The sequence below is a fragment of the Streptomyces sp. NPDC000983 genome (genome assembly GCF_040299205.1).
GTDB lineage: Bacteria > Actinomycetota > Actinomycetes > Streptomycetales > Streptomycetaceae > Streptomyces.
Map to the genome: position 1 here is coordinate 1 of NZ_JBEPBM010000042.1, position 52,142 is coordinate 52,142.

48 protein-coding genes and 1 pseudogene are annotated in these 52,142 nt (G+C 73.7%); 16 read left to right on the forward strand and 33 right to left on the reverse strand.

Annotated elements, in window-relative coordinates; genetic code table 11:
• Positions 1–99: 99 nt before the first annotated feature.
• Positions 100–1,302 (reverse strand): MFS transporter, encoded by a 1,203-nt coding sequence (locus ABT296_RS32340; RefSeq protein WP_351932589.1) that lies wholly within the window; start codon positions 1,300–1,302, stop codon positions 100–102.
• Positions 1,303–1,341: 39 nt separating this feature from the next.
• Positions 1,342–1,812: an ATP-binding protein gene (locus ABT296_RS32345; RefSeq protein WP_351932591.1), complete on the reverse strand. Its 471-nt coding sequence runs from the start codon at positions 1,810–1,812 to the stop codon at positions 1,342–1,344.
• A gap of 199 nt (positions 1,813–2,011) precedes the next feature.
• Here ABT296_RS32345 and ABT296_RS32350 point away from each other — a divergent pair, with 199 nt between their 5' ends.
• Both ABT296_RS32350 and ABT296_RS32355 read left to right on the forward strand, forming a co-directional pair.
• The gene (locus ABT296_RS32350; protein WP_351932593.1) at positions 2,012–2,380 is read left to right on the forward strand and encodes an STAS domain-containing protein; all 369 of its coding nucleotides are present in this window, start codon (positions 2,012–2,014) and stop codon (positions 2,378–2,380) included.
• Between the two features lie 318 nt (positions 2,381–2,698).
• The gene (locus tag ABT296_RS32355) at positions 2,699–3,544 is read left to right on the forward strand and encodes an RNA polymerase sigma factor SigF (protein WP_351932595.1); all 846 of its coding nucleotides are present in this window, start codon (positions 2,699–2,701) and stop codon (positions 3,542–3,544) included.
• 49 nt (positions 3,545–3,593) lie between these two features.
• On the opposite strand, the gene ABT296_RS32360 is transcribed toward ABT296_RS32355, so the two are convergent.
• The 4 genes from ABT296_RS32360 to ABT296_RS32375 form a co-directional block, all read right to left on the reverse strand.
• Positions 3,594–4,052: a response regulator gene (locus ABT296_RS32360; RefSeq protein ID WP_351932597.1), complete on the reverse strand. Its 459-nt coding sequence runs from the start codon at positions 4,050–4,052 to the stop codon at positions 3,594–3,596.
• Positions 4,049–5,629, reverse strand: coding sequence for a sensor histidine kinase (locus tag ABT296_RS32365; protein ID WP_351932675.1), 1,581 nt, complete (start codon positions 5,627–5,629; stop codon positions 4,049–4,051). Before ABT296_RS32365 ends, ABT296_RS32360 begins: the two co-directional genes overlap by 4 nt.
• A 95-nt stretch (positions 5,630–5,724) precedes the next feature.
• Positions 5,725–6,987, reverse strand: a complete 1,263-nt coding sequence (locus tag ABT296_RS32370; protein WP_351932599.1) for a PP2C family protein-serine/threonine phosphatase — start codon at positions 6,985–6,987, stop codon at positions 5,725–5,727.
• A gap of 184 nt (positions 6,988–7,171) precedes the next feature.
• Positions 7,172–7,618 (reverse strand): winged helix DNA-binding protein, encoded by a 447-nt coding sequence (locus ABT296_RS32375; protein WP_351932601.1) that lies wholly within the window; start codon positions 7,616–7,618, stop codon positions 7,172–7,174.
• Positions 7,619–7,818: 200 nt separating this feature from the next.
• On the opposite strand from ABT296_RS32375, the gene ABT296_RS32380 reads away from it, so the two are divergent.
• The gene (locus ABT296_RS32380; protein ID WP_351932603.1) at positions 7,819–9,027 is read left to right on the forward strand and encodes a phospholipase D-like domain-containing protein; all 1,209 of its coding nucleotides are present in this window, start codon (positions 7,819–7,821) and stop codon (positions 9,025–9,027) included.
• Here the strand turns inward: ABT296_RS32380 and ABT296_RS32385 are convergent.
• A complete protein-coding gene (locus tag ABT296_RS32385; RefSeq protein ID WP_351932605.1) occupies positions 9,002–10,198 on the reverse strand; it encodes a PP2C family protein-serine/threonine phosphatase in 1,197 nt (398 codons plus the stop codon). The genes ABT296_RS32380 and ABT296_RS32385 overlap by 26 nt on opposite strands.
• A gap of 200 nt (positions 10,199–10,398) precedes the next feature.
• Between ABT296_RS32385 and ABT296_RS32390 the strand changes: the two genes are divergently transcribed.
• Entirely contained in the window at positions 10,399–10,833 is a 435-nt protein-coding gene (locus ABT296_RS32390; protein ID WP_351932677.1) for a MarR family transcriptional regulator, read from the forward strand.
• Positions 10,834–11,078: 245 nt separating this feature from the next.
• Here ABT296_RS32390 and ABT296_RS32395 read toward each other — a convergent pair whose 3' ends face one another.
• The 3 genes from ABT296_RS32395 to ABT296_RS32405 form a co-directional block, all read right to left on the reverse strand.
• Positions 11,079–11,561: a universal stress protein gene (locus ABT296_RS32395; RefSeq protein ID WP_351932607.1), complete on the reverse strand. Its 483-nt coding sequence runs from the start codon at positions 11,559–11,561 to the stop codon at positions 11,079–11,081.
• A gap of 5 nt (positions 11,562–11,566) precedes the next feature.
• Positions 11,567–12,826, reverse strand: a complete 1,260-nt coding sequence (locus ABT296_RS32400; RefSeq protein WP_351932679.1) for an SLC13 family permease — start codon at positions 12,824–12,826, stop codon at positions 11,567–11,569.
• A gap of 104 nt (positions 12,827–12,930) precedes the next feature.
• On the reverse strand, positions 12,931–13,896 hold the full coding sequence (locus ABT296_RS32405; RefSeq protein WP_351932609.1) for a pirin family protein: 966 nt from the start codon (positions 13,894–13,896) through the stop codon (positions 12,931–12,933).
• 113 nt (positions 13,897–14,009) lie between these two features.
• On the opposite strand from ABT296_RS32405, the gene ABT296_RS32410 reads away from it, so the two are divergent.
• Entirely contained in the window at positions 14,010–14,501 is a 492-nt protein-coding gene (locus ABT296_RS32410; protein WP_351932611.1) for a MarR family winged helix-turn-helix transcriptional regulator, read from the forward strand.
• Positions 14,498–14,944 carry a MarR family winged helix-turn-helix transcriptional regulator gene (locus tag ABT296_RS32415; RefSeq protein ID WP_351932613.1) on the forward strand — a complete coding sequence of 149 codons (447 nt, stop codon included), beginning with the start codon at positions 14,498–14,500 and terminating at the stop codon, positions 14,942–14,944. Before ABT296_RS32410 ends, ABT296_RS32415 begins: the two co-directional genes overlap by 4 nt.
• Positions 14,945–15,005: 61 nt before the next feature.
• Here the strand turns inward: ABT296_RS32415 and ABT296_RS32420 are convergent, their stop codons facing one another.
• A complete protein-coding gene (locus ABT296_RS32420) occupies positions 15,006–16,436 on the reverse strand; it encodes a PepSY-associated TM helix domain-containing protein (RefSeq protein ID WP_351932615.1) in 1,431 nt (476 codons plus the stop codon).
• Between the two features lie 136 nt (positions 16,437–16,572).
• On the opposite strand from ABT296_RS32420, the gene ABT296_RS32425 reads away from it, so the two are divergent.
• Entirely contained in the window at positions 16,573–17,220 is a 648-nt protein-coding gene (locus tag ABT296_RS32425; RefSeq protein ID WP_351932617.1) for a peptide deformylase, read from the forward strand.
• 13 nt (positions 17,221–17,233) lie between these two features.
• Here the strand turns inward: ABT296_RS32425 and ABT296_RS32430 are convergent, their stop codons facing one another.
• A complete protein-coding gene (locus ABT296_RS32430) occupies positions 17,234–18,667 on the reverse strand; it encodes a dihydrolipoyl dehydrogenase family protein (RefSeq protein ID WP_351932619.1) in 1,434 nt (477 codons plus the stop codon).
• 141 nt (positions 18,668–18,808) lie between these two features.
• Between ABT296_RS32430 and trxA the strand changes: the two genes are divergently transcribed.
• Positions 18,809–19,240, forward strand: a complete 432-nt coding sequence (trxA, locus tag ABT296_RS32435) for a thioredoxin (protein ID WP_351932621.1) — start codon at positions 18,809–18,811, stop codon at positions 19,238–19,240.
• Between the two features lie 16 nt (positions 19,241–19,256).
• Here trxA and ABT296_RS32440 read toward each other — a convergent pair whose 3' ends face one another.
• The 4 genes from ABT296_RS32440 to ABT296_RS32455 are packed head-to-tail and all read right to left on the reverse strand — an operon-like array spanning position 19,257 to position 23,672.
• Positions 19,257–20,693: an aldehyde dehydrogenase family protein gene (locus tag ABT296_RS32440; RefSeq protein WP_351932623.1), complete on the reverse strand. Its 1,437-nt coding sequence runs from the start codon at positions 20,691–20,693 to the stop codon at positions 19,257–19,259.
• Positions 20,694–20,722: 29 nt separating this feature from the next.
• Positions 20,723–21,901, reverse strand: a complete 1,179-nt coding sequence (locus ABT296_RS32445) for a 4-hydroxybenzoate 3-monooxygenase (protein ID WP_351932625.1) — start codon at positions 21,899–21,901, stop codon at positions 20,723–20,725.
• Positions 21,902–21,918: 17 nt separating this feature from the next.
• A complete protein-coding gene (locus ABT296_RS32450; protein WP_351932627.1) occupies positions 21,919–22,947 on the reverse strand; it encodes a LacI family DNA-binding transcriptional regulator in 1,029 nt (342 codons plus the stop codon).
• A 47-nt stretch (positions 22,948–22,994) separates the two neighbouring features.
• The gene (locus tag ABT296_RS32455; RefSeq protein WP_351932629.1) at positions 22,995–23,672 is read right to left on the reverse strand and encodes a TetR/AcrR family transcriptional regulator; all 678 of its coding nucleotides are present in this window, start codon (positions 23,670–23,672) and stop codon (positions 22,995–22,997) included.
• 99 nt (positions 23,673–23,771) lie between these two features.
• Here ABT296_RS32455 and ABT296_RS32460 point away from each other — a divergent pair, with 99 nt between their 5' ends.
• On the forward strand, positions 23,772–24,335 hold the full coding sequence (locus tag ABT296_RS32460; RefSeq protein ID WP_351932631.1) for an NAD(P)H-dependent oxidoreductase: 564 nt from the start codon (positions 23,772–23,774) through the stop codon (positions 24,333–24,335).
• A 48-nt stretch (positions 24,336–24,383) separates the two neighbouring features.
• Here the strand turns inward: ABT296_RS32460 and ABT296_RS32465 are convergent, their stop codons facing one another.
• Positions 24,384–25,265, reverse strand: a complete 882-nt coding sequence (locus tag ABT296_RS32465) for an LLM class F420-dependent oxidoreductase (protein WP_351932633.1) — start codon at positions 25,263–25,265, stop codon at positions 24,384–24,386.
• 153 nt (positions 25,266–25,418) lie between these two features.
• Here ABT296_RS32465 and ABT296_RS32470 point away from each other — a divergent pair, with 153 nt between their 5' ends.
• Complete coding sequence (locus ABT296_RS32470; RefSeq protein WP_351932635.1) at positions 25,419–26,351, forward strand: FkbM family methyltransferase; 933 nt, start codon at positions 25,419–25,421, stop codon at positions 26,349–26,351.
• Here the strand turns inward: ABT296_RS32470 and ABT296_RS32475 are convergent.
• The gene (locus ABT296_RS32475) at positions 26,348–27,313 is read right to left on the reverse strand and encodes a helix-turn-helix domain-containing protein (RefSeq protein ID WP_351932637.1); all 966 of its coding nucleotides are present in this window, start codon (positions 27,311–27,313) and stop codon (positions 26,348–26,350) included. The genes ABT296_RS32470 and ABT296_RS32475 overlap by 4 nt on opposite strands.
• Positions 27,314–27,413: 100 nt before the next feature.
• Between ABT296_RS32475 and ABT296_RS32480 the strand changes: the two genes are divergently transcribed.
• Complete coding sequence (locus ABT296_RS32480; RefSeq protein ID WP_351932639.1) at positions 27,414–28,442, forward strand: saccharopine dehydrogenase family protein; 1,029 nt, start codon at positions 27,414–27,416, stop codon at positions 28,440–28,442.
• 46 nt (positions 28,443–28,488) lie between these two features.
• Here the strand turns inward: ABT296_RS32480 and ABT296_RS32485 are convergent, their stop codons facing one another.
• A complete protein-coding gene (locus tag ABT296_RS32485; RefSeq protein ID WP_351932641.1) occupies positions 28,489–28,845 on the reverse strand; it encodes a hypothetical protein in 357 nt (118 codons plus the stop codon).
• Positions 28,846–29,078: 233 nt separating this feature from the next.
• On the opposite strand from ABT296_RS32485, the gene ABT296_RS32490 reads away from it, so the two are divergent.
• Positions 29,079–29,537, forward strand: coding sequence for a MarR family winged helix-turn-helix transcriptional regulator (locus ABT296_RS32490; RefSeq protein ID WP_351932643.1), 459 nt, complete (start codon positions 29,079–29,081; stop codon positions 29,535–29,537).
• A gap of 15 nt (positions 29,538–29,552) precedes the next feature.
• Here ABT296_RS32490 and ABT296_RS32495 read toward each other — a convergent pair whose 3' ends face one another.
• The 5 genes from ABT296_RS32495 to ABT296_RS32515 form a co-directional block, all read right to left on the reverse strand.
• A complete protein-coding gene (locus ABT296_RS32495) occupies positions 29,553–30,407 on the reverse strand; it encodes a fructosamine kinase family protein (RefSeq protein ID WP_351932645.1) in 855 nt (284 codons plus the stop codon).
• 644 nt (positions 30,408–31,051) lie between these two features.
• Complete coding sequence (locus ABT296_RS32500) at positions 31,052–32,263, reverse strand: cation:proton antiporter (protein WP_351932647.1); 1,212 nt, start codon at positions 32,261–32,263, stop codon at positions 31,052–31,054.
• A 159-nt stretch (positions 32,264–32,422) separates the two neighbouring features.
• Entirely contained in the window at positions 32,423–34,096 is a 1,674-nt protein-coding gene (locus ABT296_RS32505; protein ID WP_351932649.1) for a tetratricopeptide repeat protein, read from the reverse strand.
• 91 nt (positions 34,097–34,187) lie between these two features.
• Entirely contained in the window at positions 34,188–35,369 is a 1,182-nt protein-coding gene (locus tag ABT296_RS32510) for an MFS transporter (protein WP_351932651.1), read from the reverse strand.
• Positions 35,366–35,950 (reverse strand): helix-turn-helix domain-containing protein, encoded by a 585-nt coding sequence (locus tag ABT296_RS32515; RefSeq protein ID WP_351932681.1) that lies wholly within the window; start codon positions 35,948–35,950, stop codon positions 35,366–35,368. Before ABT296_RS32515 ends, ABT296_RS32510 begins: the two co-directional genes overlap by 4 nt.
• A 7-nt stretch (positions 35,951–35,957) precedes the next feature.
• On the opposite strand from ABT296_RS32515, the gene ABT296_RS32520 reads away from it, so the two are divergent.
• A complete protein-coding gene (locus tag ABT296_RS32520) occupies positions 35,958–36,476 on the forward strand; it encodes a GNAT family N-acetyltransferase (protein ID WP_351932653.1) in 519 nt (172 codons plus the stop codon).
• 12 nt (positions 36,477–36,488) lie between these two features.
• Here ABT296_RS32520 and ABT296_RS32525 read toward each other — a convergent pair whose 3' ends face one another.
• The 5 genes and pseudogenes from ABT296_RS32525 to pgm all read right to left on the reverse strand — a co-directional run bounded on the left by ABT296_RS32525 (position 36,489) and on the right by pgm (position 42,037).
• Positions 36,489–38,969, reverse strand: a complete 2,481-nt coding sequence (locus tag ABT296_RS32525; protein WP_351932655.1) for a hypothetical protein — start codon at positions 38,967–38,969, stop codon at positions 36,489–36,491.
• Entirely contained in the window at positions 38,962–39,318 is a 357-nt protein-coding gene (locus ABT296_RS32530; protein WP_351932683.1) for an STAS domain-containing protein, read from the reverse strand. Before ABT296_RS32530 ends, ABT296_RS32525 begins: the two co-directional genes overlap by 8 nt.
• A 132-nt stretch (positions 39,319–39,450) precedes the next feature.
• Positions 39,451–39,783 (reverse strand): annotated as a pseudogene (locus ABT296_RS32535) (STAS domain-containing protein); the annotation flags it as partial.
• A gap of 48 nt (positions 39,784–39,831) precedes the next feature.
• Positions 39,832–40,395, reverse strand: a complete 564-nt coding sequence (locus ABT296_RS32540; protein ID WP_351932657.1) for a hypothetical protein — start codon at positions 40,393–40,395, stop codon at positions 39,832–39,834.
• 1 nt (position 40,396) lies between these two features.
• A complete protein-coding gene (pgm, locus tag ABT296_RS32545; RefSeq protein ID WP_351932659.1) occupies positions 40,397–42,037 on the reverse strand; it encodes a phosphoglucomutase (alpha-D-glucose-1,6-bisphosphate-dependent) in 1,641 nt (546 codons plus the stop codon).
• A 113-nt stretch (positions 42,038–42,150) separates the two neighbouring features.
• Between pgm and ABT296_RS32550 the strand changes: the two genes are divergently transcribed.
• The gene (locus ABT296_RS32550; protein WP_502977379.1) at positions 42,151–42,822 is read left to right on the forward strand and encodes a class I SAM-dependent methyltransferase; all 672 of its coding nucleotides are present in this window, start codon (positions 42,151–42,153) and stop codon (positions 42,820–42,822) included.
• 37 nt (positions 42,823–42,859) lie between these two features.
• Here ABT296_RS32550 and ABT296_RS32555 read toward each other — a convergent pair whose 3' ends face one another.
• The 3 genes from ABT296_RS32555 to ABT296_RS32565 form a co-directional block, all read right to left on the reverse strand.
• Complete coding sequence (locus ABT296_RS32555; RefSeq protein WP_351932664.1) at positions 42,860–46,234, reverse strand: pyruvate carboxylase; 3,375 nt, start codon at positions 46,232–46,234, stop codon at positions 42,860–42,862.
• A gap of 220 nt (positions 46,235–46,454) precedes the next feature.
• The gene (locus tag ABT296_RS32560; protein ID WP_351932666.1) at positions 46,455–47,522 is read right to left on the reverse strand and encodes a hypothetical protein; all 1,068 of its coding nucleotides are present in this window, start codon (positions 47,520–47,522) and stop codon (positions 46,455–46,457) included.
• Between the two features lie 89 nt (positions 47,523–47,611).
• Positions 47,612–49,003, reverse strand: coding sequence for a glycoside hydrolase family 43 protein (locus ABT296_RS32565; protein WP_351932668.1), 1,392 nt, complete (start codon positions 49,001–49,003; stop codon positions 47,612–47,614).
• 271 nt (positions 49,004–49,274) lie between these two features.
• Here ABT296_RS32565 and ABT296_RS32570 point away from each other — a divergent pair, with 271 nt between their 5' ends.
• Together ABT296_RS32570 and ABT296_RS32575 are read left to right on the forward strand one after the other, a co-directional pair.
• Positions 49,275–50,699 carry an amidase gene (locus ABT296_RS32570; RefSeq protein ID WP_351932670.1) on the forward strand — a complete coding sequence of 475 codons (1,425 nt, stop codon included), beginning with the start codon at positions 49,275–49,277 and terminating at the stop codon, positions 50,697–50,699.
• A 106-nt stretch (positions 50,700–50,805) separates the two neighbouring features.
• Positions 50,806–51,261: a type II toxin-antitoxin system PemK/MazF family toxin gene (locus ABT296_RS32575; protein WP_351932672.1), complete on the forward strand. Its 456-nt coding sequence runs from the start codon at positions 50,806–50,808 to the stop codon at positions 51,259–51,261.
• Between the two features lie 58 nt (positions 51,262–51,319).
• Here ABT296_RS32575 and ABT296_RS32580 read toward each other — a convergent pair whose 3' ends face one another.
• The gene (locus ABT296_RS32580) at positions 51,320–52,093 is read right to left on the reverse strand and encodes a TIGR02452 family protein (RefSeq protein ID WP_351932685.1); all 774 of its coding nucleotides are present in this window, start codon (positions 52,091–52,093) and stop codon (positions 51,320–51,322) included.
• Positions 52,094–52,142 lie beyond the last annotated feature (49 nt).

A 52,142-nucleotide genomic window follows, 5' to 3' on the forward strand; every position in this document is an offset into this window, starting at 1 on the left:
GGAGGGACAGGTGGCTCCGCCACATGTCCCTCCACGCCGCACGCCGAGCGCACGCACCGAACGCCGCTCCTTCTGCCACGGAGATCCATCAGAAGGACCCTAGGTCCTGTCGGCCGGTTCCGCCTCCGGTACCGGTCTGCGCAGCAGATAGACGCCCGCCGCCGACACCAGCAGGGCCATGCAGGCGATGAACACCAGCCCCGCGCCCTCCAGTCCGATCGGCTCCACCAGCAGCCCCACGCCGATCACCGGCACCGAGATGCCCGTGTAGGCGACGACGAACAGTGCCGAGATCACCGCGGCCCGCCGGTCCGCCTCGGACACCCGCGCCACCGCGGACAGCGCGCCGCGGAACGACAGGCCCTGCCCGGTACCGCCGACGACCGCGCTCAGCACCACCAGCGCCAACAGGTCCCAGTGCAGGGCGCCCGCGAGGAGTGCCAGGCCCGCGAGGAGCAAGGCGCAGCCGAGCGGCAGCGACCGGGCGACGCCGACCCGGCCGACGGCGAGCTGCCCGGCCGTGGAGGAGAAGAAGGCGAGTGCGACGACGAGTCCGCTGACCGCGTGGTCGCGCACGCCGAGGGAGTGGGCGAGGAAGGAGGGGCTGACCGAGGTGAAGACCCCGAACAGGGCGAAGCCCACGAAGGACGCCGCGGCCGCCGGCCCGAACACGGCCCGCACCCGGGGCGGCAGCCCGGGGCGTTGCGGCCGTACCGTGCTCAGGGGCTTGCGGTCGCGCACCGTCTCCGGCAGCAGCGTCAGCACCGCCGCCGAGACCGCGACCATGCCGAGATGGACGACGAACGGCAGGTGGAGCGGCCGGTCGGCGTACTGCGCGAGCACCCCGGCGAGCAGCGGGCCGCACCCGAGGCCGCCCATGTTCGCGGCGGTCGCCACGAACGTCGCCCGTGGGGAGCCGCGCGGCGCCAGTTCGATGACGTACGCGGAGGCGGCGCCGGTGAACAGGCCGGCGGACAGGCCGGACAGCAGCCGCCCGGCGTAGAGCCAGCCCAGCGCGGTGGCGCACAGGAAGCAGACCGCGCTCGCGGCCGCGCAGGCAAGCCCCCACCACAGGACCGGGCGCCGGCCCACGGCGTCCGAGGCGTCGCCCGCGAGGAGGAGCACGCCGATGACCCCGAAGGCGTAGACGGAGTAGACGACCGTGACGGTGAGTTCGTCGAAGCCGAACTTCTCCTGGTACAGGCCGTAGAGCGGGGTCGGGAGCGTGGTGCCCGCCATGCAGACCGCGAACACGGCCCCGGCGAGCAGACAGGGCCGCCAGCCTCGAAGATCACCGTCCATGGCCCCGACCGTAACCGCCGACGGCCCCGGCCTCCGGGATCAGCCGGACCGCGCGCCGTCCGTGGCATCCGTGGCGTCCGTGAGGGCGACCCGGGCGGTGACCCGCTTGCCCACCGGTTCCCGGCTCACCTCGAATCCGTCGGCGACGGCCATCACGATCTCCAGGCCGTGCCGGCCCACCCGGCCGGGGTCCGCGCCGCGGGCGAGCGGCAGCATCGGTTCGGAGTCCCACACCACGACCTCGACCAGGTCGCCGACGATCCGCAGGTCCATCGCGATGGGTCCGGGCGCGTACTTGCGGGCGTTGGTGACCAGTTCGCTGACCACCAGCTGGGTGAGTTCGACGCTCCGCTGCGAGACCGGCAGCCCCAGCGCGCTGCGTGCCCTGGTGAGGAAGGCGGCGGCCAGATGGCGGGCCTGCGCGATGCAACTGCCGTCCCCGTCCAGCGCGACGGCGGTCTGCATGACCTCCGGCGCCGTGCCGTCCTGGTCCACCGGCACTGTTCCCATAACCGCCGCCTCCGCTACCCCGTTCGTACGACGCTCGTACCCGCGTGACCGCAAACAACGCCCGGCTCCCCCGCACCGGGAAACCCCTGGCCGGAGCGCATGCTCACGACACTTGCGGGGCATGCGTCCCGGGCGCGGGCCGGGTCGGACACGGCCTGGGGCAAGTGCCAGTATCACAGACGTGGTCGGAGGACGAATGATGGATGCCCAACGAGCCGAGCAGACACCGTGGCACGGCCTCACGGTCACGACCACCGTCATGGAGGGCGTCCAGGTGCTCACCCTGACCGGCGAGGTCGACCACGACACCAGCCCTCAGCTGCGATCGGCCGCCAAGGAGGCCTGCGCGGCCGGCCGGCCGCGCATCGTCGCGGACCTGAGCCGGGTCACCTTCATGGACTCCAGCGGGCTCAACATACTGATCGCGGCCCACCGCGACGCCTCGGAGGCCGGCGGCTGGCTGCGGATCGCCGCGCCCGTACCGTCGGTGCTGCGGACCCTGCGGCTGGTGGGTGTGGACGAGGTCATCCCCTGCTCCTCAACGGTGCAGGACGCGCTGGGCCCTTGACGGACCGTGCGGGGGGGGCGCCGCCGCCGGAGCGCTCCGACGGCGGCCCGCCGCACCGTGGCCCGCCGACCGGTCACGGGGACGGCCCTCTTGCGAGGGCTGCGGGCGCTGCCCGCACGGCCGTCGTCTGCCCGGACTCACCGGGTCCACACACCCGGCGGCCCGCACCCTTTCCGAACCCGTCGGAGCGTGTGGGGGACTTGGAGAAAAAGTTCTGAGATCTCTCCGAGAACGCAGGCATGTTGTGTTCGCGACCGGGTAGCCGCGCTCTTGTCGGCCCCTCACGGGAGTGGGCCCCGACCGCTGGGAGGACCTGGGATGACGACGGCACTCGTCGGTACGGCGACTGAGTCCGGTACGGAGCTGCCTCACCTGGCAGACCCTCAGAAGATCGCGCCCCAGGACGCACGCGCACTGACGAAGACCTTCTTCGACCGGCTCGCCGTGCTGGAGGAGGGCACTCCGGAGTACCAGTACGCGCGCAACACGCTGATCGAGATGAACATCTCGCTGGTGCGCTTCGCCGCCCGCCGGTTCCGCAGCGGCGGGCAGGACATGGAGGACATCGTCCAGGTCGGCACGATCGGCCTGATCAAGGCGATCGACCGGTTCGAGATCTCCCGTGACGTGCAGTTCACCAGTTTCGCGGTGCCGTACATCGTCGGTGAGATCAAACGCTTCTTCCGCGACACCTCCTGGTCCGTCCATGTGCCGCGCCGGCTCCAGGAGGCGCGCACCGAACTGGCGCGGGCCAGCGAGGAGCTGCGCAGCCGGCTGGGCCGTTCGCCGAAGGTGTCGGAGCTGGCCGCCCTGATGAACCTCTCGGAGGAGGAGGTCGTCGAGGCGCAGATCGCGGCCAACGGGTACAACTCGGCCTCGCTGGACGCCGCGATCACCGGTGACGCCGACGAGGGCGAGGCGGCGCTGTCGGAGTTCATCGGCGAGGAGGACACCGCCCTCGAACTCGTGGAGAACATCCACGCGCTCGCTCCCCTCGTCGCCGAACTGGACGAGCGGGACCGGCTGATCCTGCACCTGCGGTTCGTGGAGGAGCGGACTCAGGCGCAGATCGGCGAGGAGCTGGGGGTCTCGCAGATGCACATCTCGCGTCTCATCACCCGCATACTGGCCCGTCTGCGCTCGGGGCTGCTCACCACCGAGTGACGGCACGCGCCACCGTAGGTCTCCCCTGCCCGGTCGGCACCGGGCCCGCTCACCGGCGGGTCTGGTCCCGGCCGGGCAGTCGTACGACGGTCACGAAGAACTCGTCGATCTGGCGCACCGCGGCGATGAACTGGTCGAGGTCGACGGGCTTGGTGACATAGGCGTTGGCGTGCAGCTTGTAGCTGCGCAGGATGTCCTCCTCGGCCGCCGACGTGGTGAGGACCACCACGGGGATGTGGGCGAGTTCCGGGTCGGACTTGATGCGTTCGAGGACCTGACGGCCGTCGTACTTGGGCAGGTTGAGGTCGAGCAGGATCAGATCCGGGGTCGGCGCCTGCCCGTACTCGCCGCGCCGGTAGAGGAAGTCGAGGGCCTCCTCGCCGTCGCGGACGACGTGCAGGGTGTTGCCGATCTTGTTGTCCTCGAATGCCTCGCGGGTCATCAGTTCGTCGCCCGGGTCGTCCTCGACGAGCAGGACCTCGATGGGCTGTGCGGCGGGCGCGGTCATACGGGTTGTCCTTCCGGGACGGTACGGCCGGTCTCGCCGGCGTCCGCGGCGGCGGTGCCGTCGGAGGCGGCGGCCGGGGCCGCGGGCAGGGTGAACAGGAAACGGGTGCCGTCGGTGTGGGCGGTGTCGATCCAGATGCGTCCGCCGTGGAACTCCACGATCTTCTTGCAGAGCGCCAGCCCGATGCCCGTCCCCGAGTAGGTGTCCCGGCCGTGCAGCCGCTGGAAGATGACGAACACCTTCTCGGCGAACTCCTCGGCGATGCCTATGCCGTTGTCGGTCACGCTCAGCCGCCAGGCCGGGCTGCCCTCCTCGGCCTCGGGATCGGGCTCGCAGGTGATGGAGACCCGGACCGGGCGGTCGGCGTGGCGGAACTTCACGGCGTTACCGACCAGGTTCTGCCAGAGCATGACGAACAGGGTCGGGTCGCCGCAGACCTCGGGCAGGGGGCCGGAGCGTTCGACTACCGCTCCGGACTCCTCGACGGCGGCGCGAAGGTTGGCCAGGGCCTTGTCCAGGCTCTGGTCCAGCGCCACGGACAGGCTGGCGTCGTTGACCCGGCCGACGCGGGAGAAGGTGAGCAGGTCGTTGATGAGGACCTGCATGCGCTTGGCGCCGTCGACGGCGAAGGCGATGTACTGGATGCCCCGTTCGTCCAGCTGGTCGCCGTAGCGTTTCTCGAGCAGCTGGCAGAAGGAGGCAACCTTGCGGAGCGGCTCCTGGAGGTCGTGCGAGGCGACGTAGGCGAACTGTTCGAGTTCGGCGTTGGACCGGCGCAGTTCCACCGCCTGGGCGTCGAGGTCGTCGGCCTGCCGGGCCAGGTGCTCCTGCTGGACGCGGGAGGCGTCGAGTTCGGTCACCAGGCGCCGGCGCATGGCCTCGACGTCGGTGGCCATGGCCCGGATGTCGGCGGGTCCCCCGGCGGGGATGCGGTGTGTGAAGTCGCCGCGGGCGACGCGGCGGGACGCGGTCCGCAGCCGTCCCAGGGGCCGGGCGACCAGGACGTGCACCAGCACCGCCAGCGCCACGCCGGTGAGCAGGAAGGCGGCGACCAGACCGCTCAGCACCCAGTTGCGGACGGTGCGCACCTGCGACAGCTCGCTGCGGCTGTCGTTCCTGGCCTCCTTGAGGTGTCGGTTCTGTTCGGTGAACAGCCTGCGGATGTCGTCGAAGGCGGCCTTCCCGCTCGCCGTGGCGACGGCGTCGGTGGGGCGGGGGTCTCCGGGGGTGACGCCGGCGATGAGCGGGTCGGCGTAGGTGCGGCGCCAGTCCTCCGCCGCGCTCTCGATGCGGTCGAGGTCGGCGCGCAGGGTCGTCCGGTCGCCGATCAGCTTCCGCAGCCGGTCCGCCGCGTCGTGCTCGGCGCGCTGGCCGTCGGTGTAGGGGGTGAGGAACTGCCGGTCGGCGGCGAGGACGTAGCCGCGGGCGCCGGTCTCCTGGTCGAGCAGGGCGTTCTGCATCTGCAGCGCCTCGGAGCGGGCGGGCTGGATCTCCTCTATGAGCCGGTCGGAGACCCGGGCGGTCCTGGCCAGCAGTTCGGAGCCGACCACCGAGCCGGTCACGACCAGCGCGATCATCACGGCCAGGGCGACGTGGAACCAGCCCTGCACGGTGATACGGCTGCGACGGCTGGGGTCCTCCGGGGCGAAGGGCTCCGCGGGGGGAGGCGTGGTCACGTTCGGTCTTCCTGCTTCCCTCGGGTGGTCCGGCGCAGATGCAGCACGGCGACGTCGTCGGCGAGGCCGCCGTAGGCCTCGGCCAGTTCCTCGGCGCGGCCGATCAGCCCGTCCACGAACGCCTCCGCGGGCAGGGTCGCCAGCGAGCGGGCCAGCTCCAGCAGGCCCTCCTCGCCGAGGCGCTCGCGCCCCGGCCCGATACGGCCCTCGAAGAGGCCGTCGGTGAAGAGCACCAGGCCGGCGTCGTCGTCCGGCAGGGCCAGCTCCGCCACCGGCCAGCGTGCCACACCGCCGGGCAGCACCCCCAGGGCGGGTCCGCCGTCGACCTCGACCCACTCGACGCGGTCGCCGCTGCGCAGCAGCAGGCCGGGGTGGCCCGCCCGCATCACCCGCGTCGAGCGGCCGTCGGGCGGCACCTCGACGCTGGTGAGGGTGGCGAAGATCTGCTCCCCGGTGCGCTCGGCGAGCAGGATCTCCTCCAGGGTGCGCAGTTGGCGGGCGCCTGTGACGCCGCTGAAGACCAGGGTCCGCCAGGCTATGCGCAAGCCCACGCCCAGCGCCGCCTCGTCGGGGCCGTGGCCCGAGACGTCCCCGATGAGGACGTGGACGCTGCCGTCGGGGGTCTGCACGACGTCGTAGAAGTCCCCGCCGAGCAGGGCCTGTTCGCGGCCGGGGAGGTAGCGCGCGACCACCTCCGGGCCGGCCGCGTCCCGCAGCAGGGGGGTGGGCAGCAGGCCGCGTTCGAGCCGCCGGTTCTCCTCCGCCCTCAGCTGGCCCGCCTGGAGGGCCGCGGCGGCCTGCTCGGCGAGCTTGCGCTGGATGGCGTAGCGGATCGCGCGGCCGAACAGCTCCGCCTCGACGCGCCCCTTGACCAGGTAGTCCTGGGCCCCCGCGGCGACCGCGGCGAGCCCGGTGCTCTCCTCGGCCAGCCCGGTCAGCACCACCACGGCGACATCGGCGTACTGCCGTACCGTGGCGACGCCCTCGAGGCCCTTGGAGTCGGGCAGGTGCAGGTCGAGCAGGACGCAGTCCGGGGACGCCGTGGTCAGGGCCTCGCGGGCCTCGGCGAGCGAACGCACCCAGGTCAGCCGCATTCCCGGGGAACAGTCGGCGACCAGCTCCTCCACCAGGAGGGCGTCCGCCTCGTCGTCCTCGATCAGCAGGACGGAGGGTTCCTGCCAGTCCCAGGCGGTGCCGTCCACGCCGGCGACGTCCTGAGCGACCCGTACGCCGACAACCCCATGCTGTGTTGGGATCATTCGCTTCCGCTTCACCCTCGATCGCCTCGGCCGAGCCGGTCGATGGCTCGTCATTGCCGTAAGGCAACGAACGAAGACTACTGGCCGCGCGCCGCGCTGTCGTCACCGGCCGGTCAAGATCTGATGGCGGGCCGGGACGGGTGAATGTCCCTGGCGGTCCGGGGATTCGGGTGCCGGGACGCGGTCAGCGGGGCGAGCGGCTGCGCGGTACCCGGACCAAGGGGTGGACCACTCCGTAGAGTTGGTCGATCGCGTCGCGCAGCACCGGGCGGTCCGGGGGCGCGGCCGTCACGAGGGTCTGCTCCAGGAGCTGCCGGCGGCGCTGGCGGGTCGCTTCGAGCACGCACTTGCCGGCGCCGGTGAGGCAGAACTCCCCGGACGGTCCGCGGCGCACGAGCGTACGGCGCTCCAGGCGGTCGCAGAGCCGGTCCGCGGCGTCCCGGTCGACGCCGAGGCCGTCGGCGACGCGGGCGGGGTCGCCCCGTTCCGTCTCCAGCACCAGCAGGCCGCGCATCTGCTCGTCGGAGATGGTGGGCGCGACGTCCTCGTGCGCCTGCCGCCACAGCTCGATCATGGACTCGGCGATCTGGTCCGCGGTGGCGGGTTCGGCGGATTCGGGATCAACTGGCATGGTTCGCCCCTTTCCTTGGTGCCGTCGAGTACCGCGTCTACCCGCCCGACGCCGCTTCAGCCCCGGTCAACCGTTCGAGGCCGTGCCGAGGCCGTGCCGAGGCCGACGCGTGGGACCGCGTAGGCGGGGCATCCGGACACCCGGACAGATGCGGGCCGGAGCAGGCGCCGGCCCGCCCGACACGCCCAGGGGGGTACCACATGATCACCGACAGCGGGCCGGCGGCCCCGGACGAAACCTCGGCGGACGGCCCCGCAGCCCGCAAGCAGCGCCTGCGCCGCCGCCTGGAGCGACTGATAGGCATAGCGGCCACCGAGGGCAACGAGCTGGTGCCGCTGCGCAACGGCGACGAGATCTTCCCCGCGATGCTGGAGGCCGTACGGTCGGCCCGGTACACGATCGACATGATGACGTTCGTGTACTGGCGGGGCCGGATCGCCCACGACTTCGCCGCCGCGCTCGCCGACCGCGCCCGGGACGGTGTGCGGGTGCGGCTGCTGCTCGACGGGTTCGGCGCCAAGGAGATCGAGCAGGAACTGCTGGACCTGATGGAGGCGGCGGGCGTGCAGGTGGCCTGGTTCCGCAAGCCGGTCCGGGTGTCACCGTTCAAGCAGAACCACCGTTGCCACCGCAAGGCGCTCGTCGTCGACGAGGACACCGCGTTCACCGGCGGGGTCGGCATCGCCGAGGAGTGGCAGGGCGACGCCCGCGGGCCCGACGAGTGGCGCGACACCCATGTCCGGCTGCGCGGCCCGGCGGTGGACGGGGTCGCCGCCGCGTTCGCGCAGAACTGGGCCGAGTGCCACGACGAACTCTTCGACGAGCGGGACCGGTTCACGGGCCACGAGCCGGCCGGCGACTCGGTGGTGCAGGTGGTGCGCGGCTCGGCGAGCTTCGGCTGGCAGGACATGCAGACCCTGATCCGGGTGATGCTGACCTCCGCCGAGGAGCGCTTCCGGCTGGCCACCGCCTACTTCGCCCCCGACGCCTACTTCGCCGACCTGCTCTGCGCGACCGCCGCCCGCGGGGTGCGGGTGGAGATCCTGCTGCCGGGCCCGTACACCGACCAGCGGGCCTGTCAGCTCGCCGGCCGGCAGTACTACGGGCGGCTGCTGGAGGCGGGGGTGCGCATCCACCACTTCCAGCCGACGATGATGCACGCCAAGGTCATCACCGTGGACTCGGTGGCCGCGCTGGTCGGGTCGACGAACTTCAACCGCCGGTCCATGGACCACGACGAGGAGGTCATGCTCGCGGTCCTGGACGAGCGGTTCACCGCGGAGCTGGACCGCGACTACGACGCCGACCTGCGGCGCAGTGTCGCCATCGATCCCGCCCGCTGGCGGCGGCGCTCGGCGCTGGAGCGCGTCAAGGAGGCCGCGGTCACTCCGATCCGGCGGTTCCTGTGACCGGCTCGCCGGGCCTGCCGTGCCAGTCCAGGCAGACCACCAGGGCGTCGTCGTCCGGTGCGGCGCCGCCGCGGTGACCGGTCAGCTCCCGCAGCACGGCACGCGGCACCTCGGCGGCGGGGAGCAGCCGGGTGGACTGCATGGCGCGGGCCAGGGCCCCCTCGCCGTACGCCTCGCCCTTGGGCGAGGCCACGGCGTGCACCCCGTCGCTGACGAAGACGAGCCGGTCGCCGGGCTCGACGGAGAACTCCTGCGCCACGTAGTCGGTCTCCTCGAACATGCCGAGCGGCAGCTGCGCCTCGAAGTCGACGGCCTCCACGACGCCGTCGCGCAGCCGCAGCAGCCGGGGCGAGCCGGCGTCCACCACGCGCGCCCGGCCGGTGGCCAGGTCGAAGTCGAACATGAGCACGGAGAGGTAGCAGCGGCCCCGGTAGTGGGCGTAGACGGCCTGGTCGGCCAGGGCCGCCTGGTCGGCGATGCCGATGCCGGCCCGCCGGGCGTTGCGCAGGGCGTTGATGGCCAGGCTGGTCAGCAGGGACGCCTCGATGCCCTCGCCCATGCCGTTGGTGACGTACAGCGTCAGATGGTCGGCGGTGGCCGACCAGTCGTAGTTGTCGCCGAAGATGGCGTACGCGGGCTCCAGTTGGGCGCCGAGTTCGTACTCGGGGCGGGAGCAGGAACTGCCGGGCAGCAGTTGCCACTGCATCTCGGCGGCGAGGGTGAGCCGGTCCCGGCGCCGGGCCCGCAGGTAGCGGTCGGTGTCCCGGTCGGCCACCATCACCTCGCGCCCCAGCACCTCGGCGACCTCGGCCAGTTCGCTCTCCGCGTCGCGGGCCGCGTCCGTGCCGGGCAGGGTCACCGACAGCACGCCGAGCCGGTCGCCGCGCACGCTGACCGGCAGGTGCAGCCGCGCCCGCCCGTCCCTGGTCTCCTCGCGGTACGGCTGCTGGGAGCCGAAGGCGCGGCCGGCGGCACTGCTGTGCACCGACATCGATTCCGCGCTGTCCGGGGGCAGGGACACCGCCTGGAGCACGGAGAGGCCGTAGTCGGCCATGAACAGCTCGACGTCGTCGGCGTCGTACCGGTCGACCAGTACCACGCGCAGGGCGTCGAGCAGTTCGTCGGGAACCGCCGTTCGCAGAGCACGTTCGGCGGCCGCGAATCTGTTCATGACGAGAAGTACACCAACCTTTCACCGGACACACGCGGATCTCGCTCACACCGGGCCGGGTTTCCCAGAAGGGACGGGCGCGCCGCCCTGGGACCGGCCGCCGGGAGCGCCGCTGCTAGTACGCTGACAGGCACCCCAGTGCCTGCGAGAGTGTGATCGTGACTGTCTTCCGCCGCCCCGCGCCCGATGAGGTCGCGCGTGTGACCACCACGGCCGTCGAGCTGCTGGAGGTCGTGTGGGGACGCGCCTCGACGGCACCCACCTCCGCGTCCCAGCTGCGGGTGCTGCACATCCTGGAGCACCACGACGGCATCAACCTGCGGACCCTCGCCGAGTCGCTGGCGTCCACGCCGCCGTCGACGAGCCGACTCTGCGACCGGCTGGTGGCCGCCGGGTTCGTGGAGCGGGTGGTGAGCGCGGAGGACCGGCGCGAGGTGCGGCTGCACCTCAGCGGACCGGGCCGGGGCTTCCTGGCCGACCTGCGCGCCCGCAGGGAGCGGGAGCTGCACAAGGTGCTGGCGCAGATGCCGGCCGCGAAGCGGATCGCGCTGCTGGAGGGGCTGGAGGCGTTCTGCGCCACCGCCGCCACGCAGATACACGACGACGAGGCGGACCCGGGCAGCCGCAGCGCCTGACCGGCCCCTCGCGGGTCGGGGACGGTACGCGGCACCGGGGCGGCGCCCGCGGTGCGGCACCGCAGACCGGCACGCGCGCGGACACGCGCGGCGCTCCGCGTCCAGCTGTGCATGTCCTGTCCTTCCCCCTGCTCGTGCAGCATGTAACTCTGTTGCCTCATGGTCATCATTGTCAAACGGCAACGACCGGCGCCGCCACTGTGACAGCCGCAGCCACTCGAACCCTTGTACCCACAGGCCGCGCCTTACGCGGTGATGTGCGGCATGTCTCCGCGCGTACGCGGCGACTCGGGCCAGACCAGCAGCACGGGACACGGGGCGTGGTCGACGACGTAGCGGCCGGCCGGGCCGAGGCTGTGCGGGCCGAGGTGGGTGCGGTCGCCGTCGCGGGCCAGGATCAGCAGGTCGGCGCCGTCCGCCGCCCGTACGACCTCCTGCTCGGCGCGCCCGGTGCGGGCCACCCGGGTGGCGGGCCGCCCGAGGCGCTCGGCGGCGGCCAGGAGCAGCCGGCGGGCCGAGTCCTCGGCGAGGTGCTCCACCCGGGTGCCCGGGTCGCGCTCGGGGTGGCCGCGGCCCAGCAGTCCCGCGAAGGCGCCGTGCGCGGCGCCCGGGACGTCGGCCGGGGTGATGTGCAGCAGGACGATGCCGGCCTCGGCCGGGGCGTGGGCGCGGGCGGCGTCCACGCAGGCGGGCCAGGTGCCCTCGACGGTCCAGACGACGACGGCCATGGGCGTCAGCCTCCTCCGATCAGCTCCAGTGACACCCACAGTGCCAGCACCGCGGCGGCCAGGCTCGCCGGAACCGTGTACACGCCGAGCCGGGTGAACTCCTTCAACTCGACCTCCCCGTCGTGGGCGTGGACGATCCGCCGCCACAGCAGGGTGGCCAGCGAGCCCGCGTAGGTGAGGTTCGGGCCGATGTTCACCCCGAGCAGGACGGCGAGGACGGCCCCGGGACCGGAGGGCGCGGCCAGCGGGAGCAGCACCAGCACCGCGGGCAGGTTGTTGATCACGTTGGCGAGGACGGCGGCGAGACCGGCGAGCGCGAGCAGTTCCGGCAGGCCCGTGCCCTCGGGGACGAGGTGCCCGAGGGCCTCGTCGAGCCCGTTGTCCACGACCGCCCGGACCACGATGCCGAGGGCGAGGACGAAGGCGAGGAAGGGCACCGAGGCGGCGCCGAGCAGGGCCCTCGGTGTGGTGCGCCGCCGGAACAGGGCCCGGACGGCGAGGGTCAGCGCGCCCGCCAGGGCCGCCCAGGCGGGGTCGACGCCGACGGCCGAGGTCAGCACGAACCCGGCCAGCGTGCAGGCCACGGTGACCAGGGCGAACTTCGGCAGCCGCGGCGGCTCGGCCTCGGCGGGTGCCTCGGCCCCGGCGTCCAGGTCCGCGGCGAAGAAGCGGCGGAACACCAGGTACTCGACGGCGATCGCGGCCGCCCACGGCAGCGCCATCAGCGCGGCGAAGCGGGTGAAGCTCAGGCCGCTGGCGCTGAAGGCCAGCAGGTTGGTCAGGTTGGAGACCGGCAGCAGCAGGGAGGCCGTGTTCGACAGATGGGTGCAGGCGTAGACGTGCGGTTTGGGGCGGGCGCCGAGCCGGGCCGCGGTGACGAAGACGACCGGGGTGAGCAGCACCACCGTGGCGTCCAGGCTGAGCACGGCCGTGATGCCCGACGCGGCCAGGAACACCTGGGCCAGCAGCCGCCGCGGCCGGCCCGCCGCCGTACGGGCCATCCACGCGCCGCAGGCGCGGAACAGCCCTTCGTCGTCGCAGAGCTGGGCCAGGACCAGGACCGCGGCCAGGAAGCCGACCACCGGTCCGAGCCGTTCGACCTCGTCGAGGGCGTCACCGAGGGGGAGCGCGCCGGTGGCGACGAGGAGGGCGGCGGCCGGGACCGCCACCACCGCCTCCGGCCATCCGAAGGGGCGGACGACCGCGCAGGCCAGCACGAGGACGAGCAGGACCACGGACAGGGTCTCCGCGAGCGGGGTGTTCAGGGTCGGGTCCTTCCGCGCGAAGGCGGCCGGGCCGCCCGTACAACACCCCGAACCGTACCCGCAACGGGTTCCCGCCCCTGCTCAGCGGGGTCGTGGCAGGCGTCCTAGCGCACCCGGCCGCGCGGTTTGAGCGGCAGCGCCGGGAGTTCGGGGGCGGGCAGCGGAGCGCCGTCGTACCCCTTCACCTCGCCGAAGCGGGTGCCCTCCGTCCAGTCCCGGCGGGCCTGGACGATCTCCTCCTGGGAGCGGCCGATCCAGTTCCAGAACATGATCAGCTCCTCCTCGAAGGGCTCGCCGCCCAGGAGCATCAGGCCCGCCTCCGACTCGGCGCGCAGCGGGAGTTCGGTGCGGCCGCAGCCGAGGTAGAGCATCGAGCCGGGCAGCACGGGGACGCCGTCGACATGGACCTCCCCGGACATGGCGAGCACCGCGTACTCGAAGTCCGGCTCCAGCGGCAGGCGTACGTCGGCGCCGCGGGCGAGGGCGAGGTCGGCGCCGACCAGGGGCGTGTACGTCGTCCCGGGGGAGGTCGCGCCGTCGAGGCCGCCGAGGACGACGGTGGCGGTCAGGCCGGGGGCCGTGACGGTGGGCAGGTCGGCGTGGTGCTCGAAGCGGGGCTCGGTGTGGCGGTGGCCGTCCGGGAGGGCGACCCAGAGTTGCGCGCCGTGCAGGAAGCGGGCGTGGGAGCGGGGGCTCTCCTCGGAGTGGCTGATCGCCCGGCCCGAGGTCATCAGGCCCAGTTCACGCGGGCGGATCAGCTGGAGGCTGCCGGTGGAGTCGCGGTGCAGCACCTCACCGTCGTGCAGCCAGCTCACCGTCTGCAGGCCCATGTGCGGGTGCGGGGGCACCTGCATACCGGGCTCGTCGGCGATGTCGTCGGGGCCGTAGTGATCGACGAAGCACCAGGCGCCCACCATGCGGCGGCCGAGGTTCGGCAGCAGCCTGCGCACCTCGGAGGACTCGCCGAGCTTGACCCGGCGCGGGCTGAGGAGTTCCCGTACGGGCTCCGCCACGACGAAGCCACGGCCGCCGCACACCGAGGGCGCGGCCTCCCGATCAAGATTGCTCATGCCGCCCAAACTAGACCCGGCGGGGCCGCTCCGTCAGTGAGTCGCCCCGGGCCACCCCCGTGCGGGGGAGAAAATAGTAGCCATGTACATAGTAGCTATGTACTCTATTTTCCATGAGCAAGGGTTCCGAGCAGGCGTCGCCCGGCTATCTGGTGTGGCGGCTTTCGACGAAGTGGCGGGTCGCGGTCGACCGCGCAGTGGCACCACTGGGCCTCACCCACGCGCAGTACGCGCTGGTGGCCTCGCTGTACGGCATGCGGCGGGCCGGGGAGCGGCCCAGCCAGCGGCGAATGGCCGACCACACCGGCCTGGAGCCGCTGTACGTCTCCAAGCTGGCGCGCTCCCTGGAGTCGGCCGGCCTGATCGAACGCACCCGTGACCCCCGCGACCCCCGAGCCGTGCAGCTCGCGCTGACCGAGGCGGGCCGGGAGAAGACACGGCAGGCGATCGACGTCGTCCAGGGCCTGCTCCAGCAGCTACTGGCGCCCCTCGGCGGCCTGGACGCCCCGCGCGCCCTGGAGTTCAGGCGCGATCTCGCGGCCCTGCTCGACGCACCCCTCGATCCGTTCGCCCCGCACGGCGAGTCCGACAAGGAGCAGCCATGACCACCACCACTCCCCCGCTGAACCCCCGCGTCATCGCCCTCGCGCACTACGCGTCCCGCGCCGTCCTGGAGAACGTGCTGGCCCGCCACGGCGTCACCTTCCAGCAGTCCGTCACGCTCCGGTTCGCCGCGATCGCCGAGGGGCCGGTGGAGCGGGCGGGTCTCGTCGGCGACGTCGTCGGCGCGCTGAAGACCGAGCGGGCCGAGGCCGGGGCGGTGGTCGACGAACTGCTCGCCGCGGGGCTGCTGTCCGGCGCGGGCCCGTCCCTGGTCGGGATCACGGAGGCCGGCCGGGCGCTGCACGAGCGGACCTCCGCGGAGACCGCTCCCGTCAGCGCCCGCATCTACGCCGACCTGCCGGAGGAGGACCTGGCGGCGGCGGGACGCGTACTGAGCCTCATCACCGAGCGGGCCAACGCGGAGCTGGCCGCCGGCGCGGCGTAGAACGCCGGACGGGCGGCCGGAGGGAATGGATTCCCTCCGGCCGCCCGTCCCGCGTGAACCTCTAGCGCGCGGCGGCCTTGGCGCGGCCGCGCCGGTGGGCGATCTCGCCGAGCACGATGTCGACGGCCAGGAAGGCGACCAGCGATATCCCGAGCAGCGGGACGAAGTAGCCGACCAGGGCGACCACCACCGCCAGCGGTACCAGGATCTGCGGCGGCACCTGCTGCCAGGCGCCGCGCGGGATCGGGCGGCCGAAGGAGGAACCCCGGCCGCGCTGCCACCACATGCGGTAGCCCCACACGATCAGCAGGATCAGCGAGAGCGTCAGCAGCATCAGGGCGATCTGGCTGGCCAGACCGAACAGCACGCCGGTGTGCAGGTCGATGCCCCAGCGGGTCAGCTTGGCGAGCACCGGGTAGTCGTCGAACCGCAGTTCGTCGGTGACCGTGCCGGTGGCGGGGTCCACGGCGACGGAGTCCGCCTTGGTGGGCCAGCTGCGCTGGACCTGCTTGATGACGTACGCCGACTCCGCGTCGGCGGGCGGCACGATCTCCACCGGGTCGCCGAGCCCCTCGGCGCGGGCCGCGGCGAGGACCTTGTCGAGGCCGACGCCGTGCGCCCCGTCCCCGGCGGCCGAGGCGCCGTGCCCGGAGTGCTCGCCGCCCGCGCCCGCCGAGATCGACGGGGTGGCCCCGCCGAGCGAGGTGCGCAGTTCGTCGATGTTGGCGCCGGTGTACTGCGACCAGGTCAGCCCGGTCGCGGAGAGGAAGAGGAACCCGGCGGCGGCCCAGGCGCCGACCGTGCCGTGCAGGCCCAGGGTGCGGCGGCGACCGGTGGTGCCGCGCAGCTTGCGGCGGGCCCGGCGCCGGGAGAACCACAGCACGAGACCGCCGAGGGCCACCACCCACAGCCAGCTCGCGGCGAGTTCGCTGTAGAGCCGGCCGGTCTCGCCGAGCCGCAGATCGCGGTGGAACTCGTCGATCCAGGTGCGCAGCGGCAACGCGCCGGTGGAGCCGTACTGTTCGAGCGAGCCGCGCACCTCGGCGGTGTAGGGGTCGACGAAGACGGCGAGGGTGTGGTCGGGGTCGACGCCCTCGACGCCGGAGAGCATCACCCTGGTGCTGGCGTCGTCCTCGGGCGAGGGGCGCACGGCCGCGACCGTGCCCTCGGGGTGGGCCTCGCGGGCGGCGGCGACCTGTTGGGAGACCGGCAGCTTCTCCTCGCCCACGGGGACGGTCAGTTCGTGCGCGTACACGATCTTCTCGGCCGGGAACGAGGCGGCGTACAGGAAGCCGGTCGCGGCGGCGACGAGCAGGAACGGGGCGATGAGCACGCCGGCGTAGAAGTGCAGGCGGAGCACGAGCGGGCGCAGCGTGGCCCAGGTGCGGCGGGCCGGCGCCGGGGCGGCTTCGGCGGTGCGGGCCTCGTCCGAGGGGGGTCCCCCCGCTGAATCGGAGCCGGATGGGGGCGAGGTCGAGGGAGCGGTGGACATCGGGGGCCTCTCCGGGGGGGGGCTGGGGACGCTTGTCGTGCGGTAGCGGTCCAGTAGTCGGGGCGTACGGCCCCGGAGTTCCCGCGCATTTCTGTGACCTGAGTCACAGGGTGAGGGATCGTGGCATCCTGAGTCGATGGCAGCACCGAACGCGCACCCGCCCCTGACCGAACTCGTCGAGCAACTCCTCTCCCTCGGGGGCCCGTTGCCGATCGTCGCGGCCGGCGACCCGGTGCTGCGGCGCGGCACCGGGCGCTACGACGGCCAGTTGCCGCCCGCCCTCCTGGCCCGCTTCGTCGAGGCCCTGCGCCTGACCATGCGCGCGGCCCCCGGCGTGGGTCTGGCGGCCCCGCAGGTCGGGGTGCCGTTGCGGATCGCGGTGATCGAGGACCCGGCGCCGGTGACCGAGGAGGTGCGCCTGGTCCGCGGCCGGGTGCCCCAGCCGTTCCGGGTCCTGGTCAACCCCGCCTACCAGCCCCTCGGGCCCGGCCGGGCCGCGTTCTTCGAGGGCTGTCTGAGCGTGCCGGGCTGGCAGGCGGTGGTGGCCCGGCCGGCCGAGGTGCGGCTGACCGGGCAGGACGAGCACGGTCGCGCCCTGGACGAGGTGTTCGCCGGCTGGCCCGCCCGGATCGTGCAGCACGAGACGGACCATCTCGACGGCGCCCTCTACCTCGACCGGGCGGAGCCGCGCTCGCTGTCCTCGGCCCGGTCGATGGCCGAGCGCTGGGCCCAGCCGACCCCGAAGGAGGCGGCGGCCGCGCTCGGCTTCGACCTGCCGGACTGAGCCCGGCCGGACCTCAGTTGTCCCGGTAGGTCTCCAGCAGCCGCAGCCACACCTCGCTGATCGTCGGGTAGGCGGGGACCGCGTGCCACAGACGGCTGAGGGGGACCTCGCCCGCGACCGCGACCGTCGCGGAGTGGATGAGTTCGCCGACCCCGGGGCCGACGAAGGTGACGCCGAGGAGGATCTCGCGTTCCAGGTCGACGACCATGCGGGCGCGGCCCCGGTAGCCGTCGCCGTAGAGGGAGGCGCCGGAGACGTTGGCGAGGTCGTAGTCGACCGCGCGGACCCGGTGCCCCGCCTGTTCGGCCTCGGCGAGGGAGAGGCCCACGGCGGCGGCCTCGGGGTCGGTGAAGACGACCTGCGGGACGGCGGCGTGGTCGGCGGTGGCGGTGTGGGCGCCCCAGGGGTCCGACTCCAGGAGGGGGACGCCAAAGGCGCGGGCTGCGATGGCGGCGCCCGCGATCCGCGCCTGGTACTTGCCCTGGTGGGTGAGGAGGGCGCGGTGGTTGACGTCGCCGACGGCGTAGAGCCAGTCGCTGCCGGTGACGCGCAGGCTGTCGTCGACGGGGAGCCAGGAGCCGGGGTCCAGGCCGATGGAGTCCAGGCCGATGTCGTCGGTGCGCGGGGCGCGGCCGGTGGCGAAGAGGATCTCGTCGGCCTCGATCCGGTCGCCGCCGTCGGTGACGACCACGACCGTGCCGTTCTCCCTGGTCACGGAGGCGACCGAGGTGCCGGTGCGGACGTCGGCGCCCGCCTCGGCGAGGGCCTCGGCGACCAGCTCGCCGGCGAACGGCTCCATGCGGGAGAGCAGCTTCTCGCCCCGGACCAGGAGGGTGACGCGCGAGCCGAGGCCCTGCCAGGCGCAGGCCATCTCCACGGCGACCACGCCGCCGCCGACCACGACCAGCCGGCCGGGTGCCTCCTTGGCGCTGGTGGCCTCCCGGCTGGTCCAGGGCCTCACCTCGGCGAGACCGGGCAGCGCCGGCAGCACGGCGCGGGTGCCGGTGCACACGGCCACCGCGTGCCGGGCGGTCAGGACGCGTTCCGTGCCGTCCGCGCCGGTCACCGTGACCGTGCGGGCGCCGGTGATCCGGCCCTGGCCGCGGTAGAGGTCCGCGCCGATGCTGTCGAGCCAGCCGACCTGCCCGTCGTCCTTCCAGTGCGAGGTGAACCCGTCCCGTCGGGCGGTCACCCGCGCCGTGTCGAGGGGCCCCTGCACGGCGGCGCTCAGGCCGGGCAGGCGGCGGGCGTCGGCCTGGGCGAGGACCGGGCGCAGCAGGGCCTTGCTGGGCATGCAGGCCCAGTACGAGCATTCGCCGCCGACCAGTTCGCTCTCCACGACCGCGGTGGACAGACCGGCCGCGCGCGTGCGGTCGGCCACGTTCTCCCCCACGGGCCCGGCACCGAGGACTACCACGTCGTAAGCGTTGGGTTCCGTTTCCGTCATGGGGCCAGTCTGGTGGGTGGTGTGCGCCGGGGCCACACGGGTACGTGCGCGGATGCGTGACCGACAGCGCACGGAATACCCGCCGGTCCGGCCGTGTTGTGCGGACGGCTCGCCCCGACTCCAGGAAGAGGGATCAACGCCATGAGCAGCACCGTGGAGCTCACCAAGGAGAACTTCGACCAGACGGTCACGGAGAACGAGTTCGTCCTGATCGACTTCTGGGCGTCCTGGTGCGGCCCGTGCCGGCAGTTCGCCCCGGTCTACGAGAAGGCGGCCGAGGAGAACGCGGACCTGGTCTTCGGCAAGGTGGACACCGAGGCGCAGCCCGAGCTGGCGGCGGCCTTCGGCATCCAGTCCATCCCGACCCTGATGATCATCAGGGATCAGGTCGCCGTGTTCGCGCAGCCGGGCGCCCTGCCCGAGGCCGCCCTGACGGACGTCATCGGACAGGCCCGCAAGCTGGACATGGACGAGGTCCACAAGGCGGTCGCCGCCCAGCAGGCCCAGGCCGAGCAGGCCAAGGCGGAGCAGCCCGAGGACGGGCAGACCAAGGCCGAGCAGAACGGCCAGTAGGCCCGGGCCGCGCGGCTCAGAACGGGTACGGCGCCACGTCGCCGCGCACCGTCGTCCAGCGCACGTCGGTGAAGGCCTCCAGGTTGGCCTCGCCGCCGAACCGGGCGCCGGTGCCGGAGGCGGCCGTGCCGCCGAAGGGTGCCACGGCCTCGTCGTTCACGGTCTGGTCGTTGATGTGCACGATGCCGGTCGGGATGCGCTCGGCGAGGGCCAGTCCGCGGGCCGCGTCCCCGGTGACGATGCCGAGGGAGAGACCGTAGGCGCTGTCGGCCGCGAGGGCCGCCGCCTCGTCGAGGGTGGTGAAGGGCCGGACGGGGGCGACCGGGCCGAAGACCTCCTCGGCGTAGGCCGGGGTGTCGTCGGAGGCGTCCGCGAGGACCGTGGGCCGGTAGAACAGCCGGTCGTGGCTGCCGCCGGCGGCGAGCCGGGCGCCCCGGGCGGCGCTGGCCTCGACCAGTCCGTGCACCTTGGCGAGCTGCCCGTCGTCGATGAGCGGACCGAGGTGGACCTGGTCGCGGTGCGGGTCACCGACGGCGAGCGAGTCGGCCTTGGCGGCCAGCCGCTCGACGTACTCGCCGTACACCGACCGGTGCACCAGGTGGCGGCCGGTCGTCATGCAGATCTGCCCCTGGTGGAAGAACGATCCCCAGGCGGCGGTGGAGATCACCGCGTCGAGGTCGGCGTCCTCCAGCACGATCAGGGCGGAGTTGCCGCCCAGCTCCAGATGGGCTCGCTTGAGATGGCGTCCGGCGGCCTCGCCGACGGCCCGGCCCGCCGCGGTGGACCCGGTGAAGGAGATCACCGGCACCAGCGGGTCGGCGACCAGGGCGGCGCCCGCCTGCGCGCCGCCCGGCAGGACGTGCAGCAGCCCCTCGGGCAGGCCCGCCTCGGCGAAGACCGCGGCCAGGGCCAGGCCGCCGCAGACCGCGGTGCGCGGGTCCGGCTTCAGCACGACGGCGTTGCCGAGCGCGAGCGCGGGGGCGACCGAGCGGATGGAGAGGATCAGCGGCGCGTTGAACGGGGCGATCACACCGACCACGCCGACCGGGACCCGCCGGGTGTACGACAGCCGGGGCGCCTCGCTGGGGAGCACCTGTCCGGCCGGGCGGGAGGCGAGGGCCGCGGCCTCGTAGCACTCCTGGGCGGCGACGTGCAGTTCGAAGTCGGCCTTGCCGGGGATGGACCCCGATTCGCGGACCAGCCACTCGCGCAGTTCGTCGGCGTGCTCGGTGAACAGGTCGCCGGCCCGGCGCAGGACCCCGGCCCGCACGAAGTGCGGCAGGCGCGCCCACTCGGCCTGCGCCGCGCGGGCGGCCTCGGCGGCCGGCGCGACGTCCTCGGCGGCGGCGAGGGCGACCGTGCCGAGCGTCTCGCCGGTGGCGGGTTCGGTGACGGTGTGCTCGCCGCCCGCGAGGGGGCGGGGCTGCCAGGACTTGGGGTCGAGCAACGACATGAGAGCTCTCCGTTCGGTCACCGCGGGACTCACTCGGGGAGCGGAAGTCCCGTGTAGTTGGCCGCCAGTTCGGCGGCCGCGTGGCGGGATGCGGTGATCCGGCGCAGACGTGCGAGCTGCATCCGTTGATCGAACGCGTCCCCGTCTGGTTGAGCGTGCAACATCCTAGTCATGTCGTAGGAGAAGCGAGTCGCCTGCCACACGCGGGCCAGACACATTTCCGAGTATCTGTCGATCAGTTGTGAGTCGCCTGTGGAACACCAGGTGGTCAGGGCGCGCGCGAGCACCCGGACGTCGGAGACGGCGAGGTTAAGGCCCTTGGCTCCGGTCGGCGGGACGATGTGGGCGGCGTCCCCGGCGAGCAGCAGCCGGCCGTGCCGCATCGGCTCGTGGACGTAACTGCGCATCGGGGTGACGGACTTGGAGACGACCGGTCCGCGCCGCAGGTGCCAGTCGGCGTCGACGGCGAAGCGGGCGTCGAGTTCGTCCCAGATCCGGTCGTCGGGCCACTCCTCCAGTTCGGTGCCGACCGGGACCTGGAGGTAGAGCCGGGAGACGTACGGCGAGCGCATGCTGTGCAGGGCGAAGCCGCGCTCACCGCGCGCGTAGATCAACTCCTCGCAGGACGGGGGCACTTCGGCGAGGATGCCGAGCCAGGCGTAGGGGTGGTCGTGGGCGTAGGTGCGGCTGACGGCGGCCGGGAACGCCTCGCGCGCCACACCGTGGAAGCCGTCGCAGCCGACGATCCAGTCGCAGGTCAGCGCCTCCTCCCGGCCGCCACGCACATACCGCACGACGGGGCGCCGGCCCTCCGCGTCCTCCACCGCCAGCGCCCGTGCCTCGAACAACAGCGGCGGCCCGTCCGCCAGTTGGAGTGCGACCAGGTCGCGGACGATCTCGGTCTGGGCGTAGATGGTGACGTTGCGGCCGCCGGTGAGGCCGGGGAAGTCGATGCGGTGCCGTTCGCGCTCGAAGCGCAGTTCGATGCCGTGGTGGACCAGGCCCTCGGCGTCCAGGCGCTCGGCGGCTCTGGCCTCCCGCAGGGCGTCGACGGTGCCCTGCTCCAGCATCCCGGCGCGGTGGCGGTTCTCGACGTACTCGCGGCTCCGGCTCTCCAGTACGGCGCAGCCGACGCCGGCGCGGTGCAGCAGACGGGCGAGGAGGAGCCCGGCGGGTCCGCCGCCGATGATGCCGACGGTGGTGCGCATGGCGTGCCTCCCGTGCGTCAGCTGGAGTCGCGGTGCACCACCGAGGCTCCGAGCACCTTGTGCGTCTCGGGCGCGGCGGCGGGGTCGCGGACCGCGCGGTCGACGAGCTCGGCGAGGTCCCGGCCGGACGGGAGCTCGATGTGGACCGTGCTGAGCCGCGGCCGCAGCAGCCGCCCGAGCATCAGGTCGTCGGCGCCGATGACGGCCGTCTCCCCGGGCACGGTGACGCCCTCGTCCTGCAGGGCTCTCATGACCAGCATGGCGTACTCGTCGTTGTACGCGAACACGGAGTCGAGCGCGAGCCGGCGCCAGCGGGCGGCGAGCCGGGCGGCGGCCTCCTCGTCGTAGGCGAGCGGCAGCTCCGTGACGGTGGCGTCGGTGCCGGCGAGGGCGCGGCGCGCCCCGGCGAGGCGGGGCCCGGAGAAGGCCTCCAGGCCCGGTTCTGCGGGCACGACGACGCCGATCCGGCGCCGGCCGCGCTCGTAGAGGTGGCGGCCGGCCGCGTGCCCGACGGCGGAGTGGTCCATCTGGAGGGTGTGGGCGCCCTCGACGCAGTCGGCGCCGATGGTGACCACGGCCCGGGCGCCGGAGCGCTTGAGCAGCGTGACGCCCTGCGGGCCGAGTCCGGAGCCGGGCACCAGGACGGCGACGGGGCGCAGCTCGGCCCAGGCCCGGGCCGCCTCGTCACCGTGCAGGCCGACGCTGCCGTACTGCACGACCGTGTAGTCGAGGCGGCCGAGGGAGGACTGGAGGTCGCTGATGAACTGGCTGTACAGGGGGCCGACCGGGAAGGCCGGGGCGGGCATCAGGACCATCCGGCTGTGCCCGGCGCGCAGGCTGCGGGCGGCCGCGTGCGGGACGTACCCGAGTTCCTTCGCGGCCTCGCGGACGCGGTGCCGGGTGGGTTCGCTGATGCGTACCGCGCTGGTGTTGTTCAGGACGTAGGAGACGGTCGCGCGGGAGACGCCGGCCAGGCGGGCCACGTCGGCACTCGTGGGCACGGAGTGCTGCGCGGCGGACGCGGACGTTCTTGGTATCTGCACCATGAGGTACCGCATCCTTGCAGAAACCGTGAAGCCGCCGTGGGGCGGGCCTACCGGCCGTCGGCCGTGACGCGGTCGACGAGGTCGAGCCAGCCGGCCTCCACGCGTTCCTGCGGCATCGAGCAGACCTTGGTGCGGTAGTGCACCATCGCCGGTTCCAGGTAGGACATCAGGGTCAGGGCGAGGAGTTCGCAGTCGGCGTCGGGGGCGGCCTGGCGCAGCAGGATCAGGACGTGGCCGTGCAGGAAGCGCCGGGGGGCGCTGGAGTAGCGGCGCTCCGGGACGGGCTCGGCGGCGAGCTGGAGTTCCAGTTCGTCGACGGTGCGGCGCAGCAGGGCGCGGCCGAACTCCTTCAGCCGGTCCAGGGGCGGCGCCCCGGGTCCCAGGGGCGGGGGGCCGGAGATCACGGCGGCCTGGAAGTTGCGCTCGGAGTGGTCGAGCAGGGCGGTGAGCAGCCCGGTGCGGTCGCCGAACCGCCGGAACACCGTGCCCTTGCCGACCTGGGCCGCGGCGGCCACCGCCTCCATGGTGACCCCGGCCGCGCCGTGCTCGGCGACCAGCACGGCCGCGGCCTCCAGCAGCCGGGCCCGGTTGCGGGCGGCGTCGGCGCGCAGGCACGGCTCGTCCTCGGGCGGGCCGAGCTGGAGGAGTTCGGGCTCCTCGACGGCGGGGCCCTGGGGCATCGGGAACGGCGGCAGGGGCGCGGACATGAAGTCAGCGTAAAGCATCGGGAGTAAAACTGGACCGCGGTCCGTTTAGGGTGCTAGAAACGAAACGGACCTCAGTCCGGTTACCCCCCTCGTCCCCTGTTTCGTATCGGAGTTCCCATGTCTGTTCGCATCCTCGCGCTCGTCGGCAGCCTTCGCGCCGGTTCGCACAACCGCCAGCTCGCCGAGGCGGCCGTGAAGCTCGCGCCGGAGGGCGCGGAGGTCGAGCTCTTCGAGGGCCTGGCGGAGATCCCGTTCTACAACGAGGACATCGACGTCGAGGGCGACGTCCCGGCGCGGGCCGCGGAGCTGCGCGCCGCCGCCCAGGCCGCCGACGCCTTCCTGTTCTTCTCCCCCGAGTACAACGGCACCATCCCGGCCGTGCTGAAGAACGCCATCGACTGGCTGTCGCGCCCGTACGGCGCCGGCGCCTTCGGCGGCAAGCCGGTCGCGGTGGTCGGTACCGCCTTCGGCCAGTTCGGCGGGGTGTGGGCGCAGGACGAGACCCGCAAGGCCGTGGGCATCGCCGGCGGCAGGGTGCTGGAGGACGTCAAGCTGTCCATCCCCGGCTCGGTGACCCGCTTCGCCGAGACCCACCCGGCCGACGACGCCGAGGTCGCCGCCCAGCTGACCGAGGTCATCGCCCGCGTGCACGGCCACGCCGGTGAGGCCGCGGCCGCCTGAGCCACCGTGTGACGGGGGCGGGGACCGGGGGCCCCGCCCCGCGCGCGTTCAGTCCAGCTCCGCCAGCCGCCGGACCGCCCCGGCCGCGAAGTCCTCGATGTACCGGGCCACCTCGCCGGTGCCGGGGGCGAGGATCACCGTGTCGATGCCGAGCCCGGCGTAGCCGCCCATCTCACGGGTGAAGGCGTCCAGGTCGCCCTCGGCGGCCGCGTCGCCGGCGTAGAGGACGGTCCGGCGGATCTCCGCCTCGTCACGGCCCTCGGTGTCGCAGTGGCGGCGCAGCACGTCGAGCTTGTGCGCGACCTCCTCGGGGCCCGCCGCGAACAGGTTGCAGGCGTCGGCGTGCCGGGCGACCAGCCGGAGCGTCTTGCGCTCTCCCCCGCCGCCGATCATGATCTCCGGCCGCGGGCGGCCGACCGGCGCCGGGACGCACAGCGTCTCCGCGAGCCGGTAGTGCCGCCCCTCGAAGGGGCCGTTGTCCTTCGGGTCCCACATCTGACGGCAGATCCGCAGGGTTTCGTCCAGCCGCTCGAAGCGCTCGGCGACCGGCGGGAACTCCACGCCCAGACCGTGGTGTTCACGGTCGTACCAGGCCGCCCCGATGCCGAGTGCGGCCCGTCCGCCGGAGAGCACGTCGAGCGAGGTGACGATCTTGGCGAGCAGTCCGGGATGCCGGTACGTCACCCCGGTGACCAGGGTGCCGAGCCGGACCGTGGAGGTGTGGGCCGCGAGATACCCGAGGGTCGTGTAGGCCTCCAGCATCGGCGCCTCGGCCCCGCCGTTGTTCTCCATCTGGAAGTAGTGGTCCATCACCGAAAGCCAGCTCACCCCGGCCTCCTCGGCCGCGCGGCCCGCGGCGGCCAGCCCGGGTCCCAGTTCGGCGGCGCCGCCGGGGAGTTCGAACCTGTTGATGTGCACGCCCACCCGCATGTCGCTCTCCGTTCGCCCGGGCTGTCGTCGACGTCCGTGACGCTAGATCCTCGAGCGCCCTCCAAGTCAAGCCACAACCCCCTTACGCCGTCTGCCCGTTGGAAAGCGTTCAAACGGGCGACCGATTCGGGCCGACTCTGCGAGGGTGGGCGGATGCAGACCCTCTACCGCAGACTGCTCCGGTCACTGCCCCGTCTCGGTGTGCGGGTGACGGACCTCGCGCCGGGCACCGCGCTGGTCTCCCGGCGCGGCCGGTACACGGCGACCGGGGCGGGCAAGGACGCCTGGCTCGTCCTGCGCGGCGGCACCTCGGACCGCTGGACCAGCGTCCCGCTCGGAAGCAGCGGGGCCCGGCTGGTGCTCGGCAGGGAGTCGGCCGCGGACGAGCGCAGACTCCAGATGGCGGCGGCCGAGTACCTGTGCATGCAGCACGTCACCGCGATGCTCGACCTGTACGGCGTGAACTGCGTCCTCGACGTCGGCGCCAACCGCGGCCAGTACGCCAAGCGGCTGCGCCGGCACGGCTACACCGGCCGGATCGTCTCCTTCGAGCCCACCGCGGAGGCGTACGCGAAGCTGAGCGAGGCCGCCGAGGGCGATCCCGAGTGGCGGGTGCACCACTGTGGACTGGGCCGCGAGGACACGGTCGCCGAGATCCACGTCGGCTGGAACACCATGAACTCCCTTCTCCCGGCGAGCGACTACGGCCGCGACCGCTACAGGCGCTTCGGCACCACCCGCACCGAGGAGATCCGCGTCCGGCGTCTGGACGCCGTACTGGACGAGGCGCTCGACGGGCTGTCCGAGCCGCGCCCGTTCCTGAAGATGGACACCCAGGGCTACGACCTGGAGGTGTTCGCCGGGGCCGGGGAGCGGACCGCCGACTTCGTGGGGCTTCAGTCGGAGGTCGCGGTGCTGCGGCTGTACGAGGGCAGCCCGGGCATGGGCGAGGCGGTCGCCGCGTACGAGGCGGGCGGCTTCGAGATCACCGGAATGTATCCGGTGACCCGGGAGGCGGCCACCGGGCGTGTGGTGGAGTTCGACTGCGTGATGATGCGCCCGAAGGCCGCCCCCGCGGCGGCTTAGCCGGAGGGTCGGGCGCCGTCCGGGCGGGCGGCGCGGAAGGTGCGGCGGTAGGTGTCCGGGGGGACGCCCAGGGTGCGGTTGAAGTGGCGGCGCAGGGTCGTCGCGGTGCCCATGCCGGTGGCGACCGCGATGGCGTCGACGCTCTCGTCGGAGGTCTCCAGCAACTCCTGCGCCCGCCGGATGCGTTGGTTGAGCAGCCACTGCAGCGGGGTGGTGCCGGTCGCCGCCCGGAAGTGCCGGCCGAGCGTGCGTGAGCTGGTCCGGGCCCGGCGGGCCAGGTCCTCCACGGTGAGCGGCTGGTCGAGGCGGGCCATCACCCAGGGCAGCAGCGCGGCGAGCGGATGGTCGTCCCGGGCGGGCACCGGCGTGGTGACGAACTGGGCCTGGCCGCCCGCCCGGTGGGGAGGGACGACCAGGCGCCGGGCCACCGCGTTGGCGACGCCAGAGCCGCGGTCCCGGCGGACCAGGTGCAGGCACAGGTCCAGGGCTGCGGCCTTCCCCGCCGAGGTGAGGACGGTGCCGTTGTCGACGTAGAGCACGTCCGGGTCGACGGTCACCCGGGGATGGCGGGCGGCCAGGACGTCCGTGTGCGCCCAGTGCGTGGTCGCGCGTCTGCCGTCCAGCAGTCCGGCGGCGGCCAGCACGAACGCGCCGGTGCACAGGGAGGCCACCCGGCTGCCCGCCTCGTGCGCGGCACGCACCGCGTCGACCAGTTCGGCGGGCGGTTCGACGTCGATGTCCGCCCAGCCGGGCACGATCACCGTGTCGGCGCACGGGAGCCGGTCCAGGCCGCGGTCGGGCTCCAGCAGGAAGCGGTCGAGCCGCACCGGGCCGGGTCCGCACACGCTCACCTCGTACCAGGGTCCGGGCACGGCGTCGGGGCGGGACCCGAACACCTCCTGGGCCACGGCCAGTTCGAAGTGCAGCATCCCGTCGGTGAGCGCGAACGCGACTGTCCCCATGTCCGTAATTGTACGGGCGCTGTCGTTCCGGACACTCACGCCGGGGTGTGCGTTCCGGCCAGGATGGTCACGACGGAACGGACGAGAGCGGGGAGAGACCATGGGAACGGGCCGGCGGGTCGCGGTGTTCGGGGCCTACGGGCACACCGGGCGGTTCGTGGTGGCGGAGCTGCTGGACCGGGGGTACGTGCCGGTGCTGTCGGGCCGGGACGCCGACAGGCTGCGGGAGATGACGGAAGGTCAGGAGCTGGACGCCCGGGTGGCGACGGTCGACGACCCGGCCTCGCTGGACCGCGCGCTGACCGGCACGGCGGCCGTGATCAACGCCGCCGGGCCGTTCGCCGTCACCGCCGGACCGGTGATCGAGGCGGCCCTGCGCGCCGGCATCCCCTACGTGGACGTGGCGGCCGAGATCGAGGCGAACCTCGACACGTTCACGCACTTCGACGAGCGCGCCCGCACGGCGGGGGCGGTGGTCGTACCGGCGATGGCGTTCTACGGCGGACTCGGCGACCTGCTGGCCACGGCCGCCGCGGGCGACTGGACGAGCGCCGACGAGGTGCACGTGGCGTACGGACTGAGCGGCTGGCACCCCACCGCCGGGACGCGGATCGCGGGCGACGTGTCCCGGGAGCGGCGCGGGGGCAGGCGGGTCCGCTTCGCCGGGGGCCGGATCGAGTACCACGACGACGCGGTGACCACGCAGGACTGGCCGTTCCCCGAGCCGCTGGGCTCGCGGCCGGTGGTCGCGGAGTTCACGATGGCCGACGTCGTCACCGTGCCCAGCCATCTGTCCGTGCCCGTGGTGCGCACCTACATGACGGCCGAGGCGGCCAGGGACCTGTCGGCCCCGGAGACCCCGGCGCCGACGGCGGCCGACGGGAGCGGGCGTTCCGAGCAGACCTTCCTCGTCGACGTGGTGGTGCGCTCGGCGGGCCGGGAGCGGCGGGCGGTCGCCCGGGGCCGGGACATCTACGCGGTCAGCGCGCCCCTCGCCGTGGAGGCGGTGGACCGTGTCCTGAGCGGGCGGATCCGCGCGAAGGGCGTCGTCTCGGCGGGCGCGGCCTTCGACGCCCCGGACTTCCTGCGGGCGCTGTCCGCCCACCTCGCGGTGGAACTGCCCGCGTGAACCGGGCGGAGGCGCCCCCGGCGGGGCGCCTCCGGCCGGAGCCGGGTCAGCGGAACTCGTGGATCACCTCGATGGGCCCGACGATGTGCGCGTTGAACTCGTCGAGCTCCTCGGCCGGCACCCACAGCTCCAGGATGGTCCGCCCGCCCGCCTGCTGGACGGGGTAGCGGCTCAGGAAGTCGGACTCGACCTCGAAGCGGGTCACGAACCCGGCGCCGCTGTGCTTGACGTTCCAGTCCCGGGCGATCCTCACCGCGTACTCCTCGTCGAGCACCGGGTAGAAGATCGGCTGCTCGGGGAGCCGGGGCGGCCAGGCGCGCCAGTCCAGCTCACGGACCAGGGCCAGCTCCTCGGGGCCGGTGGGGCGCCAGAGGGTCGTCGTCGCGGTCGGGCGGCCGGTCATCTCGGTTCACTTCTCCGTCGGTGGTACCGGCCGTCGGTGCCGGCCGGCCAGGTGTGCGGGAACGCTAGCGGGGGTACGGGGGCGGGGCCAGCGAGTATCGGGTGCGGGGCCGACGAGTATCGGGTACGGGGTCGACGCCATTTACTTGCATGCGAGCTATACTTGCGCACGACGACAATTTCGCGGATGCCATATCCTGGGTGGCACGCACACCGGACGGAGGAGACGGCCCCATGACCGCCACAGATCCCGCACTCACCGCCCTCGCCCAGGGCTGGTGCGCGCTCTCGCTGCTGCACGGGCGGATCGAGGCCCACATCGAGCGCGCCCTCCAGGCGGGACACGACCTCAGCGTCCGGGAGTACTCGCTGCTCGACGTCCTGAGCCGGCAGCACAGCGGGGAGGGCGGCCACCTCCAGATGAAGCAGGTCGCCGACGCCGTGGTCCTCAGCCAGAGCGCCACCACGCGTCTGGTGACACGCCTGGAGGACCGCGGCCTGCTCTCCCGCTACCTCTGCCCCACCGACCGCCGAGGCATCTACACCGATGTCACCGAGGCGGGCCTGGAGCTCCTCGAAGAGGCCCGCCCCACCAACGAGAAGGCCCTGCGCGAGGCCCTCGACCAGGCCGCCGCCAACCCCGAACTGGCCCCGCTGGTCCGGGCGGTGGAGACGCTCCGCGTCCCCGTCTGAACGGGCCGCTCCCGCTCAGCGCGCCATCGCCGACCCGGCGGCCGCCAGGGCCTGTTCCGCGTAGCCCCGGCCGAACAGGACCGCGTGCACGAGCAGCGGGAACAGCTGGTGCAGGGCGATCCGGCCGGGCCATCCGGCGGCGAGCGGCGCCCGCTCCTCGTACCCGGCGAGCAGCCGGTCCAGGTGGGGGCAGCCGAAGAGGTGGAGCATCGCCAGGTCGGTCTCCCGGTGACCGCCGTGCGCGGCCGGGTCGATCAGCCGGGCCTCGCCGTCGGCGGCCCACAGGACGTTGCCGTTCCACAGGTCGCCGTGGAGGCGGGCCGGCGGCTCGGCGGGCCCCGACAGCTCGGGCAGCCGTTCGCAGACCCGCTCCAGGACCCCGGCCTCCGGCATGGTCAGCGTGCCTTCGTCGACCGCGAGGCGCACGTACGGCAGCACCCGGTGCTCCGCGTACCAGCGCGGCCAGTCGCCGCCCTCGGCGTTGTGCATGCGGGCGAGCCCGATGTACGCCTCCCGGGGACCGCCCGGTGGCGGTGAGCCGAACGCCGGGGCGCCCGCCGCGTGCAGTACGGCCAGGTCGCGGCCCAGGCGCTCCGCCGCGCCGGGGCTCGGACGGCCCGTCGGGACGCGGTCCGTCACCAGCCAGCGCTCGTCGTACCCGTGCACGTACGGCACCCGCACCGCACCCGCGTCCGCGAGCCAGCGCAGGCCCGCCGCCTCCGCCCGCACCGAACCCGGGCCGCCCGCGGCACCCTTGACCATCACCACCCGCCCGTCGTCGAGGGTGACCTCGGTGAGCGCGCCGGACAGCCGCCTCTCGGCCACCGCGGTCCGGCCCGTGAAGCGCGCGGCCTGCTCGCTCTCCTCCATGACGGCAGCGTAGGGCCGCGCCCCCGGCCCGGCCGGTCCAGAAGCCGGGGGCGGGGGCACGGCGACCGTGTACCGGGGGGGGTCGGACCTGGTCGAGATCGCGGTCCCTGGTCTCGGGCTGGGCCGGGATGCAGACCAGCGACAGCAGGGCCATCGAACTCATGAACCAGCCAGCGGCGGCGGGGCTGCGGTGTCGGCGTGAACGAGGCCGGTCCGGCGGCGGGCGGGGGCTGCGGTGTCTGCGCGGACGCCGGCCGGGTCCGGCGGGCGCCGGTCCGGAGAGCGGGATGCGCGAGGGGTCGGCCGCCGGGCTGTCGGGCGGACGGCGGCGCACCGCCGTCCCTCGGTCGCCGCTCGCCCGGACGGGCGGCGGCTGTACGTGGTCGTGCTCGACGCCGCACCGGCTGGTGAACCTCAACTCTCCTCCTCTAAGCCTGAGTTGGTGTTCACCCGCCGCCGTCCGGGGCACGCCGGTGCCGGCGGCGGTGGCGCCGCCCTTGCCGCGGCCCGGGGCCCAACCTCGCGGTGCCGCCGCACGATCAGTGCGGTGGAACTCACGGGGTTCGGCCCCGGCGCAGCGGCTGGTCGCCCATGGTGGAGCCGCGCCGGGCACCGCGGCCGGAGTCAGGTCCAAAGCGGCAGCGCTACGTGCCGCTGCCGCTTCCCGCTTCGACCAACTCCCGCTTGCGGCGAGGGGTCTTGGCGATGAGGCGGGCCAGCCAGTCGGCGCGGCCCGCGGCCACCGGGCCCAGTACGGCGAGGACCAGTACGTATCCGGCGATGAACGGCGCCAGCCGTTGGTCGAGTCCGGCGCCCGCCGCCATCGCGGCGAGGATCAGCGCGAACTCCCCTCGGGCGACGAGGGTCGTGGCGATGTCCGCGGCCGGTCCCGGCCCGTAGCCGTACAGCCGGGCCACCCACAGGCCCGCGAGCACGTTCATCACGATCGTCAGCAGGGCCGCGGCGGCGACCGGGAGCGCCACCTGCGCGAAGTCGCCGGGGTCGATGGCCAGGCCGAAGGCGAAGAAGAAGATCGCCGCGAAGGCGTCCCGCAGCGGGTGCACCAGGTCCCGGATCCGCGGACCGGAGGAGGTCCCGGCGAGGATCAGTCCGACCATGAACGCGCCGATGGCGTCGGCGACCCCGAGCACCTCGGAGACGCCGGCGACGAGCACCGCGGCGCCGAGGAAGCTGATGACGAGGACTTCGTCGTCGCGGACCTGGATCGCCCGCCCGACCAACCGGGTGCCCCAGCGGGCCACGGCGGCCAGCACCAGCAGGAACCCGAACGCCTTCGACGCCTGGAGGACCATCTCGCCGACGCCCTCGGCGCCGCCGATCACCGGCTGGAGCACCGCCAGGTACAGGGCGAGGAAGATGTCCTCGACGACGATGACGCCGAGGATCAGCCGGGTCTCGGGGCGGCCTATTCGCCCCAGGTCGATGAGGATCTTGGTGACGATCGCGGACGAGGAGATCCCGAGCACCCCGGCCAGCACCAGCGCCTCGCGGGTGCCCCAGCCCAGCGCGAAGCCGAAGCCCAGTCCGGCGCCGACGTTGAGCAGCAGATAGACGCCGCCGGCGGTCAGCAGCCGCCTGCCGCCGCTCTTGAGGTCGTCCAGGTGGAATTCCAGGCCGAGGTAGAACAGCAGCAGGACCAGGCCGAGCGCCGAGAGCATCTCGAAGTCGTGGGGGTCCTCGACGATGACGAGCCCCGGCGTGTGCGGGCCGAGCAGGATGCCCGCGAGGGTGAACAGCGGGATGGTGGGCAGTCCGATGCGGCTGCCGAGACGGGCCAGGACGGCCGCGGCGAGGAAGGCGCCGCCCATGGCCAGGAGGCTGTCAGCGTGTCCCACGGTTCACCCCCTCGGACCGGTGGACCTTCGGGATCGATGCGACCGTGCGGGGGTGGATGAGCGGCACTCCTTACGTCCGGTGCGGCGACGGTTTCGCCGGTACTACGTCACCGTGCCACGCCCCGACCTGCCCGGACCATCGGGGACGACACCCATCTCTCAGGAGCAGCAACCCCCCGCGGAGCCCGTCGGCGCGTCGAGGCGGCAGAAGCAGGACGACTCCACGGGTACGTCCGCCAACGCGGCAGCGACCGACAGCTGTTGGGCGATGATCCGCGCCTCGCCGTCCTTGCCCAGGCGGGTGAGGCACTCGTGGAGTCCGTGCAGCGCCCAGACGTTGCCGGGGTGCTGGCAGGCCCGGGGCAGGGTGCCGTCCAGGCCCAGGTCGGCCCGGTAGACCGCCTCGGCCTCGGCGAGGCGGCCCTGTTCCAGGAGGAGGGCGCCGTAGGCGTGCCGGGTGGGCTGCATCCAGCCCCAGGGTTCGTCGTAGGGGAGGTTGTCGGAGAGTTCGACGGAGCGTTCCAGGGCGGCGAAGGCGGCCTCGAACCGGCCCTTGCGGTACTCCAGTTCGCCCTCCAGCATGGCCGCGGCGATGGCGAGGATGTCGGCGCAGGTGTTGTTGAACAGCATGCGGGTCTCGGGGACGCGGGGCGCCGCCGCCCGGAACAGCCGCTGTTCCTCCTCGGCCTCGGGGACGCGGCCGGTGGCGGAGAGGGCGACTCCGCGGGCGTAGTGGAGCATCGCGGTGGTCATGCTGTACAGCTCGGGGTCGGCGGGCCGGGGCAGGTCGAGGATGTCGGACCAGCGGCCGAAGCGGATCAGGACGTGGACGCGCATGGCGAGGAACGCCTCCAGCCAGTCGGCCATGGGCGGGCTCTCCACCCGCAGCAGTTCCTCCGGTACGGCCGCCTCCAGCTGGTCGGCGGTCTCCAGGGCGGTCCGCGACTGGCCGAGGAACATCGCGCCGTAGATCCTGAAGTGGTAGTTGTGCGCGCGGTAGAGGGTGTAGAAATTCATCGGCCCGGAGCGCTCCAGGACCTTCTCGTCCGCGCGGATGGCGTCGGTGTTGTCGGAGACGACGCGCCGGTAGTCCCCGCACAGGACCTCCAGGTGCGAGGGCATGTGGCGCAGATGGCCGGCGTCGGGCACGAGTCCGCGCAGCCGGTCGGCGGGGGTCAGGGCCGCCTCGGGCGTGGGCGACATCTCCATCAGGTGGATGTACAGGTGCAGGACGCCGGGGTGCAGCCGTCCCTCGGGCGCGTCGATGACCCGCTCCAGCACCTGCCTGGCCTCGACGGTGCGGGCGCCCTCGGCGGGTTCCCCGGTGCGCAGGTCCCACAGCTGCCAGGGGGTGAGGTTCATCAGCGCGTCGGCGTAGAGGGTCGCGATGTCCGGGTCGTCGGGGGCGAGTTGGTGGACGGCGCGCATGGCGTCGGCGTAGGGGGCGTTCCACACCGAGCAGTCCTCGACGGCCTTGGCCTGCGGGTAGCGGGCGCGCAGGGCGGTGATGAGGGCCTGTTCGACGGGGGTGCAGCCGGCCGCCCTGGCGTGGGCGGCCTCGACGGCGTCGTGGGTGCGCTCGACGGTGCGGACCAGGTCCCGCTCGTCGAAGAACTCCCAGGGCTTGTTGTAGTTCGGTCCGAGGGCGTAGGCGATGCCCCAGTGGGCCATGGCGCAGTCGGGGTCGGCCGCGGCGGCCTTCTGGAAGCAGGCGACCGCTTCCTCGTGGTGGAAGGCGTACGTCCAGGTCAGGCCGCGGTCGAACCAGAGCTGGGCCTCGGGCGATGCGGTGGTGACGGTCCGGCCGTGCGGGCCGAGGTCGTAGTACTCCACGGTGGACTCCTGACGGTGTCGCCTGCTGGGAGTCTGCAATTCTTCCCGAGACCGAGCGTTCTGCCCCGCCTCCCGCCGATTTGCCTCACCCTTACGAGGGGCTGGGCACCCGGTCCGGGGTCCGGGCGGTGCGGGCGAGGACAGCCGCCGCGACGAGGGCGGCCAGGGCGGCGCCGGTGGTGCCGCGCAGGCCGACGGCGTCGGTCAGGGGGCCGGCGAGGGCGGTGCCGAGGGCGCCGACCGCGAAGTACAGCACCAGGTACGCGCCGCTGAGGCTGCCGGAGTTGGCGGGGTCGATGCCGATGACCACGCTCTGGTTGGCGGCCTGCGCCACGAAGCAGCCCGCGTCGAACACGGCGAGCCCGACGACGACGGCGATGACGCTGCCGGGCGCGAGGGCGATCAGCAGGGCGCCGCTCGCCGCGACGGCGACGGCGGCGGTCATGACGGTGTGGGGCGAGCGCCGGTCGACGATACGGCCGGTGAAAGGCAGTACGGCGAAGCCGAGCAGGCCGGCCAGGCCCAGCAGGCCGATGGCGGTGGGGTCCAGGGAGTGCGGGGGCCGGGCCAGGGCGAGGGCGAGTCCGACCCACAGCAGCGTGAACGCGAAGTACCACAGGCCGCCGGTGGCGACGGCGCGCCGCAGGCGGGCCTCGCGCAGCGGAAGCCGGGGCAGCGCGGCCAGGGCGGCCCGGTAGGGGGTGCCCGCGCGGGGGCGTTCGGCGGGCAGCAGCAGGGCGGCCGCGACGGCGCCGAGCGCGGCGAGGGCGGCGCAGACCAGGAGCATCGCGCGCCAGCCGAGCAGATCGGTGAGGGCGCCGCCGACCAGCCGGCCGAGCAGGATCCCGGCGGACAGGCCGGTCGCCACGAGGGCGACGGCGGCACCTCGGCGGCCCGGTGCGGCGAGGCGTCCCGCGATCACGTTCGCCTGGGCGGCCACCGCGGCGGCGGCGCCGATGATCACATGGGCGGCGACCAGCACGGCCGCGTCGGAGGCGGTGGCGGCCAGCACCAGGGCGGCGGCGAGGGCGGTGAAGTGGGCGGCGGCCAGGCGGTTGGGGGCGATGCGGTCGGCGAGGGGCAGCAGCAGGGCGAAGCCGGTCATCGAGCCGGCGAGCGCGGCGGAGGGGACGAGGCCGATCGCGGAGACCGGCACGTCCAGGTCGGCGGCGACGACGGTCAGGGCCGGCTGGAGCGCGTAGTTGTCGGCTATCGCCGTACCGGCCATGACGGCGAGCAGCGCGGTGGTACCCCGGCGCGGGGTGCGGGTCACGGCCGGTCCGTGCGGCTGAGGAGGACGGCGTAGCGGCAGTCGGTGTCGGCGGTGTTGGCGAAGACGCGGGGGGCGGGGTCGCCGAGTTCGATGACGTCGCCGGGGCCGAGTTCGTGGGCGGTGTCGCCGTCGTGGAAGGTGAGCCGTCCCTCCAGGACCCAGACGAGCTGGTGGAGGAAGGCGAAGGCGGCGGCGGGGTAGGGGACGCGGGCCCCGGCCGGCAGGCGGATCTCCGCGAGCTCGGCGGGGAAGCGCGGACCGGCGATCTGGCGGCGCCGGTAGCCGGTCTCGGGGTCGACCCACTCGGGGTCGTCCGCCGGCCGCCGCACCCCGGCCGCGGCCGGTTCCGTCACCTCCGGCGCCTCCTCGGCCTGCGCGAGCAGTGAGGCCACGCTCAGCTGGAAGGCCGCGGACAGCTTGCCCAGCACGACGGCCGTGGGGTTGCTCTCGCCGCGCTCGATCCGGTTGATCATCGCCCGGGACACGCCGGAGGCGTCCGCGAGCTGGGCGAGCGTCCACCGGCGGGCTTCCCGCTCCGTGCGGATCCGGGTGGCGATCCGCTCGACCAGAGGATCTATCATATTGGACATGATTCCAATATACGAGAAGCGAGGGGGCGTGACGGTCCGCGCGGCCCGGCCGGAGGACACCGAGGCCGTGGTCGCGATCCGCAATCACGCCGTCGAGCACTCGACGGCGCTGTGGACGCGGGTCCCGCACTCCCCCGCCGAGGGCCGGGCCTGGTTCGCCGACCATCTCGACCGCGGCTCGGCGCTGGTCGCGGAGGCGGACGGCGAGATCGCCGGTTACGCGGCCTACGCCCCGTGGCGGGCCCTGGAGGGCTACCGGTACACGGTGGAGGACTCGGTCTACGTCCGCGAGGAGTTCCACGGTCTCGGCATCGGCGGCACGCTGCTCACCGCACTCGTCGACCGGGCCCGCACGGCCGGCATGCACAGCATGATCGCGGCCATCGAGTCCGGGAACACCACGTCGATCCGGCTCCACGAGCGCCGGGGCTTCGTGCTCGTGGGCACCATGAAGGAGGCCGGCACCAAGTTCGACCGCTGGTTCGACCTGACGCTGATGCAGCTGCCGCTGGTCTGACGGCCGGCGTTCTCAGGGGTCCAGGCCGGTCCGCCGGAGCCGCTCCGCCGTCCGCGCCGAGGTGACGCGCGGCGCCTGTGCGGCCAGTGCCGACAGCAGGCCCTCCCAGGCGTCCGGGAGACCGGCGTCCACGGCCGACCGGTAGGCGTCACGGGCGTCGGCCGTCCGGCCGCGCTCCAGGTGCAGCGCGCCGAGCGCGGCGTACGCCTCCGTGTCCCCGGCATCGGCGCCCCGCGCGTAGGCGACTTCGGCGGCGGTCGGGTCGCCGCCCGCCTCCCGCACCCGGCCCAGCGCAGTCCACACGTCGCCCGCGCCGAGCGCCGCGGCGCGCGACACCGCCCGCTCGGCCCCCTCCCGGTCCCCGGCCCGTTCCCGCATCCGGGACAGCGCGGCCCACGCGGTCGGCGATCCCCGCTCGGCGGCGAGATCGGCCGCGGCCTCCGCGCCCCCGGTGTCCCCCGCGCGTTCCCGGCCGCGCGCAAGCGTGGTCCACGCCTCCACGTCCCCGGCGCGGGCGGCCTCGGCGGCGGCGCGGGCGGCGCCCGCGTCGTCGCCGCGTTCCGCCCGGTCCTCGGCGAGGGCGGTCCACGCCTCCGGGTCGCCCAGGCGTACGGCCTGTGCCGCGGCCTCCTCGGCGCCGGCCCGGTCTCCGTCGGACTCGGCGAGCAGCGCCAGTTCGCGCCAGGCCGCGCCGACACCCTGGGCGGCCGCCTCGCGATGGGCCGCCACGGCACCGGAGAAGTCGCCCGCGGCGTGACGCAGTTGGGCGAGCAAGGTCCAGCCCTCGGGGTTCGCCCCGGCCGCTCCGTGGGTGGCGGCCGCGACGGCCGCCGTCCGGTCGCCGAGCGCCCAGCGCAGCCGTACGAGCCGGGCCCAGGCCGCGGTGATCCCCGCCTCGGCCGCCCGGGTCGCGTGCCGCACCGCTTCCGGCAGGTCGTCGGCGCGTTCGGCGGCCTGGGCGAGACCGAGGTGACCCCAGGCGTCGCCGGCGCTGACCGCCTGTTCGAAGGCCTTCGCCGCCGCCGCGGCGTCGGCCGCCCGCATCCGGCCGAGGGTCCGCCAGGCGTGCGGCCGCCCGAGGGCCGCGGCCTCGGCGGCGACACCGTCCGCGCCGACCGGGTCGCCGTCCGCCTCGTGGATGCGGGCCAGGGCGGACCAGGCCCACGCGTCGCCCGCCTCGGCGGCGCGCCGATAGGCGAGGCGGGTGCCCGCCTCCTCCCCCCTGGCCTCGCGCGCCACCGCCAGGGCCGCCCAGGCGACGGCGTCCGCGGCGGCCGTCTCCTCGGCGGCGGCCGGTCCGTCGGTGGTCTCCCGCAGCAGGGCCAGTGAGGCACGCGCCCGGTCGTGGCCCTGCTCCAGCGCCCTCGCGTGGAGCGCGGCGGCACAGCCGTAGCGGCGGCGGCGTTCCGCGGCCCGGGCGAAGGCGTGCAGGTCGTCCGGGGTCCTGGCCCAGGCGGCCGCCGTCCAGAAGCCCGCCGGGGGTGCGCGGTGCCCCCTGACCCGGCGGATGTGCTGCTCCAGGTAGTCGTCCGGGCGGTAGCTGTCCGGGTTGCCGACGCCCGGCTCGTGGCGTTCCGCGATCAGTGGCACGGGGCCTCCCGCCGCGGTGGTGAGCGAGCCGATGGCCGCGGGGAACCATTCCTCGCCCGCGGTGGCCCGGGCGGTGGCGTCCATGAAGCAGGCCGCGGCCTCCTTCAGCAGCCCCGCCGGTACGGCACTGGCGTGACCGAGCCTGCGCGCTTCGACGGCGGCGGTGAGCACGGCGTGCTCGGGCGCGGTGAACCACTGGTCGGGGCCCATCGCCCAGCGGCGGACCAACTCCGGCCCGCCGGTGAGGTGCTGGAGCACGCGGTGCCCGGGGCCGGCGGCTCGTACGGCGGCGGCGAGACGGGGGTCGCGGGCGGCCGCGGCGGCGACCTCCGGGGCGTCGGCGGGGAGGGTGTCCGGGACGGCAATCCGGATATGACGCCCTGTCAGCAGGGCCTGCGCGTGCGGGAACTCGTCCTCTACACCACGGCTGCGCTCCGTCAGCCGCCTCAGGTGCTCCGGCCACATGGTGCCCACCACGGCGAGCGGTGCCACGTCGTCCAGCAGCCGCGTCAGCGCCCGAGCGGCGCACTCGCCGGCGGCGCCGCTCAAGCAGCGCTGCGCCTCGTCGAGCCAGAGCACGGTTCTCGGCCCGACCCGCGCCGAGGCCAGCTCCTCGGCGTCGGCCGGGAACAGTACGGGCCAGTCGGGCAGGACCGCCTTCACCGCCTCGTACGCGGCCCGGGTCTTGCCGCTCGCCGACCGCCCGACGAGCAGCACGAACACGCCCTCGCGGCCGGCCACGCTACGGGCCAGCAGACCGCGCAGGGTCTCGTCGTGGGGGCGCGGGAGGTACTCGGTGGGCGGCAGGTCGACGGTGTCGTCGAGGCCGGGGGCGGGATGGACACCGAGGCGTACGGGGTCCCAGTGGGGCGCGGGACGTCGGTGCCCTTGAGGTTCAGGCATAGGCTTGGGGTACCCGTCGTCCCAGGAACTCGACTGCGGCATCCACCGTGTCAAACTGTGAAAACAGATACTGAAAACCTACAACCCGCAAGAGTTTCTGCATCCGCACGGTTGGCGCCACCAGCACGATCGCCCCGTCGTACGCGCGGAGGCGCTTCAGGCAGCCCACCAGCACACCGAGTCCGGTCGAGTCCAACAAGGCCACGAACGTCAGATCTACGACAAGGAAGTACCGCCCCTGGTTCATCAGGTCGACGAGCACTGTACGCAGGGCTGGGGCCGTATAGACGCTTATCTGCGCTTCTGACTCTGCATCGGGGACGCTCACCAGCGTGATGTGGTCGGAGATGTGCTCGTAGGTGTACCAGCCAGCAACGATGACGCCCTGCTCCAGCGGGTGCTGCCTGCGGGCGGCGCGATCCGCATGGGCCGCACGTCGCTGCTCGGCGTCGGCCGCCAGCTTCGCCATTGCGCTCGAAACGTCGCCGTGGGTGCGGAAGAACTTGGTCAGACCGGTTCGGGACAGCACATCCCGGATCCGCCCATCGCTGACGACCAGCGACATCGCCCCGCCCCTCAAGTGCACGCGCTTTAGGACCCCGACTAACACGCCGATGCCGTGTCCGTCGATGTCGTCCATCGCGCTGAGGTCGACGACCATGATCAGCCGCCCCTCCTCCGCAAACCGCAGCAGCAGCGAGCGGAGTTCAGGTGCCGAGTGGAGGTCAAGCGCGCCGCCCTCCCCGCCCTCGCTCTCCACCCGTACGACCGTGACCCCGTCGCTCCGGTCCTCGTACGACACCTTCAGCTGCACCAGGCCCCCTCACCTCAAGGCACCGTCGATCGTATCCGCCCGCGTGTACTACACAGGGGTCAGCGCGGCGCGTGCCGCGTCCAGGAACGTCCTCTGCGCGAAGGGGTGTTGGGGTCCCGCAGCGCTTGTGGCAAGGGAGTTGCGCAGGGTCTCCGCCGCCGTCGTCACGGGCTCCGGGCCCTCCAGCCGTACGACGTTCAGGGCTTCCCCGACCGCGGCCATCGCCGTGTCGTACTCCCGGCGGCGGGTGGTCTCGTCCGTGGTGCCGATGGCGGACTGCCAGGCGGCCAGGGCCTGTTGGGCGCCGTCGGTGCGGCCGAGGTAGGCGACGTAGGCCGCCCGGCGCACCTCCCGCTGTCCGGCGAGGATCTGCTCGGTGAGGGTGCGGCGGGCGACGTCGAGCTGGGCCGTGGCCTGGAGTTGGCCGGCGTCCCAGGCGGCGGCCGCCTGTTGACGTCCCGCCTCCCACGCGGCCTGGGCCTGGCGCTCGCCCGCCGCCCACGCGGCCGCCGCCTGGCGTTTGGCGGCGGCCAGCGTGAACCAGCCGGTCAGCACGCCGCCGCCGATCGCCGCGCCGGCGGCGACGAGTGCCGTCACCACGGCTTCGCTCATCTCAGGCGTCCAGTGCCGCCAGCACCACCGACCTGGCCTCCTCCTGGACCCGGGCCAGGTGGTCCGGGCCGAGGAAGGACTCGCCGTAGATCTTGTACACGTCCTCGGTGCCCGAAGGGCGGGCCGCGAACCAGGCGCTGGCGGTGGAGACCTTGATGCCGCCGAGGGCGGCGCCGTTGCCGGGGGCCTCGGTGAGGACCTCGGTGACGGGTTCCCCGGCGAGGGTGTCGGCGGTGACCTGGCTCGGGGAGAGCTTCGCGAGCAGCGCCTTCTCCTCGCGGGAGGCCGGCGCGTCGACGCGCGCGTAGGCGGGGGCGCCGAAGCGGTCGGTGAGCTGCGCGTAGTGCTGCGACGGCGTCCTCCCCGTGACCGCGGTGATCTCGGAGGCGAGCAGGGCCAGGATGATGCCGTCCTTGTCGGTGGTCCACACCGATCCGTCGCGGCGCAGGAAGGAGGCGCCCGCCGACTCCTCGCCGCCGAAGCCGAGCGTGCCGTCGGACAGTCCGTCGACGAACCACTTGAATCCGACGGGGACTTCGACGAGCGGCCGGCCGACGTCCGCCGCGACCCGGTCGATCATGCCCGACGAGACGAGGGTCTTGCCGATCCCGGCGCCGGCCGGCCACTGCTCGCGGTGCGAGAAGAGATAGGAGATCGCCACGGCCAGGTAGTGGTTGGGGTTCATCAGGCCGCCGTCGGGGGTGACGATGCCGTGCCGGTCGGCGTCGGCGTCGTTGCCGGTGGCGATGTCGAACCGGTCGCGCCGCTCGATGAGCGAGGCCATCGCGTACGGCGAGGAGCAGTCCATGCGGATCTTGCCGTCCCAGTCCAGCGTCATGAAGCGCCAGGTGGGGTCGGTCAGCGGGTTGACCACGGTCAGGTCGAGCCGGTGCTGTTCGGCGATCCGGCCCCAGTAGGCCACCGAGGCGCCGCCCAGCGGATCGGCGCCGATGCGCACCCCGGCGGCGCGGATCGCGTCGAGGTCGAGCACGTTCGGCAGGTCGGCGACGTAGGCGCCGAGGAAGTCGTGGCGGCCGGTGCCGGGCGCGGCCAGCGCGCGGGCGTGGGGGATGCGCCGTACGTCCTTCAGGCCGCCGGTGATGATCTCGTTGGCGCGGTCCTGGATCCAGGAGGTCGCCTCGGAGCCGGCGGGGCCGCCGTGCGGCGGGTTGTACTTGAAGCCGCCGTCGGCGGGCGGGTTGTGCGAGGGGGTGACGACCACGCCGTCGGCGAGCCCCGAGGTCCGGCCGCGGTTGTGGGTGAGGATGGCGTGCGACACGGCCGGGGTGGGCGTGTAACCGTCCGCCTCGTCGATGAGGACGGTGACGTCGTTGGCGGCGAACACCTCCAGGGCGGTGACCCGGGCGGGCTCGGACAGGGCGTGGGTGTCGGCCCCGAGGAAGAGGGGGCCGTCGGTGCCCCGGGCGGTGCGGTACTCGCAGATGGCCTGGCTGGTGGCGGCGATGTGGTCGTCGTTGAACGCGGCCGCGAGGGACGAGCCGCGGTGCCCGGAGGTGCCGAACGCGACCCGTTGCGCGGGGTCGGCCGGGTCGGGGCGCAGCGCGTAGTACGCCGTGACCAGGCGTGCCACGTCGATGAGGTCCTCGGGCCCGGCGACCTGTCCCGCTCGCTCGTCCTGCATCTTCCCGCTCCTCCGCAAGGGTTCGACCGTCGGTGAGGCCCTCATTCTCCCCTGCCGGGGGCGCGCGGACGCGCACCGGCCGCCGTTGTGGCCCGCGTCCACCGGGTGCGACGATGCGGGCCGACGAGCGAAAAGGGAGATCCGACGTGCCTCAAGAGGACCAACGCCCGCCCGCCGCAGTGGTGTTCGACGCGCTGGGCGCCGACTACGAGAAGGCGTTCGCGCAGGCCCCCGCACATCTGGCCGCGCTGCAGTGGCTGATCGGGCGGCTGCCGGTCTCCGCGTGGACGCTGGACGTGGGCAGCGGCACCGGGCGGCCCACCGCCGCGGTGCTCACCGGTGCGGGGCACTCCGTGGTCGGCGTGGACATCTCCCCGGTGATGGTGGAACTCGCCGCCCGTCAGGTCCCGGACGCCGAGTTCCGCCGGGCCGACATCCGTGAACTCCCTCTGGAGGAGGGCTTCTTCGACGGGGTGTGCGTGTTCTTCTCGCTGCTCCAGATGACCCGTGAGGAGCAGTCCACGCTGGTGCGGCGGCTGGCGCGGGCGCTCAAGCCCGGTGGGCATCTGGTGCTGGCCACCGTGCCCGCGGACGTGGAGGACCTGGAGATCGTCTTCATGGGCCAGCCGGTCCGGGCGACGAGTTTCGCCGAGGCGGACTTCACCGCCATGGTCGAGGCGGCGGGGCTGACGGTGCTGTCCAGTGACAGCACCGTCTTCACCCCGGACCATCCCGGAGCGGGGCCGGAGCCCCACCTCTACCTGTACTGCCGACGGGAGTTGTGAGGCTCGGGCGACCGGCCTCGGGCGATCTCCACCGACCTCAGGCGATCTCCACCAGGAGGTCGCCGCCCTCGACCTGCTGGACCCGGTTCACGGCGAGCCGCGAGACCGTGCCGTCCTTGGCGGCGGTGATCGACGCCTCCATCTTCATCGCCTCGATGGTCGCCACCGTCGCCCCGGCGCTCACCCGGTCGCCCTCGGCGACGGCGAGGGTGACCACGCCCGCGAACGGCGCCGCGACATGGCCGGGGTTGGCGCGGTCGGCCTTCTCGGTGGCGGGGACGTCCGAGGCGACCGAGCGATCGCGGACCTGGAGGGGCCGCAACTGGCCGTTCAGGGTGGACATCACGGTGCGCATCCCGCGCTCGTCGGCCTCGCCGACCGCCTGGAGCTCGATCAGCAGCCGCACCCCGGGTTCGAGGTCGATGGCGTACTCCTTGGCCTGGCGCAGGCCGTAGAAGAAGTCCTTGCTTTCGAGGACGCTGGTGTCGCCGTAGCTCTGGCGGTGCGCCTCGAACTCGCGGGTCGGGGCGGGGAACAGCAGCCGGTTGAGGGTGGAGCGCCGCTCCTTGACCAGGCCCTCACGGTCGGTGGCGGTCAGCTCGGTCGGCGGCTTGGCCTCGCCCCGGCCGCGCAGCGCCTTGCTGCGGAAGGGCTCGGGCCAGCCGCCGGGCGGGGTGCCCAGCTCGCCGCGGAGGAAGCCGATGACGGAGTCGGGGATGTCGAACCGGTCGGGGTCGGACTCGAAGTCGGCCGGGGAGACGCCCGCGCCCACCAGGTGCAGCGCCAGGTCGCCGACGACCTTCGAGGACGGGGTGACCTTCACCAGCCGGCCCAGCATCCGGTCGGCGGCGGCGTACATCGCCTCGATGTCCTCGAAGCGGTCGCCGAGGCCGAGCGCGACGGCCTGGGTGCGCAGGTTGGACAGCTGCCCGCCGGGGATCTCGTGGTGGTAGACGCGGCCGGTCGGCGCGGGCAGGCCCGCCTCGAAGGGGGCGTAGACCTTGCGGACGCTCTCCCAGTACGGCTCCAGGTCGCCGACGGCGTGGATGTCGAGGCCGGTCGGACGGGCGGAGTGGTCGGTGGCGGCGACGATCGCGGACAGCGACGGCTGCGAGGTGCTGCCCGCCATGGAGGCCACCGCCCCGTCCACGGCGTCCGCGCCGGCCTGCACGGCGGCGAGGTAGGTGGCGAGCTGGCCGCCCGCGGTGTCGTGGGTGTGCAGGTGCACCGGCAGGTCGAACTCGCGGCGCAGCGCCGATACGAGGGTGGCGGCGGCCGGGGCGCGCAGCAGTCCGGCCATGTCCTTGACGGCGAGGACGTGGGCGCCCGCGTCGACGATCTTCTGGGCGAGCCGCAGGTAGTAGTCGAGGGTGTAGAGCCGCTCGTTCGGGTCGGACAGGTCGGCGGTGTAGCACAGGGCCACCTCGGCGACCGCGGTCCCGGTCTCGCGGACGGCGTCGATGGCGGGGCGCATCTGGTCGACGTCGTTGAGGGCGTCGAAGATGCGGAAGATGTCGATGCCGGTGGCCGCGGCCTCCTGCACGAAGGCGTCGGTGACCTCGGTGGGGTAGGGGGTGTAGCCGACGGTGTTGCGTCCGCGCAGCAGCATCTGCAGACAGATGTTGGGCACGGCCTCGCGCAGGGCGGCGAGCCGCTCCCAGGGGTCCTCGGCGAGGAAGCGCAGGGCGACGTCGTAGGTGGCGCCGCCCCAGCACTCCAGGGAGAGCAGTTCGGGCAGGGTGCGGGCGACGACCGGGGCGACGGCGAGCATGTCCTTGGTGCGGACGCGGGTGGCGAGCAGCGACTGGTGGGCGTCGCGGAAGGTGGTGTCGGTGACGCCGAGGGTGGGGGCCTCGCGCAGGGCGCGGGCGAACCCCTCGGGGCCGAGTTCGACGAGCCGTTGCCGCGAGCCGGCCGGGGGCCGGCCCTCGGGCAGCGGGGGCAGCTTGGCCATCGGGTCGGCGAGGTCGGGGCGTTCGCCGTGCGGCCGGTTGACGGTGACGTCGGCCAGGTAGGTGAGCAGCTTGGTGCCGCGGTCGGCGGAGTGGCGGGCGGTGAGCAGGTGCGGGCGCTGCTCGATGAAGGAGGTGGTGACCCGGCCCGCCTGGAAGTCGGCGTCGTCCAGCACCGCCTGGAGGAAGGGGATGTTGGTGGCCACACCGCGGATGCGGAACTCGGCGACGGCGCGCCGGGCGCGGCCCACGGCGGCGGTGAAGTCCCGTCCCCGGCAGGTCAGTTTGACCAGCATGGAGTCGAAGTGGGCGCTGATCTCGGTGCCGGCGTGGGTGGTGCCGCCGTCCAGGCGGATGCCGGAGCCGCCGGGCGAGCGGTAGGCGCTGATTTGGCCGGTGTCGGGGCGGAAGCCGTTGGCGGGGTCCTCGGTGGTGATACGGCACTGCAGGGCCGCGCCGCGCAGGGTGATGGTCTCCTGGGCGAGTCCGAGGTCGGCGAGGCTCTCGCCGGCGGCGATCCGCAGCTGGGCCTGGACCAGGTCGACGTCGGTGACCTCCTCGGTCACCGTGTGCTCGACCTGGATGCGCGGGTTCATCTCGATGAAGACGTGGTTGCCGTCGCGGTCGAGGAGGAACTCGACGGTGCCCGCGTTGCGGTAGCCGATGCGGCGGGCGAAGCGGACGGCGTCGGCGCAGATCCGGTCGCGCAGGTCGGGGTCGAGGTTGGGGGCGGGGGCGAGTTCGATGACCTTCTGGTGGCGGCGCTGCAGCGAGCAGTCCCGCTCGTAGAGGTGGATGACGTCGCCCTGGCCGTCGGCGAGGATCTGGACCTCGATGTGGCGGGGTTCGACGACGGCCTTCTCCAGGAAGACGGTGGGGTCGCCGAAGGCGGAGGCCGCCTCCCGCGAGGCCGCCTCGATGGACTCGCGGAGCTGGGCGGGGTCCTCGACGCGGCGCATGCCGCGCCCGCCGCCGCCCGCGACGGCCTTGACGAAGACCGGGAAGCCGATGTCGTCGGCGGCGCGGACGAGTTCGTCGATGTCGTTGGAGGGGGCGGAGGAGCCGAGCACGGGGACGCCTGCCTCGCGGGCGGCGGCGACGGCGCGGGCCTTGTTGCCGGTGAGTTCCAGGATGTCGGCGTCCGGGCCGACGAAGGTGATGCCCGCCTCGGCGCAGGCCCTGGCCAGCTCGGGGTTCTCGGAGAGGAAGCCGTAGCCGGGGTAGACGGCGTCGGCTCCGGCGCGGACGGCCGCGGCGACGATCTCGTCCACGGAGAGGTAGGCGCGCACCGGGTGCCCGGGTTCGCCGATCTCGTAGGCCTCGTCGGCCTTCAGGCGGTGCAGCGAGTTGCGGTCCTCGTGCGGGAAGACGGCGACGGTGCGCGCGCCGAGTTCGTAGCCCGCGCGGAACGCCCGAATCGCGATCTCGCCACGGTTGGCGACCAGCACCTTGCGGAACATTCGTGATCCCTTCGCCTGCCGGTGAGAGCCACCATGGTGTCGGCCGCGCCTCGCGTCCGCCATGTGAACCTGGCCACGGACGCGACTAACACACCACGCTTCACTCTCCCGGACCGGGAGCGCCCTCTTCCGGCTCCGGTCGGCCCGCCTACCCGCCCGCGTCCGTCCTAGTCACCCCCGCCCTCGCCCCCGCCGGCGCCCACCTCCGACCGCGGCCGGCCTAGTCGCCGCCGCCACCCCCGCCGCCGTCGCCGCCCCCGCCCCCGTCTCCCCCGCCGGAGCCGTCGCCGCCGTCGCCGCCGTCCGAGCCCCAGCCGTCGGAGCCGCCGGACTCGTTGTCGTCCCGTCCGCGTCCGAGGTTGCTGAACCACGGCCGGTCCCACCACTCGTCCGGGGCGACCGGCTCGCCGCCGATCCGCCGACGGCGTTCGCGGCGGAAGCGCGCGGAGCCCGTCGTGTCGCCGAAGCCGAAGGCCACGGCGAAGGCGTGCGCCATGACGGCGTCCAGGGGGTCGCCGCTCTCGTGGTGCACGGGCGTCAGGGGCAGCAGGATCGTGCCGGGCTCGGGTTCCGGCGGGCTCGGGTGGCGGCTGAGCAGCGCCACCCGGTGTTCGTCGCGCAGCAGCCAGGAACTGCGGGCGCTCTCCCGCCGCAGCTCCCAGCGGTTGCCGCCGAACCGCACCTCGACCCGGCTCTTGGACTTGCGGAACTTCCTGGTGAAGGTCAGCTGGGCCGGGGCCTCGCCGACGGTCAGGCGCAGCCCCTGGGACGGATCGACGCCCTCGCCGATGAATCCGTACGGCGCGCGGATCCGTACGACGGGGGCGCCGGGTGCCCAGACGTCCACCCGGACCAGGCTGCGGTCCACGGCGACGGTGACGGGTCCGGCGGGCCCCCACGCGTGGCGGCGGGCCAGCCACAGCGGGACGCCCTCGGCGTGGGCCCGCCCGGCGAGGGCGGCGACCCCGTCGGGGCCGCCGCAGCGGCGGACCGCCAGCTCGCCGAGGGTGCGGGCGAACTCGGCCGCGTTGCGCACCTTGTACGGTTTCGTGGTGCCGGTGGCGCGGGTCACCGGGACGGCGCCGGGCCCGTCCGCCAGCCGCTGGAGCGGGCGTTCGGAACCTCCGCCGCCGAGCCACTGCCCGCGCAGGTACGCCTCCGCCATGGCGCCGAGGTTCAGCTCTTCGAGGGGCGTGGTGCGAAAGCCCCTGCGCAGGCCCTGCTCGGTCAGCTCGACGGTACGCGACAGCGGGTTCCTCGACCGCTCGGCGTAGAGCACCTGGTTCACCACAACCCCCTGATCTCCTGTGGTTCCGCGGGGTGTTCCCGTACCCACAGAGTGCCCGGGGCGTGCCGGCGGTTCCCTCCCGTGCGGGCTCAGGCCCAGGCCGTGACCGGGGTGAAGGAGCTGTCCTGCCGGAACAGGTCGGTGCCGTCGGCGCGCTCGACCCTCAGCTGGTAGCCGTAGTGCCTCAGATAGTGGCCCGGGTAGTTGTACGACTCGAAGCGCAGGGAACCGGTCGCCGTGCCCGCGCGGGCGATGAAGGTGGCGTCCCGGGCGAAGGTCGTGGTGCCGTTGTTCGCGTCGAAGCGGGCGCGGAAGTCGTAGTGGCGCAGGTAGTTGCCCGAGGCGTCGCGGAAGGAGCAGGCGGTCGCGTCGGCGAGGCCGGCGGTGACGGTGAAGGTGGCCGCCTGCTTCTCGGCGGTGGTACTGGAGGCGCTGACCACGGGGAGGTTGAGCAACGCCGACTGCTGCTGCCAGTAACGGGTGGGGTAGTTGACGGATCCGAGGGAGCGGGTGACGTCCCGGGGCACCGCCGGGCCGCCCGCCACCGTCTCCTTGACCACGGTGAAGTGGCGTGCCGTGCCCGAGATCGCGGGCAGTGCGGCCGGCGCCGACCAGGTCGCGAAGGTGTCGCGGCTGTCGCTGTAGTAGTAGGTGCCGTCGCCGTAGCCGTCGAAGAAGATCCGCCATGCGCCGTTGTCGAGCTGGATCAGGGCCGGGCCCTCGCGGTAGCTGCCCCAGCCGGCCCAGTTGCCGGTGCGGGTGAGCGTGTAGGGGCCGGTGAGGGAGGTGGCGGTGCCGTACTCGATGTACTTCGTCGTCTCGTTCTTGGTGAAGGCGTGGTAGGTCGGGCCGATCCTGACCAGGAAGGTGTCGATGTGGTTGGCGCCGATGCCGGAGAGCGCGACGGGTGAGGTCCAGGCGGTCAGGGCCGAGTTGGTCGCGCGCAGCAGATAGGGCGTGAAGATCCACTCGTTGTCGGTGGTGGAGCAGGACACGACGACGTTGACGCTGCCGTCGGTGTCGACGAAGAACTCCGGCGCCCAGGCGCGGGAGAGCCTGGCGATCGGGACCGGATGGTCGTACAGGAAGGTCCAGTTGAGGCGGTCGGCGCTGCGGGCGAAGCCGATCGTGGTGCTGGTGTCCTGCCAGGTGCGGGTGGTGTAGGTGACGTAGTAGTAGCCGTCGGTGTGCCGGATGACGCTGGCGTCGCGGATCCGCCCGGCGGGCGGGGTGTAGGCGGAGGAGCGCAGCAGGCGGAAGTCGGTGGCGTCGTCGGACTGGTAGACGTTGACGGTGCCGTCGTTGCTGTTGGGGAACGGGACGATGGTGTAGCGGGTGGCGGATCCGCTGGGCGGGGCGGCGGCGTGTGCGGCGCCGAGGAGTCCCGGGGCCTCGGACAGCAGGAGCGCGGAGGCGGGCAGCGCGGCCAGCGTGCGCAGGACGGCGCGGCGGGCGGGGTGGGGATGCGGGTGCGGGGTCATGGGCGGCTCTCCCTCTGACGCACGGCGGAACTGGACTGAGATACACGACTGGGCTGAGACATGACAGGGCGTTCGGTATTTCGGATTCAGTTCGGTAAATCGGTCAGAAGGTAGGGGTGGGGCGGGAGTGCGTCAATGGTTCGCGCAGGCATGCAGCCCGCCCGCGAAAGGTGCATCACGCACCCAAGTCCGGCGCGAGGCGGAGCCGTTCCGTCCCGGCGGCCCAGAGGTTACTGTTCAGTAGACAACGCCGTCCACGGAGGTGTTCCGCATGCCGTTCGACCGTTCCGCAGGACTGGCGGAGTCCGCCCGCGCGCTGGCCGCCGGGGAGGTGACGTCCCGGACGCTGGTCGAGCGGGCCCTGGCGCGGATCGAGGCCACGCAGGGCACCCTCAACGCCTTCCGGGTCGTACGGGCCGAGGCCGCCCTCGCCGAGGCCGACGCGGCGGACCGGGAGCTCGCCGCCGGGGCACGGCTCCCGCTGCTCGGGGTGCCGGTCGCCGTCAAGGACGACATGGACGTGGCCGGTGAGCCCACCGCCTTCGGCTGCCCGGGTGAGTACCCCGCTGTCGCCGAGGACGGCGAGGCGGTACGGCGGCTGCGCGCGGCCGGGGCCGTGATCGTCGGCAAGACCAACACCTGCGAGCTGGGCCAGTGGCCGTTCACCGAGGGCCCGGCCTTCGGCGCCACCCGCAACCCCTGGAACCCCGGCCACACCCCGGGCGGTTCCTCCGGGGGTTCCGCCGCGGCCGTGGCCGCCGGACTGGTGCCCGCCGCGCTGGGCTCGGACGGCGCCGGGTCGGTGCGGATACCGGCGTCGTGGACCCATCTGGTCGGCATCAAGCCGCAGCGGGGCCGCATCTCGACCTGGCCGCGCGGCGAGTCCTTCCAGGGCATCACGGTCAACGGCCCGCTGGCCCGTACGGTCGCCGACGCGGCCCTGCTGCTGGACGCGGCGAGCGGCAACCACGCGCTCGACCCGCACCGCCCCGCCTCCGTCGACGCCTCGGCCGCCGCGGTCCGCGAGCCCGGCCGGCTGCGCATCGCCCTCTCCCTGAAGCCGCCCTTCACCGCGACCCCGGCCCGGCTGCGGCCCGAGGTGCGCGCGAGGATCGTCGAACTCGCCGAGAAGCTGGCCGCGTCGGGGCACACCGTGGAGGAGGCCGATCCGCCGTACGGGCAGATCGGGCTGACCTTCGTGCCCCGCGCGACCGCCGGCATCGCGGAGTTCGTCGGCGACTCGCCCTTCCCCGCCCTCCTCGACCCGCGCACCCACGGCGCCGCCCGGCTGGGCCGGCTGCTGGGCGGGGCGCCGCTCAGGGCGGCCCGGCGCGCCGAGGCGGTCCTGCACCGCCGGATCGGCACGTTCTTCGAGTCCTACGACGTGATGCTCGCCCCGACGACGGCCGCTCCCCCGCCGCGGATCGGCGCGATAGCGGGGCTCGGCGGGTTCGCCACCGACCGCGCCATCATCGCCGCCTGCCCCTTCGCCTGGCCGTGGAACGTACTGGGCTGGCCCGGCGTCAACGTCCCGGCCGGGTTCGTCGGGGACGGCCTCCCGGTCGGCGCCCAACTCCTCGGGCCGGCCCACAGCGAACCCCTGCTGATCTCGCTCGCCGCCCAGTTGGAGGCGGAGCTGCGCTGGCACGAGGCGTGGCCGCCGGGACAGGTCGCCACGGAGGCGCCGGCCGCGTAGGGCCTGTCGCGACGGCCGCCCCCGCCGGACGGCGGCCTGCGCGCCCCGGTCAACGGCAAGGTGCCCGGCGTCGGTTCGCCGTGGGCCACGCTCTACGGTGTGGGGCGTGACTGCGTCCACCGAAGAGACCGAAGAGAACGCCCCCGGCCGTCAGGGCCGGTTCGCCACCGTGGAGGCCGACCCGCGCGGGGTCGGCCGGGTGCGCACCGAGTACTCGCCCGCGCACGACGGCGACCCCGACCCCGGGGAGATCGTGTGGACCTGGGTGCCGTACGAGGAGAACGACGGCCGGGGCAAGGACCGCCCGGTGCTGGTCGTGGCGCGGGAGGCGGGCGGCACCTTCCTCGCCGTGCAGCTGTCCAGCAAGCGGCACGACGCGGACCGGGACTGGGTGCCGATCGGCAACGGCCCCTGGGACCGCACGGGGCGGGACTCCTGGGTGGACGTGGACCGGGTGCTGCGGCTGCACGAGCGGGGCATGCGGCGCGAGGCGTGCGCGCTGGACCGGATGCGGTTCAACCTGGTCCGCAACCGGCTGCGGGAGCGCTACGGCTGGCAGTGAGCCGCGCCGGCGCGCTCCACGGCCACCGGTCCGGCAGCCGCACCCGTACGCTCCCCGGCTACCAGTCCGCGAACGTCCGCTCGAAAGCTGTCCGGACCGCGGCCTGCGGGGTGCGGTCCAGAATGCCGAACACCACCTGCTCGAACCGGTCCGCGAACCGGCCCCCGGGCGCGAGCAGCGCCCGGAACGCCTCCGCGACCTGGGCCGGGTCGTTCTGGAACACCCCGCACCCCCAGGCGCCCAGCACCAGCCTGCGGTACCCCTCCGCGGCCGCCGCCTCCAACACCCGCTCGGCGCGTGCCGCGAGGGCCCGCGGGAGTGCGGCGGCGCGTTCCGGCGCCGTACGCCGGACGACGCCTGCGTTCGGCGCCGGGGAGGTGAGGAAACCGGCCAGGTACGGCTCGTCCAGCAGGCGCCCGCGGTCGTCCCGGAAGACGGGCACGGCGGGTGAGTGGATGACACGGTCCGTGTAGAAGGCGTCCCGGTGCCTGCGGTGGTGGTCGTAGAACTCCGGGACCTCGATCAGGCAGGTGTACAGCGCCGAGGCGCGACACAGGGCCTCCTCCTGGGCCTGGGCGCCGTTGAGGTAGCCGCCGCCCGGGTTGCGGGCCGAGGAGAAGTTCAGTACGGCCGTGCCCGGGCCGAGCCGGCGGGCCGCCTCCAGGCTGCTCTCGCCGGTGACCTCGACGGATGTCGTCAGGGGCGGCGCCGTGGGCACCGGCACGGGCTCGGGCCCGTACAGGCGCGTGCCGCGCCTCGCGGCCCGTACCGCGTCCGAGATGGTCACCTCGCGGCCGTCGGGCGGAGCTGGCTGACCCTGACCGACATCCACTCCACCTACGTCGGCAGCGTCCTCGGGCCGATGCTCGTCTTCAGCCTCG

Coding starts and splice junctions, on each gene's coding strand:
- ABT296_RS32495 (WP_351932645.1), bottom strand. CDS start 30,407: ATGGAGGAGAGCGAGCAGGCCGCGCGCTTCACGGGCCGGACCGCGGTG.
- ABT296_RS32465 (WP_351932633.1), bottom strand. CDS start 25,265: ATGCGGGTGGGCGTGCACATCAACAGGTTCGAACTCCCCGGCGGCGCC.
- ABT296_RS32350 (WP_351932593.1), top strand. CDS start 2,012: ATGGATGCCCAACGAGCCGAGCAGACACCGTGGCACGGCCTCACGGTC.
- ABT296_RS32520 (WP_351932653.1), top strand. CDS start 35,958: ATGATTCCAATATACGAGAAGCGAGGGGGCGTGACGGTCCGCGCGGCC.
- ABT296_RS32450 (WP_351932627.1), bottom strand. CDS start 22,947: ATGGTGCAGATACCAAGAACGTCCGCGTCCGCCGCGCAGCACTCCGTG.
- ABT296_RS32540 (WP_351932657.1), bottom strand. CDS start 40,395: ATGAGCGAAGCCGTGGTGACGGCACTCGTCGCCGCCGGCGCGGCGATC.
- ABT296_RS32355 (WP_351932595.1), top strand. CDS start 2,699: ATGACGACGGCACTCGTCGGTACGGCGACTGAGTCCGGTACGGAGCTG.
- ABT296_RS32470 (WP_351932635.1), top strand. CDS start 25,419: ATGCAGACCCTCTACCGCAGACTGCTCCGGTCACTGCCCCGTCTCGGT.
- ABT296_RS32570 (WP_351932670.1), top strand. CDS start 49,275: ATGCCGTTCGACCGTTCCGCAGGACTGGCGGAGTCCGCCCGCGCGCTG.
- pgm (WP_351932659.1), bottom strand. CDS start 42,037: ATGCAGGACGAGCGAGCGGGACAGGTCGCCGGGCCCGAGGACCTCATC.
- ABT296_RS32550 (WP_502977379.1), top strand. CDS start 42,151: ATGCGGGCCGACGAGCGAAAAGGGAGATCCGACGTGCCTCAAGAGGAC.
- ABT296_RS32460 (WP_351932631.1), top strand. CDS start 23,772: ATGTCTGTTCGCATCCTCGCGCTCGTCGGCAGCCTTCGCGCCGGTTCG.
- ABT296_RS32395 (WP_351932607.1), bottom strand. CDS start 11,561: ATGGCCGTCGTCGTCTGGACCGTCGAGGGCACCTGGCCCGCCTGCGTG.
- ABT296_RS32370 (WP_351932599.1), bottom strand. CDS start 6,987: ATGATCCCAACACAGCATGGGGTTGTCGGCGTACGGGTCGCTCAGGAC.
- ABT296_RS32555 (WP_351932664.1), bottom strand. CDS start 46,234: ATGTTCCGCAAGGTGCTGGTCGCCAACCGTGGCGAGATCGCGATTCGG.
- ABT296_RS32430 (WP_351932619.1), bottom strand. CDS start 18,667: ATGACGGAAACGGAACCCAACGCTTACGACGTGGTAGTCCTCGGTGCC.
- ABT296_RS32375 (WP_351932601.1), bottom strand. CDS start 7,618: ATGCCAGTTGATCCCGAATCCGCCGAACCCGCCACCGCGGACCAGATC.
- ABT296_RS32345 (WP_351932591.1), bottom strand. CDS start 1,812: ATGGGAACAGTGCCGGTGGACCAGGACGGCACGGCGCCGGAGGTCATG.
- ABT296_RS32415 (WP_351932613.1), top strand. CDS start 14,498: ATGACCACCACCACTCCCCCGCTGAACCCCCGCGTCATCGCCCTCGCG.
- ABT296_RS32410 (WP_351932611.1), top strand. CDS start 14,010: ATGAGCAAGGGTTCCGAGCAGGCGTCGCCCGGCTATCTGGTGTGGCGG.
- ABT296_RS32515 (WP_351932681.1), bottom strand. CDS start 35,950: ATGATAGATCCTCTGGTCGAGCGGATCGCCACCCGGATCCGCACGGAG.
- trxA (WP_351932621.1), top strand. CDS start 18,809: ATGAGCAGCACCGTGGAGCTCACCAAGGAGAACTTCGACCAGACGGTC.
- ABT296_RS32420 (WP_351932615.1), bottom strand. CDS start 16,436: ATGTCCACCGCTCCCTCGACCTCGCCCCCATCCGGCTCCGATTCAGCG.
- ABT296_RS32490 (WP_351932643.1), top strand. CDS start 29,079: ATGACCGCCACAGATCCCGCACTCACCGCCCTCGCCCAGGGCTGGTGC.
- ABT296_RS32380 (WP_351932603.1), top strand. CDS start 7,819: ATGATCACCGACAGCGGGCCGGCGGCCCCGGACGAAACCTCGGCGGAC.
- ABT296_RS32445 (WP_351932625.1), bottom strand. CDS start 21,901: ATGCGCACCACCGTCGGCATCATCGGCGGCGGACCCGCCGGGCTCCTC.
- ABT296_RS32480 (WP_351932639.1), top strand. CDS start 27,414: ATGGGAACGGGCCGGCGGGTCGCGGTGTTCGGGGCCTACGGGCACACC.
- ABT296_RS32440 (WP_351932623.1), bottom strand. CDS start 20,693: ATGTCGTTGCTCGACCCCAAGTCCTGGCAGCCCCGCCCCCTCGCGGGC.
- ABT296_RS32525 (WP_351932655.1), bottom strand. CDS start 38,969: ATGCCTGAACCTCAAGGGCACCGACGTCCCGCGCCCCACTGGGACCCC.
- ABT296_RS32425 (WP_351932617.1), top strand. CDS start 16,573: ATGGCAGCACCGAACGCGCACCCGCCCCTGACCGAACTCGTCGAGCAA.
- ABT296_RS32405 (WP_351932609.1), bottom strand. CDS start 13,896: ATGAGCAATCTTGATCGGGAGGCCGCGCCCTCGGTGTGCGGCGGCCGT.
- ABT296_RS32485 (WP_351932641.1), bottom strand. CDS start 28,845: ATGACCGGCCGCCCGACCGCGACGACGACCCTCTGGCGCCCCACCGGC.
- ABT296_RS32475 (WP_351932637.1), bottom strand. CDS start 27,313: ATGGGGACAGTCGCGTTCGCGCTCACCGACGGGATGCTGCACTTCGAA.
- ABT296_RS32565 (WP_351932668.1), bottom strand. CDS start 49,003: ATGACCCCGCACCCGCATCCCCACCCCGCCCGCCGCGCCGTCCTGCGC.
- ABT296_RS32360 (WP_351932597.1), bottom strand. CDS start 4,052: ATGACCGCGCCCGCCGCACAGCCCATCGAGGTCCTGCTCGTCGAGGAC.
- ABT296_RS32340 (WP_351932589.1), bottom strand. CDS start 1,302: ATGGACGGTGATCTTCGAGGCTGGCGGCCCTGTCTGCTCGCCGGGGCC.
- ABT296_RS32455 (WP_351932629.1), bottom strand. CDS start 23,672: ATGCTTTACGCTGACTTCATGTCCGCGCCCCTGCCGCCGTTCCCGATG.
- ABT296_RS32365 (WP_351932675.1), bottom strand. CDS start 5,629: ATGATCGCGCTGGTCGTGACCGGCTCGGTGGTCGGCTCCGAACTGCTG.
- ABT296_RS32385 (WP_351932605.1), bottom strand. CDS start 10,198: ATGAACAGATTCGCGGCCGCCGAACGTGCTCTGCGAACGGCGGTTCCC.